The sequence below is a fragment of the Mycobacterium attenuatum genome (genome assembly GCF_900566085.1).
In the GTDB taxonomy this organism is placed as follows: Bacteria; Actinomycetota; Actinomycetes; order Mycobacteriales; family Mycobacteriaceae; genus Mycobacterium; species Mycobacterium attenuatum.
This window is the reverse complement of record NZ_UPHT01000097.1, coordinates 1-47,115: the sequence shown is the minus strand read 5'-3', so window position 1 is coordinate 47,115 and position 47,115 is coordinate 1. Positions and strand designations below refer to the sequence as shown.

The following is a 47,115-nucleotide window of genomic DNA, read 5'->3' as shown; positions in this document are numbered from 1 at the left end:
AACTTGCGCACGATGTCCTCCGCGGAATGCCGCTTACGACCAGCCATGTGTTTCATCGTCCCTTCCAGCCCGACCTCGGGCCACAGGACTCTAAAACAAGCCGGACTCATTCACGGGGAACACGCCAGCGGCGCATGTCGACGGACACCGGCTCATTGACGGTGGGGTATGGGCCAACAACCCCGCCGTTGTGGCGATTGCCGAGGCCGTCAGCATGCTCAATGTCTCCCTCGATGCGATCACAGTCCTCAACGTCGGCACCATGGATCACGTCACCGATCATCCGAAACGCTTGGATCGGGGCGGATTACTGCACTGGGCCAAACCGATCGCCCCGCTGATCCTCAGCGCCAGCAGCCGCGGCGGCCAAGGCCTCGCCGAACACCTGATCGGCAAATCGAACTACACCCGCTTCGATGCCCTGGTGCCCGGCGGGCTCTACGCACTCGACTCGGCGGACCCGAAGGACGTGGCCGGACTTGCGGCCTCAGTCAGTCGAGAACTCAGCCCCACCTATACGGCGAAATTCGCCAACCACCACGCACCCGCATACACGCCTGCGAACGGAGACCGCCGCCGCGGTGATCCGAGCGGCACCTCACCCCTGGAGGGCTCCCATACAACTCGCTGACCATTTCAACGTCTTGCTGAAGGACACGGTCAACCTCAGCCAGTTCAAGCTGGACCTACTCAGCGATCGCGTCGGTGCAATCTATAAGGCGCTCAAAGCCGACGACCAAATCGGCGCGCTGATTACCGGCAAGAGGCCGCAAGGTTCGTGGGCGCATCGCACCATCATCGACCCCGTCGGCACCAACGAGTTTGACGCCGACTTCATGCTCGATATGAGCGAGAACCCGGACTGGGCCGACAGCCCCAAGACCTACATCGATGAGGTGTACGCCGCCCTTCACCGGCACAGCACCTATGGCACCATGCCGCACTCACGGAAGTGCCGCTGCGTGCGGCTCGTCTACGCCAACTCCATGCACGTCGATATCGTCCCCCACCTCAACCTTGCCGACGGCCGCGAGGTCATCGTCAACCGTGACGACAACCAATGGGAGCTGACCAACCCGCAGGGCTTGACCGACTGGATGAAGAACAAGGACTTCCTCGCTAATGGAAACCTCCGCAAAGTGATCCGACTGATGAAATACCTTCGCGATCACAAGAATTCGTTCACTGGCACCCGTTCAGTCCTATTGACGACCATGCTCGGTGAGCAGGTGACAGAATTGCGCAAGCTGCTCGACCCGGGTTACTACAGCAACGTCCCCACGACCCTTCTTCATCTCGTGCAAAACCTCGACACCTGGCTGCAAGCGAACCCAATCAAGCCTTCTATCGCCGACCCGTCCGGCTCCGGCGTGACGTTCGATCACCGGTGGGGACCAGACCCCGAGAGCGCCCAGGCGACCTACAGCTACTTCCGTGCCCGAATCCACGTGCACGCCGGCGAGATCAAGGCGGCCTACGAGGAGAAAGACAAAGATCGCAGCATCCAGCTGTGGCAGAACATCTTTGGCGATGGATTCAAGGCGCCGGCCACTGCCTCGGCTAGCGCGAAGTTTCCGGCCGCCACCTCCGCCGTGGCCTCAACTGTGGGGCGCTCCGGTCGCGCCGGGTGACCAGACGTCGCCAGCCGGCGCTGACAGGCTGGCAGAAACATCTTCTCGCCGAACTTAAATCGCTAGCCCAACAACGCCCTGACGACATCCATGTCCGAGGACGGCCAGAGCTTGATCCTGATGGTGAGGCGGTGCTTCGCATCGCGCTGCGCACGGCCGATATCCCACATCATTCGGGCGGCCTGCAACTACAGGAGACCGAGGAGTTCATTCTTCGGATTCGCCCGACTCCCTACTCGTTACCAGTGATCGACGTCGATCACGTCCGGTTCCTTGGCTACCCCCATGTGCTTGCGGGCCAACGATTATGCATTTATTTGGATCCCTCGCGGGAATGGCAGCCCATGCTCGGTATGGCAGGCCTGCTCAGCCGACTCTGGGAGTGGCTCGTCGACGCCGCGGCCGGAAACTTCGACGCGTCCACCGCCATGTACCACGCCGTCGGCGGCGTGCTTCACCAAGCAGCCGACACACCGACCATCGTCATCCGAGAACCCGGACCGGCAAAGCGCCATCAAACGGCTTGTCTGATCGCCCGATCAACCCACAGATATGACCTGACGTACTCACCTGGAGCCGGGTATCGCACACCGGTGTTCACTCTGCCCACCGCGCTGCCATTCGGCGCCGCGTCAACATTGGCGCTGTTGCTGGCTCTGCTGGACGACCCCTATCTCGACCGCCTCGAAGGACGGGTTCCTCCGACCGAGCCGCAGTCGCCCGCGTTCCTCACCGCCCTCCTGGCGAGCGCGGTACGAAACCACGACGACATAGAGCAACACTTCGTCCTCGCCGTGCCGCACCCCGCCGGCGGCCCGCCCCACCTTTTGGGCGGACGGCTTCCCGTGCCGACAGCGAATGCGCTACGCGCCATCGCCCACCAACACGGCGTGGGCGTCGTTCTCGACCCCGCGAAGATTAATACCGAAATCCCGATTGAGTGGTGCAGGATGTCTGACGAACGACCCGAAGTGACAACCCGTCGTGACACTGGCCGACCCGTCAACGGATTCCACGGAAGGACCGTCCACATCTGGGGCTGCGGCGGACTCGGATCATGGATCGCCGAATTCATCGCCCGCGCCGGAGCGTCGGAGATCGCCGTGTGTGACCCCGGCGTCATCACCGGCGGTCTACTGGTCCGACAGAACTACGTCGAAGACGACATTGGCCGCTTCAAAGCCGAGGCACTCGCTAGACGCCTTCGCGCTATCCGTGATGACCTGACCGTGACCGTCACGGAAGGACACCTGCCCGAGGATCTCACCTCGTGCCTTGCAGCGGATCTCATCATCGACGCCACAGTGAACAACGGCGTCACAAGCTGTCTGGATGCATTAGCTACTGCGTCTGGTCGGAGAGCGTTGGTCGCTCAGGTCGCCACCGATGCTCGCTCCGGCACGCTCGGCCTGGCTGTGCTGTGCGCCGCAAACGCAGGAGCGACAGTATCCGACATCGATCGAGACGCGGGCCGAACAATACAGTGCGACAGTGGACTTGAGCTCTACCACGCGCTGTGGCAGGAACCCAGCGATGACGATGAGCTCATACCAACCAGGGGCTGCTCGGTCCCCACATTCCACGGGTCGGCAGCCGATCTCGCGGCGGTCGCAGCCACCCTCGTCAACCTGATAGGAAGCCATCTCCAACAAGCGGATCCCGCGATTTCGGGCACACACCTCATCGCTTTGCCACACGCGGCCACCGGCCCACGACACCACTTCCTCCCGGCCGGACCACAAGCCACGGGTCATGCTACAGGGACAGAATGAGGGCAACCGAACGCCAAGGCGACGCCCCTGCGGAGGGTGTAGTTGTCCACCGGCTGCGCGCCGAGGCGACCAACTGGATCAATGCCGTGGCACTCCAGTCAGGACGCATCGACCGATGCTTCCGCAAGCAGCATGCCGGCCACGTAGAAATTCAGGCTCTTGAAGTCGACCTTCACTTCTTCCTGGTAGCGGCAGTACGCCCTCGCCGATGCATCGAGCGGGTGTCTCGACGCATCCCCGGGCTCAGTGGTCCGCTCACCACGCGGCTGCGGAGCTTCGACCTCGACGCTCCTTCGTTGCTCAGGCTGAGGAACGTCAGCGAGCACATTGATGAGTACAACCTCGACCAAGGCCGCGACGATACAGTGAGCCGCCGGGAAGTACAGACCTGGTATCTCGACACCGCCAACAGTGGTGGACCAATCTGGGGCTGGCTCGGCGAAAGGCTCGATATCGAACAGACGGAAAAGGCAGCACTAGCGCTCTACCGCGGATTTCTCTCCGACGTTGATACCTGGATTGGTGTCACAGCCGAGCGCGGCGGAGAACACTGATCACCCATGTGAGGTGGCTCATTAAGGCACTTTTCCCAACAACGCCTCGACAGCCGCTAGCGGCCAGGCCTCGCACGCTAATACTCGGTGCCCCACGTCCGCTATGGCACGTTCATGTTGCTGGTTGTGTACGTTGCTGGATCGGCAGCGAACAGCGGGCGCCGCACATATCGCGTGGCAACCGTGATTTGCGGACGCCTGTCTTCGCATGCGAGAGGGTTGGTACACGGAGGCTTAGGAGGCCGTGGTGGCTGAAGTCGATGAGCTCCATCTCAATAATGCTGTTTGCTCGGCTTGATACCAGATGCTCCTATATTCCGGCAAAGGAAAAGTTGTCACCAGCCGGGCTCCTAACCTTCTGATCCGTAGGCACGGGCGGACGGCGTGACGAGGCATGATACGAGTTCTGTTGTCGTGTAGGTAGAGGTGTCGGTGAGCCCGACTGCCGTCATCGTTGTCGTCAGGACTGTCGTCAGCTCGGCGCGAAACAGGTGGCACTCCTCCCGCTTCCTCATACCCGGCGATCATGCGCTAACCAACGGATGTGTCAAGGGTGGCGAAGCCATCACGCAGTGACGTCGAAGACGCCCTTTACTCAGCCGATCGGGAAGTCGGACACTGCTGAATGAGGTGGCGCTTGATCAGGCGGCGCCAGGGCTGGTGGGATTGTGGCTCTCGGCCTTGGTGTGCGCCCCGAGGAGATTGTTATCCGCGGCGCCGATGCCCTTGAGGGCCTCGTTCAGCAAAGCGATGATTTCGGATACGACCGTCTTGTCGTATCCCTCCGCGAGCCCGTAGCTGTGCAGTTCCCAGCGGTACTTGTGGTCTTCGAGGCGAGGCCACAGCTCGGTGATCACGGGTGTGAAATCATCGGCCAGCGCGGTTAATTCGGCCCGCAAGCCCGCGTAGTTCTGAGGTTTGGCAGGGATATCCGAGGTGTCAGCTGACTCGGTCATGCGCGGATCTACCTCCAGTTTTGTCGCGACGGCACGTAGGCGTCTGACCGCAGGATAAAAGGCGGCTCGCCGAATTTCGACCGTCGCCATCGGCCCCTTGCGACTGACGTCGATTCGGGATGGTTTTCATGGCCCGATCAGGACGATCGTGGGCTAACAGCGTGAAGTTATCAAGCGTGCGTGAGCGCAACGACCCAGAGGCCAACGGTGTCGCGGCTCGTGCACCGTGCATGATTGCTGGCCTATTGACCGCACGAACGCCTGCGCAGCTACAGGCCGGCGGATTTACAGTCCGCGTCGGGGTGTCGCGAGATGTTGCACGGTATCGCGGCAACCCCTTCTGGCCTGGGATCACCGTCCATGGTCGTCCCAGCCCGTTCGCCGACATCTCACCCGACTAGTGACAACCTCGTGACAATCTGTTGGACCGACGCCCCCGATACGAGGCGACGAAACCGCTTGCCGGTCGGTCGGTCGGTCGGTCGGTCGGGGGGCCGTCCCCCTTCAGGCTAGATCTGTCTAGCCGGCGAGGTCGCCTTCATCGGCTGCACGCAATAGATCTTCGCGGGCTCGTGCCACGCGGGACCGAATGGTGCCGATGGGACATCCGCAAACTCCGGCGGCTTCGGCGTAGGAGAGACCAAGGATCTGGGTGAGAATCAGGGCCTCTCGGCGTTCTGCTCCCAGTCCGTCGAGCAGAATACGGATCTCCACTATGTCCTCGATCCGGCTGCTACGACGGCCGTGCCCAGCCGCGTCGTCGAGGTCGGCAACGTAGGCGGCCCGGGGTCTGCTGGCGTTGTAGCGGATCTGGTCAACGACTACGCGCCGGGCGATCGACAACAGCCACGTCCGAGCCGTCGAACGGCCGGAGAAGCGCGACAGGGAACCGATTGCGCGGAGAAACGTTTCTTGCGTCAGATCATCGGCGCTTGCCGGATCGGCGAGATAGGCGACCATTCGCCACACATCGCGCTGGGTTTCCTGGATGAACTCTGTAAGCGCGGCCCGGTCTCCCTGTCCGGCGGATAAGGCGAGGTGAGTGATTCGGTCATCGTCGCCGCGTGTACCCACGGATAGTGAGCGTAGGCCAATACGGTCCGGCACGTGACAAAAACTCATCTCATGTGAACGGGGCCACGCAGGGACATTACATACGATTGCGCGACAGCTCGCGCAACATGGCGTTGTACGCGTCCAGCTCATCGTCGGCATAGCCGGAATCGGCATGCCGATCCGATCGGCTCGCGGATCGCCGGTCCTCACGCGCCCACTGCGCGACAAGCACAACCACGACCAACACCACCGGCAGTTCACTGGAACCCCAGGCGATCGCTCCGCCGAGATGCTGGTCACCGCCGAGGCTGGACAGCCACGGCAGCCCGACGTCGCGGTAGAACTGGCCACCAATGATCGAGGTCATCGCCATGGTCGCGATGCCAAAGAATGCGTGGAAGGGCATCACCGCGAACAACAACCCGAGCCGGCCCAAAAAAGGCAGCCTCCGCGGCCCCGGATCGATACCGATGATGCCCCAGAAAAACAGGTATCCGACCAGCAGGAAATGCACACTCATCAGCTCGTGGCCCCAGTGATAGCGGACCAGCGTGTCGAAGAGCGAAGTGAAATACACGACGTAGAGCGACGCCACAAACAGCGCGAAGGCCGTAACAGGGTGCGCCAGAAACGCAGTCACCTTCGAGTGCACCAGCCATAGCAACCATTCCCGAGGGCCCGGAGGTTGACCGTCCCCGGCCGGGGTCAGCGCACGCAACGCCAGCGTCACCGGCCCCCCCAATACCAGCAGCACCGGCACGAACATGTTCAAGGTCATGTGTTCGGCCATGTGAACGCTGAACATCGCCGACCCGTAAGCCTTCACACCCGACCCGCTGGTGAACACCAAGATCAGGCACCCCGCCGTCCAGGCGACGAGGCGCCCGACCGGCCAAGTGTCGCCACGGCGGCGCAGACGCAAAACCGCCACCACATAGCCGGCCGCCAAGGCCAGAGCGCCAATGCCGATGAACGCGTCGAACCGCCACAGCGTCAGGATCCTTAGCACGCTGGGCGGATCCGGCAACGCAAAGCCGAGAAAGACATCCCAGGTCGTGAACCGGTGCGCAAGCAGCCGCGGCGCCGTCTGAGTTGCCATCGACGCGATCAGCGCGACCACCGCGGTCATCGCCAACGCGCCGACGGTGCCGCGAGTCCGCGACGCGGGCAGACTCCGGCTGCGCGACAACGCCAGCGATGCGATATCGCCCAACCACACCAGAATCAGCACAGCCACGGCCGCGGCACCGGCGCGGCCGTACGCGGTCGCGCCCAGATTCGCTGAACCGGATAACACCGACAGCAGCACAGCTCCGTAACCGAGAGCAACCGCGCCGCTGACGATTTCCAAGACAAACACGCGGCGCGCAAGCTCCGCGGCGGGTGGACTAATCGCCCACGCCACCTTGGCGCCCGTCAGCGCCGCAAGCGCAACAGCGAACACTATGGCCGCGCTTGTCGCGTAGTCGTGACCGGGTCCCTGCCCCGCGTTGCCGCTGACCGGCACGGCCACGACACCGAGCAGCGCGGGCACAAGCAATACGAAATGCGTCACCCAGCGCAGCGACAGCCGTACGCACACCGCCACAACGACGGCGGCGAGGGCCACGGCAATCCAGGCCCGCGACATCTCGGAAACCAGAATCGCGTCCCCCAGTGCACGGCTGCCCAGCAGCCGGACCGCCGACGCCCCCGCGTCGTTGGCGGCCTGAACCACCACCATTGCCATCGCGGTCAGCGCCCACACCACCGATGACCACTCGACCAGTAGATGTGCTCGGAAGACTTTTTCGTCGATCACCAAGCGTGCATCGGGGCGCGCAACGATAACGACATAGACCAGCCCACCCAGACAGATGCACCCGGCCAAGGTCGCAATGAAGTAGCCCAGCGGCTCGGCCAGCGCCGTCGCGGCCCCTGGATAAGAGTCGCCCTTGACGGTGTACACGCGCTGGCCAGCGGCGAGCGTGTAACAGGCCAGTCCGGCCAACGCCGCGACGAAGCCGGCGGCCAACGAGGGAAGCGGCCCGCTGCGCCTCACCCGTTCCGGCGGACGTGTCTGGCTCAATTGCACCGTCGCTGCGACCTTTCACCAAGACAATGCGATGCTTCGCAGTCTACGACTGGCCGTCGTAGGCGACTGCGGGCGGAACTTTTTCCCCGCCGGTGCCGACCACTGCACACGAACCATCGTGCCTGTGCCCCGTCAGCCGAGCGAAAGCCGCCCAACTTCGTGAGCCAAACCGCACCGCAAGACCCAATCGGGGGCGTTCTGCCCCTCAACCAGGCCGTTAAGCAGGTGCAGCCACGATGATCCATGACCTCCTGCTGCGCTGGATCGTCACAGTGCTGTTCGTTCTCAGCGCCACCGAGTGTGTGTTCGAAATCGCCGCCGGCCGTCGGACCTGGACACGCGTCGTCCACGAGCTAATGCACTTCGCCATGTCGATCGCGATGGTGGCGATGGCCTGGCCCTCGGGCGCCAGCTTGCCCACCACCGGTCCCATGGTGTTCTTTCTGCTTGCCGCAGTCTGGTTCGTGGCCGCCGGCTTCAGCGACGCCGGCCACCGCGTCGCGAACGGCTACCACGCGCTGATGATGTCGGCGATGGCATGGATGTACGCCGTGATGAACGGCAATCTGCTGCCCGGTCAGCGCGACGCTACCCGCGACGAACACCCACCGACGCCGCCACACCCCAGCATGCCGGACATGGACATGCCAGGGATGGACATGCACGGGACGGATACTTCTTCGTCACGCGGTGATCACTCGGCCTGGATCGACGCAATCGACTGGGCCTGCACGATAGGCTTCGCGATCGCCGCTCTCTGGTGGGTGTACCGATGTTTCACGCTGCGGAAGACGAATCGAACGGAGCCATGGCACAGCGTCCCGGGTGCGGCTCGGCAAGCGTTGATGGCCGCCGGCATGGCCATCATGTTCGCAGTGATGCTCTAGCGCCGGACTAGGCCGCCGAGTCATCGCTGGGCCACAAATGTCCGCGCCGACGCCCACGGGATGCGTTCTTGGGCAACACGATATCCGGCTCGTGGGCGACCTCGTCCGGTCGCGGCCGCGAACCGGAACTTGATCTCCATACCACGATCGCAAGGACCGCACCAATCACCACCGGCAGGTGAGTCAGCACCCGCGCGGTCGTGACGGCACCCGACAGCGCATCCATGACGACATAGGTGGTGAGCACACCGACGAATACCGTCAAAACACCCGCGAGGCCGAGGGCCGCATTCGGCCATAACGCGGCGCCCACCATGACAACACCGAGTGCAATAGACCACGACGTGGATTCGTTGAGCAGATGGCCCCCTGAACTCGTTACGTGAGCGGGGGTCAACCCAACGCCGCAACCAAGCCCCTGCATGGTTGCCACGATGATTTGCGCGACGCCCACGCAGAGCAGCGCCCATCGGTGCCAAGCCATCCGAATCCGTCGCCTGGGCACAACGTGGCCGGACCCGAACGGGCCGACCGGCGCGATAACCGGTCGGGACTCCACGAGGCGGCGCAGATCGCGAGCCTGGGTGAGCACCTGCTCAAACCACGCACTACAAGCGACGCATTCGCCTAGGTGCTCGTCGACTCGCGCTGAGGGCACTGGCTCTCGCTCGCCGTCGAGTCGAGCCGACAGCGCCTCACGGGCCACTTCGCAATCCATGCCTTTATAGTCGCGCAATACCGAAGAAATGTTCCCCATCACCGGCGATGCCGATCGGGTATTGCCATGGTTTGAGGCGATAGCCCCATCTAAAGGATTTGGCTCAGGGGGTGAAGGGGTGAGTAATTTGGTGAGCACCGCCGCGTGACGCCACGGATTTTGAACGTGGGTGGAACTCTTCTGCGGCCGTATACGACTTGTCGGTGGGATGAATTCGGAGGAGGTGAAAACCTAGGATGTCGGCAACGACGGCGCCAGCTGACGCCGAGACTGCGCGTCTCCAGCGGGTGCAACTCAACGTCACCGGCATGTCATGCGCTGCCTGCGCCAGCCGGGTCGAGTCGGCGCTCAACAAGCTGCCGGGCGTTCGGGCGTCTGTGAATTTCGCCACCCGGGTGGCAACCATCGAGGCCGGCGAGGACACCGAGCCCGCGGCGCTATGCGAGGCGGTTCACAGCACCGGTTATCAGGCCGAGCTACGCGGGGATGACGTTCGTGGCGATGGCGCTCGCGATCCCGATGCCGTTCATGCGCGATTTCTGCTGATCCGATTGGCGGTCGCCGCCGTGCTTTTCGTTCCGTTGGCCGACTTGTCGGTGATGTTCGCGGTCCTGCCCAGCACGCGCTTCGCCGGCTGGAGCTGGGTGCTGACCCTCCTGGCCATCCCGGTGGTGACGTGGGCCGCGTGGCCGTTCCACAGAGTCGCGATGCGCAACGCGCGCCACCACGGCGCCTCCATGGAGACGCTCATCTCCGTCGGTATCACCGCCGCCACGGTGTGGTCGCTTTACACCGTCTTCGGCAACCACCAGTCCACCGAGCGCCGGGGCATATGGCAGGCCCTGCTGGGCAGCGACGCCATCTACTTCGAAGTCGCGGCAGGTGTCACGGTATTCGTGCTGGCCGGACGCTATTTCGAAGCCCGCGCCAAATCGAAGGCGGGCAACGCGCTGCGAGCCCTCGCGGCCCTAAGTGCGAAGGACGTCGCCGTCCTACAGCCCGACGGATCGGAAATGGTCATCCCGGCCGACGAACTCAAAGAGCAACAACGGTTCGTAGTTCGCCCCGGCCAAACGATCGCCGCCGACGGCCTCGTCGTCGACGGGTCAGCTGCAGTCGACATGAGCGCGATGACGGGCGAGGCCAAGCCGATCCGTGTAAAACCCGGCGCACAGGTGATCGGCGGCACGACAGTGCTGGACGGCAGGCTAATCGTGGAGGCCGCCGCGGTGGGTGCCGACACCCAGTTCGCCGGCATGGTCCGGTTGGTAGAGCAAGCGCAGGCGCAGAAAGCCAACGCACAGCGACTAGCTGACCGCATCGCCTCGGTGTTCGTTCCCTGCGTGTTCGCCGTCGCAGCGGTGACCGCCGCCGGATGGCTAATCACCGGGGGTGAACCTGCCCGGGCGTTCTCGGCGGCACTCGCCGTACTCGTCATTGCCTGCCCGTGCGCACTCGGGCTAGCGACCCCGACCGCCATGATGGTGGCATCGGGTCGCGGTGCCCAACTCGGCATATTCCTCAAGGGCCACAACGCGTTAGAGGCCACCCGCGCAGTGGACACCGTCGTGTTCGACAAGACCGGCACGTTGACGTCGGGCCAGTTGGCGGTCAGCGCGGTGGTGAGCGCGCCGGGGTGGGACGCCGATGAAATCCTCGACCTGGCTGCCGCAGTGGAAGCGGCGTCCGAGCATGCTATCGGCCTCGCCATCGTCGCATCGACGAGTCAGCGAGAACCAGTCGCCGACTTCCGCGCATTACCCGGCCGCGGAGTCAGCGGCAACGTGGCCGGACGCGTGGTGCGGGTCGGCAAACCGTCATGGATCGCCCCGTCGGGCAGCGCGACAATGTTGGTCGCCGCCCGGCGCGAGGCCGAATCGCGCGGTGAGACAGCGGTGTTCGTCGAGGTCGATGGCAAACCGTGCGGGGTCATCGCGGTGGCCGACGCAGTGAAGGACTCGGCGGCCCATGCGGTGGCGGCACTACACGATCGCGGCCTTCGAACCGTGCTGTTGAGCGGCGACAACCCGGCTTCTGCGGCCGCCGTGGCCGCACGAGTCGGTATCGACGAAGTAATCGCCGACATCCTGCCCGAGGGCAAAGTCGACGTTATTGAGCAGCTGCGCGACCACGGCCGCGTGGTCGCCATGGTCGGTGACGGCATCAACGACGGACCCGCACTCGCCTGCGCCGACCTGGGCATGGCCATCGGGCGCGGGACCGACGTAGCGATCGGTGCCGCCGACATCATCCTGGTACGCGACAGCCTGGACATCGTGCCGCTGGCACTAGATCTTGCCGGCGCCACGATGCGCACCATCAAACTCAACATGGTCTGGGCGTTCGGCTACAACATCGCCGCCATCCCCATCGCGGCCACCGGATTGCTCAACCCACTGGTCGCCGGAGCCGCTATGGCGTTCTCGTCGTTCTTCGTCGTCTCAAACAGCCTGCGATTGCGCAGCTTCGGAGAAACGTTGCCGGGATGAGGCAGCAGACATTTTCCGTCGCAGGGATGCGGTGCGCGGGCTGCGCGGACACGGTCAAACAGACCCTCCTGAAGATGGACGGTGTGAGCGCAGTCGAGGTCGCACTCCAGACCGGCGCAGCCTCACCCGTCCACGTGCAGGCAGACCGGGTGTTGGATTCCGATCACGTGCAAGCGGCTTTAGCGGCCAACGGTGATTTCCGAATCCAGGCTTGACGTCGCGACGTGCTGGGACCAAACCCCTTTTTGCCGGGCGCACTCTGGGTGCACAATGTACGGGCGCTCACTCAAATCCTAAGCGAGCGGCGCACTCACGCAAGCGCAGTCAAGATCCGTAGAAGGACACGAACATGACACGAAAGGCCGGAGACCGCTACCTGTGCAGCGAGTGCGGGTCCACTCTCGTCTACGAGAAGGACTGTCCCTGCTGCTCCGAGAGCGATCACGCTGAAAAGTGCTGCAACAAACCAATGGACAAGGTCACTGCCTGAACCGAAGGAGTCGCACCGAGGCCACCAGTCCGGCTGGCAGGCAACCTATTTCGTCCGTCGCGTTCCGCGGTGGACCAAATGCTCACGCATATCGGGCTGAGAACGCTCGATCGGCGTGACGATCACGGCCAGCCACCCCAGTGTCAGGGTCACCGTGACCAGATCGCCAAAGACCAGCCACAACAGCCCTATTCCTGTTTGTCCGGTTCGTACCCACCAGAAGGCGCCGATTCCAATTACTGCGGCCAGTCCGCAGCAATATGCGGGCAGCGCAACACCATCGGTAGCGCTGCAGCCGAAGCGCCAGCGTTGAGACAGCAGACGCCCCACCAAGCGCCGCGACCGCCACCGTGGGCACTGAGTTGGCGGGCTGCGGCGACACCTGACCCGCCACCCCGAGCCACCACGCCGATGCCAGCCCGGCCAGCGCTATCGCCAATGCCATACCGATCGCGCGCCAGGCTCGGGTTATCGAAACTTCCTCAAGTACCCGGTTTTCGATCGTTTGCAGCGTGCGCTGGTGCTCGTCGAGATTCCACCGATCGGCCAACTGAAACCCTCCCGCGGTTCAGCGATGTAGCGGCGAAAGCAGCCAGCGAGCAACCGGGGCGATATGGCCGATGACTTCCCCCAGCAGGCCGGGTGACCGACTGAGGATGGGATCCTCACTTTCGGCGGTTGAGCAGGAGCGCTGTTTGGCCCCGTAGCCTGCGTTGTGCACTGCCGCGCAGAGATCAGAAACACTGACGTCGCGGTCCGTTTCGACGGTCGCAACGCGGCTGGGGAAGTCGACCCGTGCGCGCACGCCATCGATCTTGTTCAGCGCGTTCTCGACGCGGCGTACGCACGCCCCGCACGACAAGCCTTCGAGGTCAAGCAGAATGCGTTCGGTACCCGACATTCGAGCCTCAGATCCGCCCACCACCGTCAACGTGATTCCTTCCTACCGCCACTGTTGTCCGAACCGTGCGCTTTATTGGTCGTTTGAAGCCCCCCAGGAGTTCCCCCCCAATACTTTTGGGGCGCCTGAGCGATCGCGGCGCGAAAGGACCTTGGGTCGAACGCGTGCGTCAGCCGAATTCGACGAGCGTCGTGGGGGCCCGAAGCCGATCGAGGCGTGACGTCCCGTAGAGCCGTCGTGTGGCCCACCGCAGGAACCTCCCACGGCCAGGTGGCACCGGCAGCTCGCGCACCGCCCGGATACCCGGAATAGCACGTAACTCGCCGTACTGCCTTGCGGTGAACCAGAAGGGCATCGGCGGCGCGGTGTAATACTTGCTGAGCCTGAAACCGCGCTTCCGCGAATAAACGCTCAACAACCATGGAACACTGTCGAAAACCAGCTGGCCACGGGGAAATCGTCTGGCACAAGCCGCGATCAGCCCGAACACCTCATCACGGTCCAAGTATTGAAATACGCCCTCAGCGGTGATCAGGACCCCATCGGCGTCATCGACTTCGTCCATCCACGCATAGTCGAACGCCGACTGGGCACAGTAGCGCAGTCGAGTCGACCCCGGAAGCAGCTGCTCGCGCAGCCCAATAATCGGCACCAAGTCCACCGAAAGCCAATTCAGCACACCATTGTCGAGACGCCAGAAACTGGTTTGCAGCCCCTCGGCCAGCGCGACCACGGTGGCACGGGGGTGCGCGTCCAAATACTCGCGAGTCGCCTGATCAAATGCCAACGCTCGCAAGGCAGTAGCCTGGTGCGTTCGGCCGAAGTGATGGTAGTCATAGTCGATGCCGTTACGTAGAGCGATGGCCATCGGGTCGTCGATGATACCGTCGGGCCGGGCGGCCTCGGCCGCTCGCTGATGCAGCGTGAGGAGCGCGGTTTCGGATATCCCGCCGAGAAAACGAGCATCGATGACGGACACGGAGCTGACTGTACTAGCGCAGTGTTCATTCGAGAGATCCGCACAATGATCGGCGGAGCCGGACCCGATTGGCGCAGCGCCTCGGCACACCCCTCCGGTATCGGCGGTCACCACGCCCCCACTGGGAGAACCAGTTACGGCCGGCCGACACGCTCGTCACAGATCGTGCGGAACTTTTCGGCGGCTTGAACCGACTCCTATGACGTGAAGCTTTGTTGCCAGCGCCGAAGGCCACGTCCGCCACGGCATCCGTGCGCTCGGCAGCGCGGATCGGCCGTTGTGGTCGTGTCCCGGTCATCGATCGGCACGCGGCGGCTCATCCCTTGGTATCGAGATGGGTGATTCGGACCTGACTGATTAGCGGGTCGCCGCGCGAGCGCGGATGACCGAATTTGACTGCCCGCAGTGGATTTCAAGTCCCCGCGGCGGGGCGACCGCCATATTGGCATGTCACACGGAGGTATCAGATGTCGTTTGCGATCGCAGCACCGGAGTGGATCGGTGCAGCGGCAACAGATCTCAACAACCTGGGTTCGACTATCGGCGCGGCCAACGCAGCAGCGCACCAATCGACAACGCAGGTGCTGGCGGCGGGCGCCGATGAGGTATCGGCGGCGGTCGCCACGCTGTTCTCCGGGCACGGTCTTGAATTTCAAGCGCTGACCGCCCGGGCCGGGACGTTTCACTCTCAATTCGTTCAGCTGTTGAGCGGCGCTAGCGGTGCGTACGCGTCCGCCGAGGCCGCCAACGCGTCGCCGCTGCTGGCGTTCGAGCAGGCCGTGCAGGCGCTGGTCGCCGACGTTCCGGACATCAATTTGGGACTAGGCAACATCGGCAGCGTCAACCTAGGTAATGGCAACACCGGCAACTTCAATTTCGGTGGTGGCAACCTAGGCAGCCTCAACTTTGGTAGCGGCAACCTGGGCAGCTATAACCTCGGCTACGGCAACCTCGGCTACGGCAACTTGGGCCTGGGCAACGTGGGTGCCCTGAACCTCGGCTTCGGCAACGGAAGCCTTGCGCAATCTGCACTGGCGGACCAGCTGTCCACGGTCAACCTGGGTAGCGCCAACCTGGGCAACTACAACCTAGGTGGTGCCAACGTCGGCAACATCAACTTCGGCTACGGCAACCTGGGCAACAACAACCTCGGTTTCGGCAACACCGGCAACCACAACATCGGTTTTGGCAACACCGGTAGCGGGGACATCGGTATCGGGCTTTCTGGTAACAACCAAATCGGCATTGGCGGGTTGAACTGGAGTGGCGGTAGCGGGAACTTCGGGTTAGCCAACAGCGGCAGCTTCAACGTTGGTTTTGCCAATACCGGCAACGGGAACTGGGGCCTCGCCAACACGGGCAACAACGACATCGGTATCGGTTTGACCGGAAACAATCAGGTCGGCTTCGGAGGATGGAATTCGGGCACCGGCACGTCCGGTCTGTTCAACTCGGGCACCAACAACACTGGGTTTTTCAACTCCGGTGGCAATGGTTTCGGTGGCGGCGGAAACTGGGGCCTGTTCAACTCGGGCACAGCAAACTCCGGTTTGTACAATTCGGGCAGCTTCGACACCGGCCTATTGAACGCCGGCGACCACAACACCGGCTTGTTCAACGCGGGCAGCTACAACACGGGTGCCGCGAACGCGGGCACCTACAGCGTCGGGACATTGAACGCCGGCGAAGGCAACGTGGGTGTCCTGAACCCGGGCACCGGGAACTACGGTATCGAGAATTCGGGAACCTTCAATCTCGGCCTGGGGAACGCCGGCTACACCAACTTTGGGATCTACAACTCCGGCTATTGCGATCTGGGGGCCTTCAACTCAGGCTTCGGCAACCTGGGCGCGTTCAACTCCGGGGGTGTCAACTTGACGACGCTGACGGTCGAAGGCGGCAACGTCGGCTTCTTCAATTCGGGCTCGCTCAACACCGGCTTCGCGAATTCGGGTGACATCAACACCGGCTCCTGGAACGCGGGCAGTGTGAACACCGGGTTCTTCAGTTCGATCACCCAGGCTGGCAGCGTCTCGGGCTTTGGCAACTCCGGTGACCACCTCTCCGGCTTCTACAACACCGGCAGCTACAACTCCGGCTACGGGAACGCGGGTGAGTACAACTACGGCTTCCAGAACGTGGGCAACGGCCAGGGCGGTGGGATGGTGACCGGGGATCTGGCTCCGAATGTGGGCTTCTTCAATTCGGGCGCCAACGGTGTGGGCTTCTCGAACACCGGCGACTACGCCGTGGGCATTTCCAACTCGGGCTTCAACGTCGTCGGCTACGCGAACTCCGGAATGGTCGACACCGGCTTCGAAAACAAGGGCAGCTTCGACATCGGCTACGGCAACACGGGCGTCTGGAATGCGGGCTACGACAATTCCGGCGATCACGACTCAGGATTATCGAACACCGGCAACAACAACTCCGGCGGTTACAACTTCAGCGACAACCAGTCGGGATTCTTCAACTAGCCCCTGCGAGTGCGGCCGCATTGGTGAACGATCTCGATGCGATCACCGGATGCGGAGGAAGCGACGGTACCGCGACAAAAGTATCTCCGCGCGACGGGAACTCTCCGTTTGCTATGGCCGACTAACACAAAAGTAGGGCGACGCGGCGCGACTCCGTTCAGTCGCGCGGCCCCCGCTCGCCCGCGCAAGGAAGTTGAGCCGTGACGGTTCCGATATGGATGGCTACGCCGCCTGAGGTGCACTCGGCGCTCTTGAGCGCGGGGCAAGGTCCCGGAGCACTGCTTGCTGCCGCCGCGCAGTGGCAGGAACTCAGCAGTGAATACACGTACGCAGCGGCCGAGTTGAGCCGGCTGCTCGCCGGAGTCGAGGCTGACAGCTGGGAGGGGGCAAGCGCCACAATGTATTTGGCTGCACATGCCCCTTATCTGGCCTGGCTCGAACAAGCCTCCGTCGATAGCGCGGTCACCGCTACCCAGCACGAAGCGGCGGCGGCGGCCTACGGCAGCGCCCTTGCCGCGATGCCGACCTTGGCGGAGCTGGCCGCCAACCACGCTACCCATGGCGCACTGATCGCCACGAACTTCTTCGGTATCAACGCCATCCCGATCGCCCTGAACGAAGCCGATTACGTTCGCATGTGGGTTCAAGCTGCCGACATCATGGCCACCTACCAGGCCGTTGCTGAGTCCGCGAGCTCAGCAGTACCGGTCACCCGACCAGCGCCAATCATCCTTACGCATGGCGCGGCAGCCGACAGTGTCAGGCAGATCACGCCGAGTTGGCTTGTTCAGCTATTGAAGGACATCGTGGATTTCATCGATAATCCGTACAAGTATTTCCTGGAATTTTTCCAAAGACTCGGATTAAGTCCAGTGTTGGCGGTTATCTTCGCCATTATAGCTCTGCAATTATACGACTTTCTTTGGTACCCCTATTACGCTTCGTACGGACTTCTCCTCCTTCCTTTTTTCACACCAGCATTAAGTGCGCTGAGCGCCCTGGGTGCGTTGGCCCTGCTCGATACAGAGACCCCGCCCGAAACGCTTCCCGTTCCCGCGACGTCCAGCCCTGCCCGTCAACCGGGCTCAAACATCGCTGTCGGGGTCGCTCCGACCACGTCGGCCGTGCCTGGCGCCGGCTCGCAAACCGGCAATCCGGCGCCGAGGACACCCGCCTCGGCGCCAGTCGACGGTGCCGCGACAGCACCCGCCTTCGGCTACGCCGTGCCTGGTCTGCCGCCACCTGGCGTGAGCTCTGACCCCAAGACCGGCGCCAAATCCAAGAACTTCGCCAGTGGCTCCGCCGAAGCGGCTGCGGCACAAAGAGCGGGCGCCGCCACCCGAACGCGCCGCAGAAGACGCAGCACGGACAGAGTGGGGATGCGCGGCTTCCGTGATGAATTCCTTGACGCAAACGCCAACTCGGACGAAATCATCGATACCCCAGTTAACGGCGCAGCCACCTCTTACGCGGCAAGTAGCCACGGCGCAGGCAGTCTCGGTTTTGTCGGCACGGCACCGACGACCATGACCAGGACCCCGGCCGGACTTGTCCAGTCGTCCAGCGGCATAAGCGGCAGTACTCCGCTACTACCCACTACCTGGACACCCGGTACCGGCGGAGCGCAGCAGGCCGACGGGGGTGAACACCTAGCTACCTGATGCGTATTCGTGCCCCATGCACCGGAAATTTCAGCCTCAAAAACAAACCGAAACAGCAAACGAAGTCGATTAGGAGACGGTCCGATGACGCTCAATGTGAAAGGTTCGGGTATCGGCGCACAGGTCACCGGGCTGGATCCCACAGACCTGGATAACATATCCACCGACGAGATACGCGAAATAGTGTACGAAAACAAGCTCATTGTCCTCAAGGACGTGCATCCGTCACCGGAGCAATTCATTAAGCTCGGAAGAATAGTCGGAGAGATCGTTCCGTATTACGAAACCATGTATCACCACCAGAATCATCCAGAGATCTTTGTCTCCTCCACCGAGGAAGGCCAAGGCGTCCCAAAAACCGGCGCGTTCTGGCACATCGACTACATGTTCATGCCGAAGCCATTTGCCTTTTCCATGGTCGTGCCCTTGGCCGTGCCGGGAAAGGACCGCGGCACATATTTCATCGATCTCAACAAGGTATGGGAGTCGCTTCCCGCCGCCAAGCAGGACCCCGTCCGCGGAACGATTAGTACCCACGACCCTCGGCGCCACATCAAAATCCGGCCGAGCGACGTGTACCGGCCCATCGGGGAAGTCTGGGACGAGATCAACCGGACCACGCCGCCGATCAAGTGGCCCACGGTTATCCGGCACCCGAAGACCGGCCAGGAGATTCTCTACATCTGCGCGTCAGGTACCAACAAGATCGAGCACAAGGACGGCACCGTGCTCGATCCGGCGGTTCTGCAAGAACTCATGGCCGCGACAGGGCAACTCGACAGCGAATTCACCTCGCCGCTCATCCACACTCAGCACTATGAGGTTGGGGACATCGTGCTGTGGGACAACCGAGTTCTCATGCACCGAGCGAAGCACGGCACAGCGGCGGGCATGCTGACGACGTATCGCCTGACCATGCTGGATGGCCTCGAGACACCCGGGTATGCGGTATGAGCACCGCCGACTTATCCCCTTCGGCGCAGACCAGCGCCCAACCGGCGGACGCTACGGACACCACACCGATCGACGAGGATCTTCTCGTCCGCGTACTTGAGCCCTACTCCTACAAGGGATGTCGCTATCTCATCGACGCAAAATACAAAGCCACGGCCGATTCCGTGCTTGCCTACGGGAATTTCAGCATCGATGAGCCCGCCTACATCCGAAGCACCGGTCACTTCAATGCAGCCGAACTGATCGTGTGCTTCAATCAACTCGCTTACTGCGCTTTCGCGCCGGCCATCCTCAACGAGGAGATTCCTGTGCTCCGCGGCTGGTCGATCTCCGATTACTTCGACGAGCAATTGCCCAGCATGCTGATCAAGACCACATCATCGCGATTCAGAAGGCCGATCCACGCCCCAAAATTCTCCGCGCGGTTGTTGTGTCAGAACTTCAAGGTCATCGAACGATCGCTGCGTTATCTCTCGGTCCCGTGCGTGATCCAGTTCTGGGACGAGTACGGCGGGGAGGCGTCCGGTGAGGTTGAACTGGCGGCCCTCAATATCCCGTAACCCGCTGAAAGGAGGAACTTTACGGCATGTCTCACTCACCGCCCACGGTGCTGGAACGGGTCTATGAGCAGGCGCGGCAAAGGCCCGGGTCAATCGCCTTGCGCCGCTGCGACGGCACCAGCGCGCTGCGGTACGGGCAACTCGTCACCGAAACCGAACGGCTTGCCGCGGATCTTCGCGCGCATGCCGTTTCCCTGGGGTCTCGGGTGCTCGTCGTCTCCGACAATGGACCCGAGACCTATCTGTCGGTGCTGAGCTGTGCGAAGCTCGGGGCGATCGCCGTCATGGCGGACGGCAATCTTCCGCCCGCAACCATCGAAAGGTTCTGTCAGATCACTGACCCCACGGCCATTCTCATTACGCCGGGAAGCAAGATAGGACCGTCCTCGCTGCCCGACTCCCTCGGCTCAATACCGACCATCGCAGTCACAATCGCTTCGAGCGCTGGGGAATCTGCTGATCTTCCGGATAGCGACCGGCTGACCGCTGACCCGGGTGACGGCGCTGATGATCCACTGGCGATGATCTTCACCAGCGGCACAACGGGTGAACCAAAGGCCGTGCTGCTCGCCAATCGCACATTTTTTGCGATCCCCGACATTTTGCGAGAAGAGGGGTTGAACTGGGTCACGTGGGTAGACGGCGAAACCACCTATTCTCCGCTGCCGGCTACCCACATCGGCGGATTGTGGTGGATACTCACCTGTTTGATGCGAGGCGGGTTGTGTATTACCGGCGGCGAGAATACGACCTCCCTGTTGGAGATTCTCACCACAAATGAGGTCGCGACGACCTGCCTGGTTCCGACTCTGCTGTCGAAACTGGTTGCCGAATTGAAGTCCGCTGAAGCCACCGTCCCTTCGCTGCGGCTACTTGGATACGGCGGCTCGCGGGCGATCGCGGCCGACGTGTGTTTCATTGAATCTCACGGGGTTCGCACCGCACAGGTTTATGGCCTGAGCGAAACTGGTTGCACAGCTTTGTGTTTACCGACTGATGAAGGCTCGATCGCCAAGATCGAAGCGGGAGCTGTGGGACGCCCGTACCCGGGCGTGGACGTTTATCTGGCCGCCACCGACGAGGGCAGCCCGACCGACGCCGGCGCTCCCCCTTCTGCTTCATTCGGCACGCTGTGGATAAAATCGCCGGCAAACATGTTGGGGTACTGGAACAATCCGGCACGCAGCCAGGAGGTTCTGGTTGACGGATGGGTGAACACCGGCGACCTTCTGGAACACCACGAGGACGGCTTCTTCTACATCAAGGGGCGATCGTCGGAGATGATCATCTCCGGCGGCGTCAACATCGCACCCGACGAAGTCGATCGCATCGCGGAAAGCGTTCCGGGAGTGCGGGATGCCGCCTGTTACGAAATTCCCGACAAGGAGTTTGGGGCGCTGGTGGGTCTGGCCGTGGTCCCGTCAGCCGAGCTCACCGGGTCAGACGCCCGCAGGCTCAAGCAAGCAATCGCGGCTCGTTTTCGTTCTGAGTCGGAGTCGATGGCGCGCCCCTCGACGATCGTCATCGTCGTCGATATTCCACGAACACAGTCCGGCAAGGTCATGCGGGCTTCACTGGCCGCCGCGATAGACGGGTCCGGAGCCGCAGTCCGTGGCTGAAACCGTGAGGGAGAGGGTGTTCGACGCTGTCTGCGAGGTGTTGTACATCGACGAAGCGGATCTCACCGACGGCGACGCGACCGACCTTCGGGACCTCGGGCTGGATTCTGTTCGGTTCGTTCTCCTGATGAAGCAGCTCGGCGTGGACCGCGAGTCCGAATTGCCGTCCCGACTGGCCGAGAATCTCTCGATCGCGGGCTGGGTTCGGGAGCTCGAGAATGCCGGAGCACCTAAGTGACCACGGCAGCACCCAGCCGAGCGGACCGGGTTCCCTTGAGCAGGTCGCAACAGAATCTCTACAACGGAGTGCTGCAGGACAGCGATCCGGCTTTGTATCTGATCGGCAAGAGGTATCGATTCCACCAACTGGAGCTCAAAGAATTCCTGGCCGCCTTGGAGGCCACGGTTCTCACGAACCCGGGGCAACTCTGCGTCCTTGAGGCACCTCCGGCGGCTTCATATCCAGATCTTGTGTTGCAACTGAAGTTCGAGGACATCGTGCGGGTTCGGTCCGACGATCAGTACACCACGGACCGCGGTGACAAAGAACTCAAGCGCCTGTGGTCTTCCGGCATCCTCGGTAAGCCGCTCGTGTGTTACACCGTCCGGACCAACGAAGGCGGCCGGGTGTCAGGCCTCGATGTGTACACCCACCACATCCTGGTTGACGGGGGCGCGACAGGGATCATCGAAGCCGACCTGGCGGGTTACCTCTCAGCCGAACTTGCATCTGGTGGCTCGGTCGAAACTCCCTGTACTAGAGATGGTTTAGCCAAGTTAGCGGCAGCACACCGCAACGAGACGACGAAGGTCGCAGAATCGCTGCCGCGTCTCTCCGAGGTCGTGCAGCGTGAGTTAGCCGCTGAGGCGCGCGAGGGGGGGTTCGGCCAACGCCCGAACGAGGCTCCCGGGACCGCAGCCAAGGGGGTCTTGCACGAATCCGCGACGATCTCGGGCGAAGCCTACGACGCGGTCCTACGCCTCTCCGAGGCGAAACAGGTCCCACTGAACGTGCTGGTGGCCGCGGCGGGGGTGGCGGTGGACGCCAGCGTTCGGCAGAGCACCGAGAGCCTGCTAGTTCACGCGGTGGACAACAGGTTTGGCGATCCCGAGCTGAACGTTGCAACATGCCTGGTCAATTCGGTTGCGCACTCGGTCCGATTTGGCCCGCTTGCGTCAGTAGGGGATGTCGTTCGAACGCTTGACCGCGGTTACGTCAAGGCAGTAAGACGGCGGTGGCTTCGCGAAGAGCATTACCGCCGGATGTATTTGGCGATCAACCGGACAGCACACGTCGAGGCGGTGACCTTCAATTTCATCCGAGAGCCGTGCGCGCCCGCCCTTCGTCCTTTCCTGTCGGAAGCGCCGGTCGCGACCGATATCGGCCCGGTAGAGGGCATGACCGTCGCATCTGTCCTGAACGAAGAGCAGCGCGTACTCAACCTGGCCATCTGGAACAGAGCAGACCTGCCCCAGAGCAAGACTCACCCCCGGATCGCGGAACGCATCGCTGCGGCGCTGAGATCGATGGCGACGATGTGGGATCGGCCGATCGCCGCAACCGTCAACGAGTGGTTCAAGATCCACCAAGACGGCACGCGCCGCCCCGGCGACTCGGCACCCGAGCCGGAGCGACCGCCGACGTCGAGAGCGTGGTTCCTGGACCCCGCGGGGGGTGTGCAGCGATTCCTGGAACGGCGCCGCTACGTCTACCCCTGGGTTGTCCGGTTGGTGCGAGACGGTGCTGCGCCGGGTGACGTCGTGGTGTTCGTCGACGACAACACCGCGAAGACGATCGATCTTCTGATCGCGTGTCATCTCGCGGGTTGCGGCTATAGCGTCTGCGACAGGGCCGACGAAATTCCGTTGCGGGCGAAAGCAATTGCCGAGCATGCCGATGGCGTATCGGCACATGTCATCGACGCGGCCACTGCCGTGCTCGCTGAGGCCCTCGATGACGAGCTGCGGGAGCTGGTTGCTGGGCGCCTCGAACAGGTGAGACACGACGTCCACCTCGCCTGCAAGACGGCTTACATCATGCCGACCTCGGGAACGACCGGGCAGCCCAAGCTCGTCCGAATCATGCACGGATCGCTCGCACTTTTCTGTGACGCGGTCAGACGTGCCTACGGATGGCAGCCGAACGACACGCTCCTGCAATGCGCGCCCCTGACGTCGGATATCAGCGTCGAGGAGATCTTCGGCGGCGCGCTCTGCGGATCGGCGGTCGTGCGGTCGGCCGCCGTGAGGACCGGCGACCTCGCCGCTCTCGCACACGATCTCTTCGCCGAGGGGCCGACGGTCATCGATCTGCCCACCGCCGTGTGGCATCTGTTGTGCGAGGACGGCGACGCCATTGATGCGATGCGCCGCTCGCGCCTGCGGCAGATTGTCGTCGGTGGCGAAGCGATCCGCTCTGCTGCCGTCGACAAGTGGATCGACTCTGGTATTTCACAAGCGATCTCACTTGTCTCGACCTATGGTCCGACCGAGACGACGGTCGTCGTCAGCTACCTGCCGATCGTCTGCGATGGCGCGAGCCTTACCGGCAGCGCTCGACGCAGGCTGGGCCGGCCGCTGGTGCCGAATACGGTGTTCACCGCTTTTGGCGAAGTCGTCGTCATTGGCGACCTGGTCTCCTCCGGGTATCTCGGGCTCGACGACCGCAGCTTTGGCACGATAACCACCGTCGACGGCTCTCAACGCCGCGCATTTGCCACCGCCGACCGGGTAACCGTCGACGACGCTGGTTTCCCAGTGTTCTCCGGTCGCAAGGACGCCATCGTCAAGATCTCCGGCAAGCGCGTGGACACCGCTGATGTGACCAGGCGCATCGCCGAGGACAGCGCCATCTCCGATCTCGCCGTCGAGCTTCACCACGGCCGTCTCGGTGTGTGGTTCGAAACCCAGCAGACCCGCGAAGGCCGTGAGGATACCGCGGTGGCCGCACAGATCAGGCTTATTCTCGTGAGCTTAAGGGTGCCTTCGTTTTTCGTTGTCGGCGCACCTCATATCCCCCGGAAGCCCAACGGGAAGGTCGATAGCGACAACCTGCGGGCAATGCCCCAGTCCACTGATGCTGTGCCAAACGACGCCGAAACGGACCGGAGGGCCGCCGGTCTCGCTGAGATCTGGAGCCGGCGCCTCGGGCGGACCATCGGGCCAGACTCATCGCTGCTGGGTGAGGGTATCGGCTCGTTGGATCTCACCGGAATCCTGCCCGACACGCGCAGGTATCTGGGTCGGCATCTGTCGATTCTGGACCTCATCGGCGCCGACAGCGCGACCAACCTGGTACGTGACATGGCCGATGGCTCAGGGACTGCCGACGCTTGGATGGACGCTGACACTGCCGCCCAGATAGAGCTCGACCTTGGCTCACTGAGCGGGCGGCGCCCAGCTTGGGAGTCGAGCGTCGAACAGCCATCAGGCAACCCGAGAAAACCGACAAGAACACAGGCAATCGTCGTGCTAGGTGCGTCAGGCATTCTCGGTACCGGATTCGCCGAGGCGATTCTCGACCTGAAACGCACTGGAGTAGTGCGCGCCGATGTTGTCTTGGTCACGAGATCCGATCTCCCCGAACGCAATCCATGGGCGGCTCTCCGGAGCGCTGACGGGGTACGAACAGTAAAGCTCTCTGCCGAATGTGACGCAACCGAAATGGCGGAGCTGTTAGAACACTGTGGCGCCGGGACCGTCATAAACTGCATCGGCAATACCAACGTGGTGGTGCCGTATCGCGAACTTCGTTTGGCGAACGTGGAATTGGTCGCCACGGTCGCGCAGACGTGCGCGAACCGCGGTACGCGACTGGTGCATTTATCGACATCCGTCGTCAATGCCGACGTTGCCGCGCCGCGAGTCACCGATCCCCGCGCGGCGCCGTATCCCTACGCCGCATCCAAGTCGCTCGCCGAGCTGATCGTGGCCGGCTCACCGCATCCACTCGATTTCACCCTCGTGCGCTTGCCCCGGGTACTGGGCGACGAATACCAATTGCGCACCTCCGCTGACATTCTCGTGTCCGTCTTTGACGCGTGTAGCGCGTTACGGGGCTACCCTGCCCTGACATTGACCGAGGAGGTCACCACGGGCCGGGATGCGGCGAAAGCCGTGCTGAGTCTGTTGCCCGAGCTGTCAGGATCAGGCGAACTGGGATGCGGAATTGCCGTAGTGCGCGGTGAGGCGATGTCCTACGGGGAGTTGCTCAGCGGGTGCGGGTTCGACCAGCTCGATGTTGCCGAATGGAAGTATCGACTGGACCAAAGCAACTGGGCGAGGCTGAATCCGGCCAGGTGGGCAGTGCTCGATGCCTGGGTCACCTTGGGGATGAGGCTGGGTGCGCGCTCGTACGCGGAGTACCTGGCGGATTACCCAACAATCGCCCTGGGAGTCGATCGCGTTGCCGAGGTTGCCGCGAAACCGACGGCGGTCCGGGCCCTTTTAACGCGCGGATGTTCCGCCGCTGTAATGGAAGATTCTGTGGCACAAGCTAATAGCAATAGGATCGAGTTCGCGTGAGCGCCGAATCCGCCGACGACACCCGCTCCCAGCGGCCCTTGGTCGCCAGGGTGATCCGCAAATTCGCGGTGCCGATTATCCTGTTCTGGCTGGTAGTCGTCGTCGTCCTCAGTGTTTTCGTCCCGGCCTTGGAAGTGGTTGGCCAAGAACGTTCGGTATCGCTGAGCCCCAAAGACGCGCCGTCACTTGTGGCGTTGAAGCGCATCGGGCACGCCTTTAAGGAAGGCGAAACCGACAGTGTGGTGATGATCGTGTTGGAGGGTGACAAGCCCTTAGGCGATGACGCGCACCGCTTCTACGACGCCATGATTCGCAAGTTGCGCGATGACAAGGCGCACGTACTGAGCATCCAGGACTTCTGGGGGGACCCACTCACGGCGTCGGGCGCGCAAAGCGACGACAGCAAGGCCGCGACCGTGCAGGTGAGTCTCGCCGGTAACCAAGGCGAGCCGCTGGCCAACGAATCCGTCGAAGCGGTCCGCAAAATCGTGGACAACACGCCGCCGCCGCCCGGTGTCAAGGCCTACGTCACCGGGGTGGCAGCGCTCGCCGCGGATCTGAACAAAAGCGGCGACAAATCCATGGCCAAAATCCTCCTGACCACCGTCACGGTGATCTTCATTATGCTGCTCTTCGTCTACCGATCGCCCACCACCGTGATTCTGCTACTTGTCACGGTCGGTTTTGAACTGGTCATTGCGCGCGGAGCCGTCGCGCTGATTGGGCACAGCGGACTCATCGGACTGTCCACCTTCGCAGTCAGCCTGCTCACCTCGTTGGGAATCGCCGCGGGAACGGACTACGGGATCTTCGTCATTGGTCGCTACCAGGAAGCCCGCCACACCGGCGAAGACAGGGAAACGGCCTTCTACACCATGTACCGTGGGACCGCCCACGTCATCCTGGGCTCCGGCCTGACCATCGCCGGGGCAATTTTCTGCCTCAGCTTCGCCCGGATGCCCTACTTTCAAACACTGGGCATTCCATGTGCGGTGGGCATGCTGACCGCCGTCGTGGTCGCCCTGACACTGGGCCCGGCGGTCCTGACCGTGAGCAGCCGATTCGGCCTGTTCGATCCGAAGCGCAAATGGAGCGTCCGGGGCTGGCGGCGGATCGGTACCGCGGTGGTGCGCTGGCCGCTGCCCATCCTCGCCGTCAGCTCCGCCGTGGCCCTCGTAGGCCTGCTCACACTGCCCGGCTACAAACCCAGCTACGACGACCGCGCGTACCTCCCCAAGACCATCCCCGCCAATCAAGGCTTCGCGGCCGCAGACCGCCACTTCTCCCCGGCCCGCCTGACACCAGAGATCCTGATGATCGAGACCAGCCACGACATGCGCAATCCGACCGACTTCCTGGTCTTAGACAGGCTGGCCAAGGGCATCTTCCGGGTCCCGGGGATTTCGCGCGTGCAAGCGATCACCCGGCCCGACGGAACCACGATGGACCACACGTCGATCCCGTTCCAGATGAGCATGCAAAACGCCGGCCAGCTGCTGACCATGAAATACCAGCGCGACCGGATGAACGACATGCTCAAGCAGGCCGACGAGATGAACAAGACGATCGCCACCATGCAACGGATGTACTCCTTGATGCAGCAGCTCGACGCCGTCACCCACCGCATGGTCGGGGACACCGTCGAGATGCAACAAATTACTTCCGAGCTACGCGATGACATCGCGAACTTCGAAGATATGTGGCGGCCCATCCGCAGCTACTTCTATTGGGAGCAGCACTGTTTCGACATTCCAGTTTGCTTTTCGCTTCGGTCCGTCTTCGACACGATCGACGGCGTCGACAAGATCGACGACAAACTCAACACTCTTGTCGGTGACATCAAGCAGCTCGACATGCTGTTGCCGCAGATGCTCGCCCAGTTCCCGCCGATGATCGACACCATGGTGAACATGCGGATCATGATGCTGACCATGCACAGCACCATGTCCGGCATCTTTGATCAGATGGACCAGATGAGCGACAACGCCACGGCCATGGGTCATGCTTTCGACGCGTCCAAGAACGACGATTCGTTCTACCTGCCGCCAGAGGTCTTCAAGAACGCTGACTTCAAACGCGCGATGAATAACTTCTTGTCGCCGGACGGGCACGCGGCGCGCTTCATCATCCTGCATCGCGGGGATCCCGCATCGGCCGAGGGAATCGCGAGCATCAACGCGATACGCACCGCGGCCGAAGAGTCCACCAAGGGAACCCCATTAGAAGACGCGAAGATTTACGTCGCAGGAATCGGGGCTGTCTTCAAGGACATTTCCGAGGGCGCCAAATGGGACCTGGTGATCGCGGGAATCTCCTCGCTGTGCCTCATTTTCATCATCATGCTGATCCTCACCCGCGCGCTGATGGCCGCCGCGGTCATCGTGGGCACTGTGGCGGTCTCGTTGGGCGCCTCCTTCGGGCTCTCGGTGTTGTTCTGGCAGCACATTCTCGGTATTCCGTTGCACTGGTTGGTCATTGCGATGTCGGTCATCGTGCTGTTGGCCGTGGGATCTGACTACAACCTGCTGCTGGTATCCAGGTTCAAACAGGAAATTCACGCTGGGCTCAATACCGGCATCATCCGGTCCATGGGCGGCACCGGCAAGGTCGTGACGAATGCGGGCCTGGTGTTCGCGTTCACCATGGCATCCATGATCGTCAGCGACGTCCGGATGATCGGACAGGTAGGCACCACCATCGGCCTGGGTCTGCTGTTCGACACGCTGATCGTGCGCGCGTTCATGACCCCGTCCATCGCCGCGATCCTGGGACGCTGGTTCTGGTGGCCGATCAGGATGCGCGTTAGGCCCCCCAGGACTCAGATTGTGCCAGCCTCACCCATACCACCGGATCGTTCGCTCGTTTACACCGACTAGCGATGGGCAGGCGCCTTGATAGCAGTAAAGAAAGTTCTCACATCGCAGGTCAGAGGCAGTGGACGCGCGTTGACGCGCCTGCTGTCCGTGACGGCGCGATGCGGCGGCCTTGCGAGGGCGGCTTCGGCTTGTCGTGATGCCGAAGTGCTGAGGCCGTTGGGGTGTGGGCGCGATTGTCGTGGGCATGCCGGTGTAGGGGCGGACGGAGGGCGAAGCGTAGCGAGCGGCGCGGACGGGAGCGTCAGCGGACGGAAGCAGAGGGAGCGTAGCGAAGCCCCAGGTAACCGTCGCTTGGCGTGCTCGCCAGACGTTGCGCTCGGTGTGCGGGCGTCGGCTGTGAGCTGCGCCGTGGCGGTGGGGCTCGTAGGCTTGCGGGTGTGAGCGGGGTTCTGGCGCAGCGTGCACGGCGCGAGGCTGAGGCGCGATTGGCGGGGCAGCCTGGGCGGTTGGCGCATGTGCGGGGTGTGGCGGCGGCGGCACAGCGGATGAGTCGGCGTTTCGATGCAGAGACTGCTGATTGTTTGGTGGCGGCCGCCTGGTTACACGATATCGGGTACGCGCCGTCGGTGCGTCGGGCGGGTTTTCATCCGCTCGATGGCGCGGTGTTTGCCCGGTCTGCGGACTTCGGTGAGCGGGTTGCGTCGTTGGTGGCGTTTCATAGCGGGGCACATTTGGAGGCCTCCGAGCGCGGTCTGCAGGGGTTGTCGGAGTTCAGTGATCCGCCCAGCGACGCTCTGGATGTGTTGACGTTTTGTGATTTGACGACCGGGCCGGACGGGTCGCCGGTTTCAGCAGATGATCGACTGAGCGACGTGTTGGCTCGCTATGGGCCTGGGGATCCGGTGCATCGCGCGGTCGACGCGGGCCGCGAGGAGCTGTTAGCCGCGGTCCGGCGAGTGCGCGACTGGCTGTAACCGCCGTGGGTCAGCCGAGATAGGGACTGTCGCGGTGCTGTAAGTAGTGATCGATGCGCAGTCGCATCGAGGGGTGCATATCCAGGGTGGGGATGTCGTCGGGGTGGGCCCAGGCGATGTCGGTGCTTTCGTGGTCTATGGCCAGATCACCGCCGAGCAGGGTGGTGGTGAAGCACAGGGAGAATTGTTGGCGGACTTCGCCGTCGGTGAACGCCACGACGTGGTGCGGGTTGGTGTAGACGCCGACCAGGGCGGCGACTTCGACGTCGAGACCGGTTTCTTCTTTGACTTCGCGCACGGCGGTGCCTGCGATCGTTTCGCCGATGTCGTGTCCACCGCCGGGTAGCGCCCATAGGGTGTTGTCGCGGCGTTTGATCAACAGAATGCGGCCTTGTTCGTCGGTGACGATGGCCGAGGCGGACGGGACCACGCTGTTGGGCTGGGGAGCGCCGGGGTCGTTGTAGTAGTCGGTGCGCATTGAGGATCAGCCTTTCGCGGGCAGTGGAGTGGCGTTGTCCCAGACACGGGCAAATGCTTGTTCGAAGGTGGCCCAGAGTCGGGGTTCGTGGTGGCGGGACAGCACGAGCACGGGATTGTTGCGTCCCGGTGAGCCATAGATGTGGAAGTTGACGATCATGGTGTCGTCGACCCGGAAGGTTGACGTGTACAGGGTGGTGTCGTGGGTCCGGATGTGCAGCCCCGGTGTGCCGGCGTGCGGAGTGAGCAATTCGACGGAGGTGCGGCAGCGTGCGATGACGGCTTCACCGATGCCTTCTTCCTCACCGCGCAGGATCGTGGTGGCCGTGTCGGGGTCACCGATGAGGAATCGCACCTGAACACCACGGGCGGCGGCGTCGAGCACGGTGTCGAGAAATCCGTCGAGCGTGTCGAACAGGAACGTGGCCGCCAAGACGAGGATGTCGATACCGGTGGTGGCGTCGGCGAAATGCTGCTGCCACTCGGTGATCGGTAATTGCGTGCGGCTGGCATATAGCGTCGCGGTGAACGGCCCGCCCGGGTTTGTCGCCAGCGCGCGTGCGGTAAAGGGTTGGAACTGGTTGGGCCACAGGTCGTGCGGGGTGCAGCCGAGCACGTCGGCGGCGCGGCGTGCGTTATCGTCACGGACGTTGTAGTTGGTGTTGGCTAGCCACCGGCGCACCGTTTTGACGTCTACGCCCACCGCAGTGGCGAACCGCCCATGGGACAGCCCCTTGGCGTGTAGCCGTTGCGTGAGGCGATCGTTGGGGATCACTGCGGTGTCGATGCAACCGTCCTGATCGTCCATCGTCTCAGCACATGTCTTTCGGTGTTGATCCTGTCCATCACTAACGCGTGGTTCCTAGTTTGCCATGGGGCTGGCGCGTCCCCGCAGCGGTGATGTCTGCCTGGTGCCGTCAGCGATGTCCCTGTCGTGTCCGAAATGTCTGGGGCCGTGTCGGCAACGCCTGCAAACGTCGCTCGCAACGTCCGCGGTGTCCACGTGAACTGATTCCAGCGCCTTACCGGGTGCATTCAGATCACGAAAGGAACAGCAGGACAATGCGATTGAGAATTGATACATCCGGGACGCGGTTCATCGTCACGAGGGCTGCCGAGCCGCGGCTGAACTTCGAGACCGGCAGCCCGAAAGTCGACACCGCGACCGGGGTGCCGTTGTATGCAGCGCAGCTGCTGGCGTTGGATGACACCGGCGGCGAAGTGCTCAACGTGACGGTGGCCGGGGATCCGAAAGTGTCGGTGACACAGGCAGTGTCGGTGTCAGGTCTGGTGGCCATTCCGTGGGCTCAAGGTGATCGCAGCGGTGTGGCCTTCCGCGCCGACGCCATCACCTCCACCACGCCCGCGGCTGCGCCCAACGAACAGGCTCGCCCTCAGAAATAACCCGAGTGTTGGGGCGCAGAACCCGTACGGTCGCGCCCCAACACGGGCCTGCTATCAGCGAAACACTCACGGAAGGCACCTGTGATGGCATCAAACAACAAGGACACCAACAACACTGGGTCGACTCATGACGATTGGTTCGAAGACCTCATCCTATCCCTGGCCAAAGCCGCGGGATACCTGCTGTGGTGGTCGATTCTGTTCCCCACCCTCAGCATCCCCATCATCGCCAGCCTGGCGGTAGCCATCACGCACGGCCCACGCCTGGGCCTGATCGCCGTTACTGCGTTTGGTGCCGCGTATGCGGGTTGGGCCTGGCTCGACCCGCGGTCATTTCACGCCTGGGTGACCGAACCGATGCGACACCGCTGGCTGAGCTGGTGGCGCTACACCCGTACTTGGGAATCGGTGTGCAGACTGCACGGACTGACGGCCCGCCTGGGTGAACGCACCCTCGTGCCGACGCTGCAGTCGGTACAGATTGGCAAGACGACCGATGCACTGCAACTGCGGATCGTAAACGGCCAGTGCCTGACTGATTGGCACAAACAAGCCGACGGGCTGGCCGCCGCCTGGCGCGCCGACAGGATCACGATCCGCTCGATGGCGCCTGGAGAGGTGCGGATCACCCTCATGCGCGGCGACGTGCTGGCTGACCCCGTCGACTTACCCATGCCCACATCGACAACCGCAGTGGATTTACGGGCGGTGCGGATCGGGATCACCGAAAACCGCCACTGGTGGCATGTGCCCCTGCTAGGCCACCATGTGCTAATCGCCGGAGCCACCGGGGCCGGCAAAGGCAGCGTGTTGTGGTCACTGATCGCCGGGATCGCCCCCAACGTGAAAACCGGCCTCGTACGGCTGTGTGTCATCGACCCCAAAGGCGGCATGGAACTGGGCGCCGGCGCACCCATGTTCACCGTGTTTACCCACGATGCCAGCGACACCACCGTGCACCTGTTGCGCCAACTGGTGGAGGTAATGCACGCCAGGGCGAACCGGCTGCGCGGCCACACCCGCCTGCACACCCCCACCCCATCCGAACCGCTATTCGTGGTGGTTATCGATGAGATCGCCGCGCTCACCAGCTACGTCACCGACCGCAAAAGCCGCACCGAAATCGAACAACTCCTCGGCCTGCTGCTCTCCCAGGGGCGGGCGGTGGGAATCAGCGTGGTCGCCGCGGTGCAAGACCCAGCAAAAGACACGCTGCCCGTGCGGCAACTGTTTACCGTCCGCATCGGGCTGCGCCTGACCGAAGCCAGCCAAACCACCATGGTTCTCGGGCAAGGTGCACGCGACGCCGGTGCGGAATGCGACCGCATCGCTGACGCCACTCCGGGTGTCGGCTATGTGCTCATCGACGGCAGCGCCCAACCAGTACGGGTGCGGGCCTTCCATGTCACCGACCACCACATCACCACCCTCGCCACCCGGTTCCGCCGGCCTACCGGCCGGCCGAGCAGCAACAGGCAGCTGAGAAACGATGACAGTGGCCAGGCATCGGGTGAGGGCAGCCGTGAATAGCGCCGAGACGCCGGCGCACCTCGCCCTGCCCGGGGTTCCTGACACCGCCGACGCCGCCAACGTGGTGGAGCAGATGGTGCGCCGCGCGTCCTCAATGGGATTCGAATCGTGGTGGCGGCGCGTGGAATCCGTTGGCTTCTGCGCCCACCCCATTCAACTCACGGGTACAGACGAGTTCGGCCGCGATCGGGTGGTGTGGACACGGTGTAATAACCGCCGCGCCCAGATCTGCCCGTCGTGCTCAGACCTGTACGCGCGCGACACGTGGCAACTCGTGCACGCTGGCACCGCCGGCGGCCACCACGGCATCCCCGAAGCAGTGGCGGATCGCCCGCAAGTGTTCGTCACTCTGACCGCACCCAGTTACGGGCCGGTCCACACCACCTCACGTGCAGGCGACAAGCGCCTGCGAGTGTGCCGCGACCACCAAGGGACTGGCGGCTACCGCCGCTGCCCGCATGGAAAACCACTGTGGTGCAGCACAACCCACGGAGAAGGTGACATCCACGTGGGACAGCCGATCTGCGCGGACTGCTATGACTACACCGGGCATGTGCTCTTCACCTGGAACATGCCAGAACTGTGGCGACGCTTCACCATCACCCTGCGACGCACGCTGCGCCGCCAGCTACGCGCCTCGGGCGCCGACCCGGATGCGGTGCGGGTCAGCTTCATCAAAGTCGTCGAGCTGCAAGCCCGGCTCGTCCCGCATATTCATGCCCTGATCCGCCTCGACCCGCACGACAGCGATAACTGCGGTGGTCAGGAGTGGCACGCGCCCCTCACGGCCACGGAACTGGCCACCATCATTCAGCAGGCCGCTCGAACCGTGGCCGTGACGGTCACCGACTCATCCTCAGATACAGCGACACGGGTGATTAGGTTTGGCACACAAGTCGACACCCAACCCATTGAGAACCGGCACGCTGGCACGGACAGCCTTGCTGTGCAGGAGGATCCACCACACGGCCGGGCGCTGCCAGGCCGCCGCGTAGCTCGCTACCTCGCGAAATACGTCACCAAATCCCTAGCTGACGTCGGGATCAGCGCGCGTCGCATCTCGACCGAGGCCATTGTCGACCTGGATGTGTCCGATCACGTCCGGGCGATCCTGACCACCATCAGCCAACTCGCCGATAGGGGACTCGCCGGTGTCGGCCGGTGGCTGCACACCCTGGGTTTCCGAGGCCACATCACCAGCAAATCCCGCCGCTACTCCACCACGATGACCGCGCTACGCGAACATCGCGCGACCTGGACACGTGAACAACGTCTGAAAAGCACTGCACACCAACATGGTTTCGGCTTCAACTCCATCGATGGCGATGATCTGGTGGTGTGGGATTTTGACCGTGCCGGCCTCACCAGCCTCGGCGACTGCACCCTGGTGAACTCCGCGGCTCTCCGACGCATGGAAACCCGCCGGATCGGACTGATGGAAGTCCGTGGCCAAGCCGGCAACCAACGATGGGATTCGCCAGGGGGCAGCGGTGGCTGACAGATCCCGAACAGCACATGCCCGGTCCGAGCGCGACGCTCGAATCGATGCGCCGACGATGTCAGAGGGGGATGTTGAAATTGTCGTGGCCGACCACTATCGACTTCCGCGCGAGGCCAACAGCGCGCTGGTACACGTGATAATGGCTGTGCGGGACCGGATGCTGGGATCAGGGAGGGGAGTGGCGTGAGCCTGAGGTTCGCCTTCTATGGCCGAGTGAGCACGGAGGACGCTCAAGACCCGGAGGCGAGCCGCAGCTGGCAGAAGCGGCGTGCCATGGACCTGATCGCCCCGCACGGCGGAGTCCTGGCCGCTGACTACTTCGATGTGGGACAAAGCCGTTCGCTGCCGTGGAAGCGCAGGCCGGAGGCATCACGTCTGCTTGCTGATGTCGCTCGTCGGGACCGTAGCTTTGATGCCGTAGTGATCGGGGAACCCGCCCGTGCGTTCTACGGGCCGCAGTTCGCGCTCACCTTCCCTGTCCTCACGCACTACGGCGTCGGCCTGTGGGTACCCGAGGTCGGCGGAGCAGTCGATCCCGGCTCCGAGGCACACGACCTGGTGATGACTTTGTTCGGCGGCATGAGCAAGGGAGAGCGCGCGCGAATCCAGATCCGCGTCCGTACGGCGATGTCAGCACTCGCGCAGGACACGTCGAGATACCTCGGTGGTCGACCACCCTATGGTTACCGGCTCGTCGATGCCGGCCCGCACCCAAATCCTGCCAAGGCCAATCTTGGGCAGCGGCTTCACCGCCTCGAGCCTGACCCTGCGACATCTTCGGTCGTCGAGCGGATCTACCGCATGTACGCCGACGGAGCGGGCCTGCGCTACATTGCGCAACAGCTCACCGACGATGGCGTGCCGTCACCGAGCCAGTACGACCCGGCGTGGAATCGTCATCGTGACCCGCGAGGATGTTCCCATTCGGCGATCCGGGCGATACTCGACAACCCGGCGTACCGCGGTATTCGTGTTTGGGGCAAGCAGGAGAAGTACGAGGTCCTGGTCAACCCCAACGATGTCGCGGCGGGGTATGAGACCCGGATGCGGTGGCGTGATGAGGCCGACTGGATCGCACCAGACCGCAGCACGCACGAAGCGCTGATTCCCGATGAACTGGTGCAGGCTGTTCGTCTTCGGACGCAGGCACGGCGTGGTCCCGGTCTCGTGTGCACCAGAGAATCGACGGTGCCGTATGCGCTGCGTGGGCTGCTGTTCTGTGCCGCGTGTGGCCGGCGGATGCAGGGCGCCGCTCGCGTCGGGAAACGAACGACCCGCATCCTCTATCGCTGCGAGCTGGGCAAGTCGCGTTCTGTACCTGTGGACCTGAGTCACCATCCGCGCACCGTCTACCTCCGTGAAGAGGAGGTGACAGCGCGACTTGACGAATGGATCGCCACCCTGGCGGATCCGGAAGACCTAGCACGCGGGCAGGACGTGGACCCGGCAGCCGGTACTGGCTACGCCGCTCTGCAGCGCCAGCTTCGCGAGGCGAATGCCAAGGTTGCTGCTTTGGTTGCTGCCGTGGAGTCTGGCGTGGCCGTGGAGGACTTGACCGCCGCATTGCGTCGCCGCACCGCCGAGCGCGACGAGCTGAAGGACCGTCTTGAGCAAGCGGTGCGGCCGCGCGTCATGTCTGCCGCGCAGATCAGCGAATTGGTCGAGGAACTTGGTGGGCTGTCAGCCGTGCTCGGTGCGGCGACCGGTGCGGAACGCGCCGAGGTGTACGCGAGCCTGGGACTCCGCCTTGACTACGATCCGCATCTGCGACGGGTCAAGGCGACGGCCGACCTGAGTCGTGTCGCCGGATGTGTCCGAGGGGGGACTTGAACCCCCACGCCCATTAGTAGGGCACTAGCACCTCAAGCTAGCGCGTCTGCCATTCCGCCACTCGGACAAAACCACTCGCATGAGTTGGCAGCTAAGGCTATCCGATTGGCTCACCTCAGCCCAACCGGGCTCGCGCCTTGGGCCGGTGAATCCGGATGCGCGGGGCACCTCAGGGGCGTCCGGCATTGCTCGACAGTGGTAGGAAAGGTGACTGTGACAGGTGCGGGCGATGACGTAGCCGAGGTGGTCAGCAGGTTGATTCGGTTCGACACCACCAACACCGGTGAACCGGACACCACCACAGGCGAGGCCGAGTGCGCGCACTGGGTGGCCGAACAGCTCGCCGAGGCCGGCTACGAGCCGGAATATGTGGAATCCGGTGCGCCCGGCCGCGGCAACGTGTTCGCCCGGCTGGCCGGCCCAAAGGGGCAGGCCGGTTCCCGGGGTGCACTGCTGATCCACGGGCATCTGGACGTGGTGCCGGCCGAACCGGCCGATTGGAGCGTGCACCCGTTTTCCGGTGCGATCGAAGACGGTTATGTATGGGGCCGCGGCGCGGTCGACATGAAGAACATGATCGGCATGATGATCGTGGTCGCCCGGCATTTCCGGCGCGCTGGCATCGTGCCGCCGCGCGACCTGGTCTTCGCGTTCGTGGCCGACGAGGAGCACGGCGGCAAGTACGGCGCGCAATGGCTGGTGGACAACCGTCCCGATCTGTTCGACGGTGTCAGCGAAGCGATCGGTGAAGTCGGCGGGTTTTCCCTGACCGTGCCGACCCGCGACGGCGGTGACCGCCGCCTGTATCTGATCGAAACGGCCGAGAAGGGCATCCAGTGGATGCGCCTGACAGCACGGGGCCGCGCCGGGCACGGCTCGATGGTGCACGACCACAATGCGGTCACCGCCGTCGCCGAAGCCGTCGCCCGGTTGGGCCGGCACCAATTCCCGCTGGTGTGCACCGACACCGTCGCCGAGTTTCTGGCCGCCGTCAGCGACGAGACCGGCCTCATCTTCGACACCGATTCGCCGGACCTAGACGGGGCGATCGACAAACTCGGCCCGATGGCCCGCATGCTCAAGGCGGTGCTGCACGACACCGCGAACCCGACCATGCTCAAGGCCGGGTACAAAGCCAACGTCGTCCCCGCGACCGCGGAGGCGGTGGTGGACTGCCGCGTGCTGCCCGGCCGGCAGGCGGCGTTCGAGGCCGAGGTGGACGAGCTGATCGGGCCGGACGTCACCCGGGAATGGATTCGGGACCTGCCGTCCTATGAGACCAGCTTCGACGGCGATCTGGTCGACGCCATGAACGCTGCGGTGCTGGCGGTCGATCCCGACGCCCGCATTGTGCCGTACATGCTTTCCGGCGGTACCGACGCAAAGGCCTTCGCGCGGTTGGGCATTCGCTGTTTCGGCTTCAGCCCGCTGCGGCTGCCGCCGGACCTGGATTTCACCTCACTGTTCCACGGTGTCGACGAGCGGGTACCCATCGATGCGCTGCGGTTCGGCACCGAGGTGCTGACACGTTTCTTGACCCACTGCTGATGTTGAGTGAGCCCGACAACCCGAAAGGACCGAGCATGACCACACCGCCCGACCCGTACGCCGCACTGCCCGAGCTGCCGTCCTTCAGCCTGACCTCGGACTCGGTGACCAACGCCCAGCCGCTGCGTACCGCACAGGTCAGCGGAATCATGGGCGCGGGCGGACAGGACGCCAGCCCGCAACTGAGCTGGTCGGGCTTTCCGCAGGAGACGCGCAGCTTCGCGGTCACCGTCTACGACCCCGATGCCCCGACGTTGTCCGGGTTCTGGCACTGGGCGGTGGCCAACCTGCCGGCCGAGGTGACCGAGCTGCCCGAAGATGCCGGCGACGGCAAAGAGCTGCCCGGCGGCGCACTGACACTGGTCAACGACGCCGGTATGCGCCGCTATGTCGGCGCCGCGCCGCCGCCCGGGCACGGTGTGCACCGTTACTACGTGGCGGTGCATGCGGTGGACGTCGAGAAACTGGACTTGAGCCAAGACGCCAGCCCGGCGTTTCTCGGTTTCAACTTGTTCCAGCACGCGATTGCACGGGCGGTCATCTACGGCACCTACCAACAGACCTGAGAATGAAGGCACGGACATCCCAGTCCGTTCCCGCCTCGGCTCCGAATGACAGGTGTGCCCCCACGTCGTTTCGCCGCGCGTTCCTGTGTTCTCGTCCTGCCGGGCGGCAAGGTCCGCAGCGACGACGCATCCAGGTGGTGGCAGCTGGCCAACCTGAGGATGATGTTCCTCACCCGAGCGTTGCGGCGTCGGCTGGGGCGCGACGTGCACGTGCGACGCGTTCAGTACCGCGTGCGCGGCTGGAACAGTCCGCGCTTGGATGCCGTTCGCGACGGCTTGGCGGCGCTCGACGATGTGCGACAGCGGCTTGCACCCCAACACGTGGTGTTGGTGGGCCATTCGATGGGCGGCCGCGTTGCGGCGCAGCTGTCCGGTCGAGGTGACGTCGAGGCAGTGGTGGCCCTGGCGCCGTGGTGGATAGGCGGTGACGGCGACGTGGTCCCTGCGCGGACCCGGCTCCTGGTCCTGCACGGCACCGCCGACAGGTGGACCGACCCGCGCAGTTCACGTACTCAGGTCACTCGAGCCCGCCGCCGAGGAGTGGATGCCCAGTGGGTGGGAATCCGCGGCGCAGGTCATTACATGGTGCGCCATTGGAGTCAGTGGCATTGGCGCACAACGGATTTCGTTGCGGAATATCTGTTGGACGGGCCGCGCTACAGCCCGGGCAAGCAGAACGGGAAATAGCAGGGGCTACCCGGAGGCTGAGCCTTCATGACCAGGTCGACCAGCTTGACAACGGCCATGCTCAGCATCGCTTGCACCTCCGGCTGCTGATCCGCAGGCAGATTACGAGTATCCCGGTCCACGACCGTGACCTGCTGCTGTAACTGGGCTACGCGCTGCTGACGCTGCTGCGGCGTGAGGCCGTCCCAGTTATCGTCCAGGTCGGAAATTTGCTGCAGCAGCTCTTGCACCTCCGACCTGGGGTCGGGTTCCACACGGGGGGCCGGCTGCAGCGGATGGACCTGGATTGGCAAGGGGCGAGCCGCCACCTCAGCATGGGCAGGAGCAACTGCCAGCAGCGTGCTGGCCAGCAGACCAGCCACCGCGATCGTTCTGATTTTCATGGGGGTTCGTTTCCGTCGGTGTGGGGCGTCGTCGTGGCAATGACATACCGGCCGCACAGCTACCGATCCCAACATTCGACGATTGTCCTGCGGCGCAGGATCGTCACCCGAGGAAGCGACTCAGCACCGGATCGGCATGGCAATGAATGTCCGGCGGATGTGGTGGGCAGGATGATGGCATGTTCCACCGCCGCGTGAATCCTGTTGTACGTCAAGGAATCGTCATTGCCCTGCGGCGGATCGCCGGTCTCCGGGCGCTGAGGGCGGTCACGGCCGCGGGCGCGCGCCAGGGTCGTCCCCGACGGCGGTATGTCTGCGCACGCCGACAGTTCTCCGGGACTGATCTGCGGCCGTCGAACCGAACGGCGCAACTTGGCGAGCGCCACCGCGGATGTGCCGCGAAGTCACGATTGCGCGCCCCGTGTCGGCAAATCGTCACGCCAGGGCTGCCGGACCTAACCGGGCGGTTAGCCGGCTTTCCGGGCAGCCGAGCCCACGGCGTCAGCCAGCGAGGCAAACCCGCCATCATGCATCCGGCGGGCGATGCCGTCGTGAATGTGCTTGGCCCATAAGCCGCCGCCGTAGATGAACCCGGTATAGCCCTGCAGCAGCGTCGCGCCGGCAGTGATGCGTTCCCATGCGTCGTCAACGGTCTCGATACCGCCCACGCTGATCAACACCAGACGATCACCGACCCGGTGTTGAAGCCGCCGCAACACCTCGACAGCGCGCGCTGCCACCGGCGGTCCGGAAATGCCGCCGGCGCCCAGCCCGTCGACCCCGGGGGTCGCCAGGCCGGCGCGCGACACCGTGGTATTCGTCGCGACGATGCCGGCGAGGCCCAGCTCCACGGCCAGGTCGGCGATGTCGTCGATGTCGGAGTCGGAGAGCTCCGGCGCGATCTTGACCAGCACCGGGGTTGAGGTTTCGGCCAGCACGGCGGCCAGGATTGGCCGCAGCGACTCCACCGCCTGCAAATCCCGCAGTCCGGGTGTGTTCGGCGAACTGACGTTGACCACCAGGTAGGCGGCCAGCGGACCGACCAGCCGTGCACTTGCGCGGTAGTCGTCAACCGCGTCGCCTGGCAGCGTCGTCTTGCTCTTGCCGATGTTGACCCCGATTGGAACGTCGGGGCGATGCCTGGTGAGCCGAATGGCGAGGGCCCCGGCGCCGTGGTTGTTGAACCCCATCCGGTTGAGTAGGGCACGGTCGGCGGGCAACCGGAACATGCGCGGCGGCGGGTTTCCGGGCTGCGGATGCGCGGTGACGGTGCCCACCTCGGCATAGCCGAATCCCAACGCGCCCCAGGTGTCCAGCCCGGTGCCGTCCTTGTCGAACCCCGCGGCCAACCCCAGCGGACCGGCAAAGCGCACCCCGAACACCGTGCTGGCCAGCACCGGATCCGTCGGACCCAGCCATCGGCGAAGCATCCGGCGCACCGGCGCAACGGCGGTGACGGCACGCAGCACGGCGAATGCGAAAGTGTGGGCCCGCTCGGGCGGGAGGAGGAACAGCAGCCGCCGCACCAGGCCGTATATCCAATCCTGGCGCCGGTCGCCGGCCGTCACGGTTCCGGCTGATCGGACGACGCGTTTTCCAGACGAAACTTCTTGCGGCGCAACAACACCCGTCTGCTGCCGTCCGTGTAGAGGCGCACCCGCGTCAGTTCCCAGCCGCGATACTCGGCCTCGATGGACAATCGGGTGGACGCGCTGAGTCTGGTCACGTCCGGCGGCAGGCGCAGCGGCGCCCACTCATATTCGTCCGACATGTCGGCATCCCAGCCCGTAGGTAGCCGGCTCCATCTCGACGCGGGCCGGCCTTTCACGGGGTACCCGCCGCGTGCTCGATGGCCTGGACCCCGGCGCCCGACCCCGACACCACGTACAAGGTGCCCGACGCGTCGTCGAAGGCCAGCGAGTTGGGCTGCTGCACGGTTGGGTAACGCACCTTTTCCACGGGTATTCCGGTGGACAGATCGTAACCAATGACGACGTTGGCTGCGGTTTGGGATACCCAGGCCAACTCGGGTGAGCCCGCCAGCCCGTACGGGGCCTGTCGCACCGGGTAGGCCTGGCGCAGGATCAGCGGATCGACACCGTACACCAGCAGTTGGCCGCCGCGCGTATCGGCGACCAGCACCAGGCCCAGCGGATCGGCGGCCAGCGTGGTGGCGCCTTCTCCGGCCCGCAGCGCCTGCCGGACGCGACCGTCCGCCCCGACCGCCGTCACCGAAGTCTGCCCGCGATCCAGGACGACGGTGGTGTTTCCCTGTGTCACAAGCGAATCGACGCGTGCGAAGATCTTGATGCGGTTGGCTGTCCGGGCAGTGCCGGAACTCGGGGAATCCAGGATGTGTACCGCGCCTTCGGCGCTGCCCAGCACCAGCTTGCCGTCGGCGCGACGCGCGATCGCGGTGAATTCGACGCCCGCGGCGTCGGCAACACCGACCTGCCCGATGCTGCCGGCGGACAGGTCGACCACAAAGTAACCCCCTCGGGTGGCCAGGTAGGCCATGCCGTGGCCGTCGCAGGTCAACGCCGTCGCGGGCGCGGGCAGCGTGATCACGCGGGCCGGAGTCCGGGGACCGTCGAACACAGTGATGCCGGATGGCGCCGACGCATCGGCGCCCGGGGTAAGGACCGCCAGCCGGCGAATGCCGTTGTCGTATACGGCCGCAAGCGGCTGGCCGCTCAGCGGACGAATCACCCCCGCCGGGGCCTGCGATACCGGCGGAGACACGGCCGGCTGCGCGGGCTGGATTGTGGGCGGCGCGGTGTGCAGTGGATTCGACGAACAACCCGTCACCACCGTCAGCAAAGCGATAGCACCCCAAAGAAAGCGCTGAGCTGCTTGCTTAGTCGCTATCAGCAACTACTCGTCCTCCGAACGTCGAGCGTGGGTTCCACAGTCTAGGGCAACGTCGACTATCCAAACGGCGTCCGATCTGGCCATGTTGCCCACGAAAAGCGGTGCTTGAGAGTTCTGGAGAGGTATTGTCGCGGCATGACCGTCACCGCTGACCGGCATGTCGCAAACAAGCATTTTGCGATCGAAGACATGTCGACGGGCATCTTCGCCAGCGGTTATGGACAAGTCGGCGACGGACGCACTTTTTCCTTCCATATCGAACACCGGTCGCTTGTCGTCGAAATCTACCGACCCCGCCTGACGGTACCGGTTCCGCAAGCCGAAGACGTCGTCGCGCGGTCGGTACGCAGTCTGGTCGACATCGACGTCACCGACGAGCGCAGCCTGGCAGCCGCGGTGCGCGACTCCGTCGCCCAGGCCGTACCCGTTTCGCGCCAGTAGCACCCGATACGCTCGTGCCGTACCAGGTACGGTCGTCGTCGTGTCTGCGGTTGCGGCGATGTCCTGGTGGCAAGTCATTTCATTGGCGGTTGGGCAAGGTTTGACCGAGTTCCTGCCGGTGTCATCCTCGGGGCATCTGGCGATCATGTCGCGGATCTTCTTCAGTGACGACGCCGGCGCCTCGTTCACCGCGGTCACTCAGTTGGGCACCGAAGCCGCCGTGCTGGTGTACTTCGCCCGCGACATCGTGCGGATTTTGCGCGCTTGGCTAGCCGGTCTGGTGGTCAAGTCGCATCGCACCGCCGACTATCGGCTGGGCTGGTACGTCATCATCGGGACCATCCCGATCTGCATTCTGGGGTTGTTCTTCAAAGACGAGATTCGTTCCGGGGTCCGCAACCTGTGGGTGGTGGCCACAGCCATGGTGGTGTTCTCGGGGGTGATCGCCCTGGCGGAATACCTGGGTCGGCAGGGCCGTCACGTCGAGCAGCTGACCTGGCGCGACGCCCTGGTGGTCGGCATCGCCCAGACGCTGGCGCTGGTCCCGGGCGTCTCGCGGTCCGGGTCGACCATCAGCGCGGGCCTGTTCCTCGGTCTCGACCGCGAGCTCGCTGCCCGGTTCGGCTTCCTGCTGGCCATCCCCGCGGTGTTCGCCTCCGGGTTGTTCTCCTTGCCTGATGCCTTCCACCCGGTGTCTGAGGGCATGAGCGCCACCGGGCCGCAGCTGCTGGTGGCCACCCTGATCGCGTTCGTGGTGGGCCTGTCGGCGGTGGCCTGGTTCCTGCATTTCCTGTTGCGGCACAACATGTACTGGTTCGTGGGTTATCGGATCGTGGTCGGAGTGGCGGTGCTGATCCTGCTGGCAACCGGGACGGTGGCCGCGACATGACCGTCATCCTGTTGCGCCACGGCCGTTCCACCTCGAACACCGCCGGCATCCTGGCCGGTCGCTCCGAGGGCGTCAACCTCGACGACAAGGGGCAGGAGCAGGCGGCCGGGCTGATCGACCGGTTCGGTGACTTACCGGTCCGGGCGGTGGTGTCGTCGCCGCTGCTGCGTTGCCGCGCCACCGTCGAACAGCTGGCTGACGCGCTGTGTCTGGAACTGTTCGTCGATGACCGGCTCGCCGAGGTCGACTACGGCGACTGGACCGGCCGCAAGATCACCGAGCTGATCAACGAGCCGTTGTGGCGGGTGGTTCAGGCGCATCCCAGCGCTGCGGTGTTTCCTGGCGGCGAAGGTCTGGCGCAGGTGCAGGCCCGCGCGGTCGCCGCGGTGCGCGAGCACGACCGGCGGCTGGCTCTGGAATTCGGGGGCGACGCGTTATGGCTGGCCTGCACCCACGGCGACGTCATCAAGGCCGTGATCGCCGATGCCTACGGGATGCATCTGGACAGCTTTCAACGGGTCACCGCCGACCCCGCCTCGGCAAGTGTGATCCGCTACACCGAGTTGCGGCCCTACGTGCTGCACGTCAACCACACCGGAGCGCGGTTGTCGGCCGGGCTACGTGCGGCACCTACGCCCACAGCGGAGCCTGGCGGCGGGCAGCCGGCGGCGCAGGACGCTGAGGTGCCTTCCGGCGATGCGGTAGTGGGCGGGTCTACCGATTAGCCCGGCCGGCCTGCGCAGGCCTGGTCGATCGGGAGGCGTCTGCACGGTATTTTGGAGGTGCCATGGCGCGCGCAATTCACGTATTCCGCACACCCGACCGCTTCGTCGCCGGGACCGTTGGCCAGCCCGGAAACCGCACGTTCTACATTCAGGCGGCCCATGACGACCGCGTGGTGTCGGTGGTCTTGGAGAAGCAGCAAGTCGCTGTGCTCGCCGAACGCATCGGCGCGCTGCTGCTAGAGGTGAACCGCCGGTTCGGCACGCCGGTGCCCCCGGAGCCCGCCGAGGTTGAGGACCTCAACCCGTTGATCATGCCCGTGGACGCCGAATTTCGGGTCGGGACGATGGGATTGGGCTGGGATTCGGAGGCCCAGACGGTGGTCGTCGAGCTGTTGGCCGTCACCGACGCGGAGTTCGACGCTTCGGTGGTGCTCGACGACACCGACGAAGGGCCCGACGCGGTACGGGTGTTCCTGACCCCGGAGTCGGCGCGGCAGTTCGCTACCCGGTCAAACCGGGTCATCTCCGCGGGCCGTCCGCCGTGCCCGCTATGTCAAGAACCGCTGGACCCACAGGGACATATCTGCGCACGGACCAACGGCTACCGGCGCGACCTGCTGTTCGGGTCTGACGATGAACCCGAGCAATGACGACTGTGAGGTATTGCGCGACGGCGAGCTGACCGTTCTGGGACGCATCCGCTCGGCGAGCAACGCGACATACCTGTGTGAGTCGACGCTGAGCGGCGACACCGTCCACTGCGTTTACAAACCGGTGGCAGGCGAGCAGCCGTTGTGGGATTTTCCCGACGGGACGTTGGCCGGTCGGGAACTCAGCACCTACCTGGTGTCGGCACGGTTGGGCTGGAAGATCGTGCCCTACACCGTCATTCGTGACGGACCGGCGGGGCCGGGCATGTTGCAGCTGTGGGTGCGGCAACCCGGTGATTCCTTGGACGCCGATGCGCGTCCCGGCCCGGATTTGGTCGACCTGTTTCCCACCGGCAAGCCGCAGCCGGGCTATCTGCCCGTATTGCGCGCCTACGACTACGCCGGCGACGAGGTCGTCTTGATGCACGCCGACGACGACCGGTTGCGGCGGATGGCGGTGTTCGATGTCCTGGTCAACAACGCCGACCGTAAGGGCGGCCACATCCTGTGCGGCATCGACGGCGGGGTGTATGGCGTCGACCATGGCGTGTGCATGCATGTCCAGGACAAGCTTCGCACCGTGCTGTGGGGGTGGGCGGGCAAGCCGATCGACGACCCCACGCTGGAGTCCATCGCCAGACTCGCCGATGACCTGCGCGGGTCACTCGCCGATGAGCTGCGCGTCCACATCACCAGCGCCGAGATCACCGCGCTGCGGCGGCGGGCGCGCGCCCTGCTGGACACTCCAGTGATGCCCGGACCCAACCGGCATCGTCCGATTCCCTGGCCGGCGTTCTAGCGGGTCCGTTGGCCAGGTTCGCTGGGCGCTGGTCCCCGACGTGCACCGCCGGAAAGCATCACCCGATTTGTCCGGACGCAGCAGGACCTGGGCTGAAAACGCGCTCGCGGTGTTGTGATGCATGGAATTATCAGCACCGTCACTTCTGTTGCGGTCAGTACATGGCCGGTTGAGAGGCTGCGATGTCATACCTGATCGCGATACCCGAGATGCTGGCGGCGGCGGCGGCCGATGTGACGGCTATCGGCTCGTCGGTCGGTACGGCCAATTCGACGGCGGCGGCCTCGACCACCACGATGCTGGCCGCCGCCGAAGACGAGGTATCGACGGCGATTGCCTCGCTGTTTTCTAGCCATGCCCAGAAATATCAGACGCTGAGCCGACAAGCGGCGCTGTTCCACACCCAGTTCGTGCAGGCATTGACGGGGGCAGGCAATGCCTATGCGGCAGCCGAAGCGGCCAGTGCCCATCCGTTGCAGGCGCTGCTGGACGACATGCTGGCGGTGATCAATGCGCCGACCAACTTTCTGTTGGGGCGTCCGCTGATAGGCAACGGTAGTGACGGGGGGCCGGGATCCGGCGCCAAGGGCGGGGCCGGCGGCATCTTGGTGGGCAACGGCGGCAACGGCGGGTCGGGTGCGCCGGGACAGGCTGGTGGGGACGGCGGTGCTGCGGGCCTGCTCGGTATCGGCGGTGCCGGCGGGGCCGGAGGGGTCGGCGGG

At 63.9% G+C, this 47,115-nt stretch carries 41 protein-coding genes and 1 tRNA gene; 29 read left to right on the top strand and 13 right to left on the bottom strand.

What is annotated here, in order from left to right:
- Positions 1-190: 190 nt before the first annotated feature.
- The 4 genes from EET13_RS16510 to EET13_RS31590 all read left to right on the top strand — a co-directional run bounded on the left by EET13_RS16510 (position 191) and on the right by EET13_RS31590 (position 3,957).
- Entirely contained in the window at positions 191-631 is a 441-nt protein-coding gene (locus EET13_RS16510) for a patatin-like phospholipase domain-containing protein (protein ID WP_244603950.1), read from the top strand.
- The gene (locus EET13_RS16505; protein ID WP_122443300.1) at positions 618-1,631 is read left to right on the top strand and encodes an SMODS domain-containing nucleotidyltransferase; all 1,014 of its coding nucleotides are present in this window, start codon (positions 618-620) and stop codon (positions 1,629-1,631) included. The genes EET13_RS16510 and EET13_RS16505 overlap by 14 nt, the downstream gene beginning before the upstream one ends.
- 131 nt (positions 1,632-1,762) lie before the next feature.
- Positions 1,763-3,403 (top strand): ThiF family adenylyltransferase, encoded by a 1,641-nt coding sequence (locus EET13_RS16500; RefSeq protein WP_244603948.1) that lies wholly within the window; start codon positions 1,763-1,765, stop codon positions 3,401-3,403.
- Entirely contained in the window at positions 3,400-3,957 is a 558-nt protein-coding gene (locus EET13_RS31590) for a hypothetical protein (RefSeq protein WP_244603947.1), read from the top strand. Before EET13_RS16500 ends, EET13_RS31590 begins: the two co-directional genes overlap by 4 nt.
- 641 nt (positions 3,958-4,598) lie before the next feature.
- Here the strand turns inward: EET13_RS31590 and EET13_RS16490 are convergent.
- The 3 genes from EET13_RS16490 to EET13_RS16480 form a co-directional block, all read right to left on the bottom strand.
- The gene (locus EET13_RS16490) at positions 4,599-4,913 is read right to left on the bottom strand and encodes a hypothetical protein (RefSeq protein WP_122443299.1); all 315 of its coding nucleotides are present in this window, start codon (positions 4,911-4,913) and stop codon (positions 4,599-4,601) included.
- A 519-nt stretch (positions 4,914-5,432) separates the two neighbouring features.
- A complete protein-coding gene (sigC, locus tag EET13_RS16485; RefSeq protein ID WP_122443292.1) occupies positions 5,433-5,987 on the bottom strand; it encodes an RNA polymerase sigma factor SigC in 555 nt (184 codons plus the stop codon).
- A 76-nt stretch (positions 5,988-6,063) separates the two neighbouring features.
- Positions 6,064-8,043 (bottom strand): cytochrome c oxidase assembly protein, encoded by a 1,980-nt coding sequence (locus EET13_RS16480; RefSeq protein WP_425294249.1) that lies wholly within the window; start codon positions 8,041-8,043, stop codon positions 6,064-6,066.
- 236 nt (positions 8,044-8,279) lie between these two features.
- On the opposite strand from EET13_RS16480, the gene EET13_RS16475 reads away from it, so the two are divergent.
- Positions 8,280-8,930 (top strand): DUF5134 domain-containing protein, encoded by a 651-nt coding sequence (locus tag EET13_RS16475; protein ID WP_122443290.1) that lies wholly within the window; start codon positions 8,280-8,282, stop codon positions 8,928-8,930.
- A 7-nt stretch (positions 8,931-8,937) separates the two neighbouring features.
- Here the strand turns inward: EET13_RS16475 and EET13_RS16470 are convergent, their stop codons facing one another.
- Positions 8,938-9,648 carry a zf-HC2 domain-containing protein gene (locus tag EET13_RS16470; protein ID WP_122443298.1) on the bottom strand — a complete coding sequence of 237 codons (711 nt, stop codon included), beginning with the start codon at positions 9,646-9,648 and terminating at the stop codon, positions 8,938-8,940.
- A 236-nt stretch (positions 9,649-9,884) separates the two neighbouring features.
- Between EET13_RS16470 and EET13_RS16465 the strand changes: the two genes are divergently transcribed.
- Positions 9,885-12,137 carry a heavy metal translocating P-type ATPase gene (locus EET13_RS16465; protein WP_122443289.1) on the top strand — a complete coding sequence of 751 codons (2,253 nt, stop codon included), beginning with the start codon at positions 9,885-9,887 and terminating at the stop codon, positions 12,135-12,137.
- Positions 12,134-12,352, top strand: a complete 219-nt coding sequence (locus tag EET13_RS32325; protein ID WP_122443288.1) for a heavy-metal-associated domain-containing protein — start codon at positions 12,134-12,136, stop codon at positions 12,350-12,352. The genes EET13_RS16465 and EET13_RS32325 overlap by 4 nt, the downstream gene beginning before the upstream one ends.
- 843 nt (positions 12,353-13,195) lie before the next feature.
- On the opposite strand, the gene EET13_RS16455 is transcribed toward EET13_RS32325, so the two are convergent.
- Together EET13_RS16455 and EET13_RS16450 are read right to left on the bottom strand one after the other, a co-directional pair.
- On the bottom strand, positions 13,196-13,552 hold the full coding sequence (locus EET13_RS16455) for a heavy-metal-associated domain-containing protein (RefSeq protein ID WP_244603953.1): 357 nt from the start codon (positions 13,550-13,552) through the stop codon (positions 13,196-13,198).
- Between the two features lie 145 nt (positions 13,553-13,697).
- Positions 13,698-14,507, bottom strand: coding sequence for a class I SAM-dependent methyltransferase (locus tag EET13_RS16450; RefSeq protein ID WP_122443286.1), 810 nt, complete (start codon positions 14,505-14,507; stop codon positions 13,698-13,700).
- Positions 14,508-14,974: 467 nt separating this feature from the next.
- Here EET13_RS16450 and EET13_RS16445 point away from each other — a divergent pair, with 467 nt between their 5' ends.
- From EET13_RS16445 to EET13_RS16405, 9 genes are all read left to right on the top strand, one after another.
- A complete protein-coding gene (locus tag EET13_RS16445) occupies positions 14,975-16,984 on the top strand; it encodes a PE family protein (protein ID WP_122443285.1) in 2,010 nt (669 codons plus the stop codon).
- A 218-nt stretch (positions 16,985-17,202) separates the two neighbouring features.
- Positions 17,203-18,645, top strand: coding sequence for a PPE family protein (locus EET13_RS16440; protein ID WP_122443284.1), 1,443 nt, complete (start codon positions 17,203-17,205; stop codon positions 18,643-18,645).
- 84 nt (positions 18,646-18,729) lie between these two features.
- On the top strand, positions 18,730-19,599 hold the full coding sequence (gene scoE, locus EET13_RS16435) for a (3R)-3-[(carboxymethyl)amino]fatty acid oxygenase/decarboxylase (protein WP_122443283.1): 870 nt from the start codon (positions 18,730-18,732) through the stop codon (positions 19,597-19,599).
- Complete coding sequence (locus EET13_RS16430) at positions 19,596-20,159, top strand: FcoT family thioesterase (protein ID WP_122443282.1); 564 nt, start codon at positions 19,596-19,598, stop codon at positions 20,157-20,159. Before scoE ends, EET13_RS16430 begins: the two co-directional genes overlap by 4 nt.
- Positions 20,160-20,185: 26 nt before the next feature.
- Positions 20,186-21,778, top strand: coding sequence for a fatty acid--CoA ligase FadD10 (gene fadD10, locus EET13_RS16425; RefSeq protein ID WP_122443281.1), 1,593 nt, complete (start codon positions 20,186-20,188; stop codon positions 21,776-21,778).
- Positions 21,779-21,782: 4 nt separating this feature from the next.
- Positions 21,783-22,016: an acyl carrier protein gene (locus tag EET13_RS16420; protein WP_122443297.1), complete on the top strand. Its 234-nt coding sequence runs from the start codon at positions 21,783-21,785 to the stop codon at positions 22,014-22,016.
- Complete coding sequence (locus EET13_RS16415) at positions 22,013-26,302, top strand: AMP-binding protein (protein WP_244603945.1); 4,290 nt, start codon at positions 22,013-22,015, stop codon at positions 26,300-26,302. Before EET13_RS16420 ends, EET13_RS16415 begins: the two co-directional genes overlap by 4 nt.
- On the top strand, positions 26,299-29,178 hold the full coding sequence (locus tag EET13_RS16410; RefSeq protein ID WP_122443280.1) for an MMPL/RND family transporter: 2,880 nt from the start codon (positions 26,299-26,301) through the stop codon (positions 29,176-29,178). The genes EET13_RS16415 and EET13_RS16410 overlap by 4 nt, the downstream gene beginning before the upstream one ends.
- A gap of 377 nt (positions 29,179-29,555) precedes the next feature.
- Positions 29,556-30,092: an HD domain-containing protein gene (locus EET13_RS16405; RefSeq protein WP_122443279.1), complete on the top strand. Its 537-nt coding sequence runs from the start codon at positions 29,556-29,558 to the stop codon at positions 30,090-30,092.
- Positions 30,093-30,102: 10 nt separating this feature from the next.
- Here EET13_RS16405 and EET13_RS16400 read toward each other — a convergent pair whose 3' ends face one another.
- Both EET13_RS16400 and EET13_RS16395 read right to left on the bottom strand, forming a co-directional pair.
- Entirely contained in the window at positions 30,103-30,570 is a 468-nt protein-coding gene (locus EET13_RS16400) for an NUDIX hydrolase (protein ID WP_122443278.1), read from the bottom strand.
- Positions 30,571-30,576: 6 nt separating this feature from the next.
- Positions 30,577-31,377, bottom strand: a complete 801-nt coding sequence (locus EET13_RS16395; protein ID WP_122443277.1) for a helix-turn-helix domain-containing protein — start codon at positions 31,375-31,377, stop codon at positions 30,577-30,579.
- 254 nt (positions 31,378-31,631) lie between these two features.
- On the opposite strand from EET13_RS16395, the gene EET13_RS16390 reads away from it, so the two are divergent.
- From EET13_RS16390 to EET13_RS16375, 4 genes are all read left to right on the top strand, one after another.
- Positions 31,632-31,973 carry a hypothetical protein gene (locus EET13_RS16390; RefSeq protein ID WP_122443276.1) on the top strand — a complete coding sequence of 114 codons (342 nt, stop codon included), beginning with the start codon at positions 31,632-31,634 and terminating at the stop codon, positions 31,971-31,973.
- An 84-nt stretch (positions 31,974-32,057) separates the two neighbouring features.
- Positions 32,058-33,503 carry an FtsK/SpoIIIE domain-containing protein gene (locus tag EET13_RS16385; protein ID WP_122443275.1) on the top strand — a complete coding sequence of 482 codons (1,446 nt, stop codon included), beginning with the start codon at positions 32,058-32,060 and terminating at the stop codon, positions 33,501-33,503.
- Positions 33,496-35,001 carry a replication initiator gene (locus tag EET13_RS16380; RefSeq protein ID WP_122443274.1) on the top strand — a complete coding sequence of 502 codons (1,506 nt, stop codon included), beginning with the start codon at positions 33,496-33,498 and terminating at the stop codon, positions 34,999-35,001. Before EET13_RS16385 ends, EET13_RS16380 begins: the two co-directional genes overlap by 8 nt.
- Positions 35,002-35,187: 186 nt before the next feature.
- On the top strand, positions 35,188-36,834 hold the full coding sequence (locus EET13_RS16375; protein WP_122443273.1) for a recombinase family protein: 1,647 nt from the start codon (positions 35,188-35,190) through the stop codon (positions 36,832-36,834).
- Here the strand turns inward: EET13_RS16375 and EET13_RS16370 are convergent.
- Positions 36,816-36,901: transfer RNA gene (locus EET13_RS16370), tRNA-Leu, on the bottom strand. The genes EET13_RS16375 and EET13_RS16370 overlap by 19 nt on opposite strands.
- 128 nt (positions 36,902-37,029) lie before the next feature.
- Here EET13_RS16370 and EET13_RS16365 point away from each other — a divergent pair.
- From EET13_RS16365 to EET13_RS16355, 3 genes are read left to right on the top strand one after another with little or no spacing between them, the layout of a single operon-like run.
- Entirely contained in the window at positions 37,030-38,382 is a 1,353-nt protein-coding gene (locus tag EET13_RS16365) for a M20/M25/M40 family metallo-hydrolase (RefSeq protein ID WP_122443272.1), read from the top strand.
- 35 nt (positions 38,383-38,417) lie between these two features.
- Positions 38,418-38,948, top strand: a complete 531-nt coding sequence (locus EET13_RS16360) for a YbhB/YbcL family Raf kinase inhibitor-like protein (protein WP_122443295.1) — start codon at positions 38,418-38,420, stop codon at positions 38,946-38,948.
- 45 nt (positions 38,949-38,993) lie between these two features.
- Entirely contained in the window at positions 38,994-39,635 is a 642-nt protein-coding gene (locus tag EET13_RS16355) for an alpha/beta hydrolase (protein WP_122443271.1), read from the top strand.
- Here EET13_RS16355 and EET13_RS16350 read toward each other — a convergent pair.
- From EET13_RS16350 to EET13_RS16330, 4 genes are all read right to left on the bottom strand, one after another.
- Positions 39,605-40,018 carry a hypothetical protein gene (locus EET13_RS16350; protein WP_122443270.1) on the bottom strand — a complete coding sequence of 138 codons (414 nt, stop codon included), beginning with the start codon at positions 40,016-40,018 and terminating at the stop codon, positions 39,605-39,607. The two genes, EET13_RS16355 and EET13_RS16350, sit on opposite strands and share 31 nt — an antisense overlap.
- A 467-nt stretch (positions 40,019-40,485) precedes the next feature.
- Complete coding sequence (locus EET13_RS16340; RefSeq protein WP_122443294.1) at positions 40,486-41,556, bottom strand: quinone-dependent dihydroorotate dehydrogenase; 1,071 nt, start codon at positions 41,554-41,556, stop codon at positions 40,486-40,488.
- A gap of 26 nt (positions 41,557-41,582) precedes the next feature.
- The gene (locus tag EET13_RS16335) at positions 41,583-41,789 is read right to left on the bottom strand and encodes a DUF5703 family protein (RefSeq protein WP_122443268.1); all 207 of its coding nucleotides are present in this window, start codon (positions 41,787-41,789) and stop codon (positions 41,583-41,585) included.
- A gap of 53 nt (positions 41,790-41,842) precedes the next feature.
- Positions 41,843-42,892, bottom strand: a complete 1,050-nt coding sequence (locus EET13_RS16330; RefSeq protein WP_425293689.1) for a YncE family protein — start codon at positions 42,890-42,892, stop codon at positions 41,843-41,845.
- Positions 42,893-43,024: 132 nt separating this feature from the next.
- Between EET13_RS16330 and EET13_RS16325 the strand changes: the two genes are divergently transcribed.
- From EET13_RS16325 to EET13_RS16300, 6 genes are all read left to right on the top strand, one after another.
- Positions 43,025-43,330, top strand: a complete 306-nt coding sequence (locus EET13_RS16325; RefSeq protein ID WP_122443266.1) for a hypothetical protein — start codon at positions 43,025-43,027, stop codon at positions 43,328-43,330.
- Between the two features lie 58 nt (positions 43,331-43,388).
- Positions 43,389-44,219, top strand: a complete 831-nt coding sequence (locus EET13_RS16320; RefSeq protein WP_122443265.1) for an undecaprenyl-diphosphate phosphatase — start codon at positions 43,389-43,391, stop codon at positions 44,217-44,219.
- A complete protein-coding gene (locus EET13_RS16315; RefSeq protein ID WP_122443264.1) occupies positions 44,216-44,944 on the top strand; it encodes a histidine phosphatase family protein in 729 nt (242 codons plus the stop codon). Before EET13_RS16320 ends, EET13_RS16315 begins: the two co-directional genes overlap by 4 nt.
- Before the next feature lie 62 nt (positions 44,945-45,006).
- Positions 45,007-45,594, top strand: coding sequence for a DUF3090 domain-containing protein (locus EET13_RS16310; RefSeq protein ID WP_023364713.1), 588 nt, complete (start codon positions 45,007-45,009; stop codon positions 45,592-45,594).
- Positions 45,578-46,393: an SCO1664 family protein gene (locus tag EET13_RS16305; RefSeq protein WP_122443263.1), complete on the top strand. Its 816-nt coding sequence runs from the start codon at positions 45,578-45,580 to the stop codon at positions 46,391-46,393. The genes EET13_RS16310 and EET13_RS16305 overlap by 17 nt, the downstream gene beginning before the upstream one ends.
- A 182-nt stretch (positions 46,394-46,575) precedes the next feature.
- Positions 46,576-47,115, top strand: a 540-nt coding sequence (locus tag EET13_RS16300) for a PE family protein (RefSeq protein ID WP_136623175.1), incomplete at its 3' end; no start/stop codon positions are given.

Coding starts and splice junctions, on each gene's coding strand:
- EET13_RS31590 (WP_244603947.1), top strand. CDS start 3,400: ATGAGGGCAACCGAACGCCAAGGCGACGCCCCTGCGGAGGGTGTAGTT.
- EET13_RS16470 (WP_122443298.1), bottom strand. CDS start 9,648: ATGGATTGCGAAGTGGCCCGTGAGGCGCTGTCGGCTCGACTCGACGGC.
- scoE (WP_122443283.1), top strand. CDS start 18,730: ATGACGCTCAATGTGAAAGGTTCGGGTATCGGCGCACAGGTCACCGGG.
- EET13_RS16350 (WP_122443270.1), bottom strand. CDS start 40,018: ATGAAAATCAGAACGATCGCGGTGGCTGGTCTGCTGGCCAGCACGCTG.
- EET13_RS16355 (WP_122443271.1), top strand. CDS start 38,994: ATGACAGGTGTGCCCCCACGTCGTTTCGCCGCGCGTTCCTGTGTTCTC.
- EET13_RS16390 (WP_122443276.1), top strand. CDS start 31,632: ATGCGATTGAGAATTGATACATCCGGGACGCGGTTCATCGTCACGAGG.
- EET13_RS16445 (WP_122443285.1), top strand. CDS start 14,975: ATGTCGTTTGCGATCGCAGCACCGGAGTGGATCGGTGCAGCGGCAACA.
- EET13_RS16360 (WP_122443295.1), top strand. CDS start 38,418: ATGACCACACCGCCCGACCCGTACGCCGCACTGCCCGAGCTGCCGTCC.
- EET13_RS16325 (WP_122443266.1), top strand. CDS start 43,025: ATGACCGTCACCGCTGACCGGCATGTCGCAAACAAGCATTTTGCGATC.
- EET13_RS16490 (WP_122443299.1), bottom strand. CDS start 4,913: ATGACCGAGTCAGCTGACACCTCGGATATCCCTGCCAAACCTCAGAAC.
- EET13_RS16465 (WP_122443289.1), top strand. CDS start 9,885: ATGTCGGCAACGACGGCGCCAGCTGACGCCGAGACTGCGCGTCTCCAG.
- EET13_RS16335 (WP_122443268.1), bottom strand. CDS start 41,789: ATGTCGGACGAATATGAGTGGGCGCCGCTGCGCCTGCCGCCGGACGTG.
- EET13_RS16320 (WP_122443265.1), top strand. CDS start 43,389: ATGTCCTGGTGGCAAGTCATTTCATTGGCGGTTGGGCAAGGTTTGACC.
- EET13_RS16305 (WP_122443263.1), top strand. CDS start 45,578: ATGAACCCGAGCAATGACGACTGTGAGGTATTGCGCGACGGCGAGCTG.
- EET13_RS16400 (WP_122443278.1), bottom strand. CDS start 30,570: ATGCGCACCGACTACTACAACGACCCCGGCGCTCCCCAGCCCAACAGC.
- EET13_RS16475 (WP_122443290.1), top strand. CDS start 8,280: ATGATCCATGACCTCCTGCTGCGCTGGATCGTCACAGTGCTGTTCGTT.
- EET13_RS16430 (WP_122443282.1), top strand. CDS start 19,596: ATGAGCACCGCCGACTTATCCCCTTCGGCGCAGACCAGCGCCCAACCG.
- EET13_RS16385 (WP_122443275.1), top strand. CDS start 32,058: ATGGCATCAAACAACAAGGACACCAACAACACTGGGTCGACTCATGAC.
- fadD10 (WP_122443281.1), top strand. CDS start 20,186: ATGTCTCACTCACCGCCCACGGTGCTGGAACGGGTCTATGAGCAGGCG.
- EET13_RS16315 (WP_122443264.1), top strand. CDS start 44,216: ATGACCGTCATCCTGTTGCGCCACGGCCGTTCCACCTCGAACACCGCC.
- EET13_RS16440 (WP_122443284.1), top strand. CDS start 17,203: ATGGCTACGCCGCCTGAGGTGCACTCGGCGCTCTTGAGCGCGGGGCAA.
- EET13_RS16395 (WP_122443277.1), bottom strand. CDS start 31,377: ATGGACGATCAGGACGGTTGCATCGACACCGCAGTGATCCCCAACGAT.
- EET13_RS16310 (WP_023364713.1), top strand. CDS start 45,007: ATGGCGCGCGCAATTCACGTATTCCGCACACCCGACCGCTTCGTCGCC.
- EET13_RS32325 (WP_122443288.1), top strand. CDS start 12,134: ATGAGGCAGCAGACATTTTCCGTCGCAGGGATGCGGTGCGCGGGCTGC.